Below are 57,671 nucleotides of genomic sequence, written 5' to 3'. Positions count from 1 at the left end.
ATGATGCTAATGATTGATAAAAATTGTGCGCAGTTGTGTTCTTTATCTTAAGTGTTGGTGAGTTATTATGTCTGCTGTCAAATCTGTGCCGCCCAATCAACCAATTGCCAAAAAATCATGGGGAGAGGCTGCAAAGGCCTATTTAGACCCTCGTGTCATTATCATGTTGTTTTTGGGCTTTTCAGCGGGTATTCCTATACTGCTTATCTTTTCAAGCTTGTCATTATGGCTCAGAGAGGCAGGCATTGATCGTAGCGTTGTGACCATGTTCAGTTGGGCAGCGTTGGGTTATTCATTTAAATTTATTTGGGCACCATTAATCGATGCGCTTCCTGTGCCATTTTTGACCAAATGGCTGGGTCGTCGACGCAGTTGGATGGTGGTATCACAGCTGCTTATCATATTGGCTATTTTTTCGATGGCAAATGTTAATCCAGTTAGTGAAGATGTTTTAGTCTACATGGCAGGTGCTGCAGTGCTGCTTGGCTTTTCTTCTGCCACCCAAGATATCGTTATTGATGCCTACCGCATCGAGCTTGCACCGCCATCGATGCAATCTATTTTATCCTCTATTTATGTATCAGGTTATCGCATCGGCATGATCGTCGCGGGGGCAGGTGCTTTATATTTGGCAGATTTTTTTGGCTCGAATGAGACTTTTTATAGTTATGAGGCATGGCGAAATACTTACTACATCATGGCAGGTGTCATGACTTTAGGGGTATTAACGACGTTTGCTAGCTATGAGCCAACGGCCGAAACGTTGCAAAGTAAAAAGCAGAAAGGCAACCTTAAGGTATTTCTTATTTATTCTGCTTTATTACTCATACCAGGTTTACTTTTTGGCGTTATCTATCTGATCAATATTTTAATTAATACAGTATTTGATAGCACATTGGCATTTATACCTTTAATGGTAATGCCAGCGATTAAGTTTTACTTTTTGGCATTGGTCGCTTGTGCCCCTTTGCTGCTGTTGTATTTCATCATTAATCAACCAAAAATTATTAATAAAGCCCCATTGGTTGCTGAGACTCGCGAAGATTATGTGAGATTGGTGTCGCTATTTGTATTTTCTGTGATCGCTTTTATCGCCGCTTATATATTGATGGGACAAGTACTGCCAGAGTTTGAAGGTGCGTTTTCCAGCTTCTTTGTTGAAACATTGCATCTGCTGATAAGCTTGGGTGTAGCGATGGCGGCAGGTTATGCATTGGTACAAGTTGGGTTGGTGAAAAAAGAAGTAGCCATGGCAACTTGGGTCGAGCCGATCTTGGACTTTTTTAGACGCTATGGCAAAAAGGCGTTATTACTATTGGCGCTCATCGGGCTATACCGTATCTCAGATATCGTAGCAGGCGTTATTTCCAACGTCTTCTATCAGGACATGGGCTTTAGTAAAACTGACATTGCCAATGCGGTAAAGTTGGTTGGTGTGATCATGGCAATTGCGGGTGGGTTTTTAGGAGGGCTACTGGCACAGCGTTTCCGCATTATGCATGCCATGATGATTGGCGCTATTCTCGCTTGTGCGACCAACTTACTATTTGTGGTATTGACGTATAATCCAGGCAGTCTGCCAATCATGTATATGGCAGTGATATTTGATAACTTGGCGGCTGGTCTTGCTAGTGCTGTCTTTATTGCTTTTTTATCAGCGCTGACTTCTATCCGCTTTACGGCAGTACAGTACGCTATTTTCTCTTCACTAATGACGCTCATTCCTAAAGTCATGGGTGGATATTCTGGTGCTATCGTCGACAATATGGGCTACCCATTTTTCTTTATCTTTACCTTTGCCATTGGTATTCCAATTTTGGCGTTGATTTACTTTGTTGATAAACATATCGTCATCGGCGATAACGATGATATTTATGACGATGACAATAATAATGGAAGCAGTGATAAGTTAGTCAAGGTAAATCCAAACCTAACTGATACCAAAGAACCACCACGTGCGTCAGAGTAGGCTAAACAGTATTTTTATTTTCATTGATTCATAATATTTTTAAGAGTTACTTATGACAGCATCGACCATTCGTCAAATGAAGCAGGACATTCAGCAGTTGACAAATGAGGCTGCAAACAGCAATTTGCCGCCATTTTGGCTCACCGATTGGCTATTATATGTCATCGATAAGCCTGCGATATCCTTAATGACGGATGAAGATTATCAATTAACGGACAGCGAAATTGAGCAATTCAATGCAGGTGTGGCCAAGATGCGGCAGGGTACGCCTTTGGCATACTTGACGGGACAGCAAGAATTTTGGTCGCTTACTTTTAAAGTAAATGAGCATACTTTAATTCCACGATCTGATACTGAGATACTGATTGAGCAAGTGTTAACTTGGATAAATGCTCAGCCAAACAGCGTCCGCCCAAAACGGTTACTTGATTTAGGGACAGGTTCAGGCTGTATCGCGATTAGCCTTGCACATGAGTTAAATACAAAGCGTTCAAACAGTAAGATAGAAAGCTGGCAAGTCGTCGCAGTGGATATGTCGCCAGAAGCGCTTAAGGTTGCTCAGCACAATGCAGCTATCAATGATGTTGCTGGTATTGAGTTTATACAAAGCAGTTGGTATGACGAGCTGCCTAGTCATGACAAGTTATTATTTGATGTGATTGTGTCCAATCCTCCTTATATCGATGAAGCAGACGAGCATTTGGCACGCCTTGTCGCCGAACCTATTAGTGCCTTAAGTGCGCCCAATCATGGGCTTGCCGATATAGAGACTATCGTAGGACAGGCACCGAAATATTTGCGGGTCGGTGGACTTCTAGCGATTGAACATGGCTTTGATCAAGGTGATGCCGTTCGCAAGTTGTTTGTAGACAGTAACTTTGAGTCAGTACACACAGTACAAGATTATGGTGGTAATGATCGTGTCACGCTTGGTCGCATTTAATGGTATAAGGTTTTAGTGGTCATAAGTTCTATAGTAGTTCGATTTTTAATCATAGGTTGTGAATGAGTATGGTAGAAGAGATGGTGCAGTTATCGGATGATGAGCTGCTACGTTATGCGCGGCAGATATTGCTCGATGGCTGGGATATTGACGCTCAACTACGCTTAAAATCAGCTCGTGTGGTCATGATAGGCGCAGGTGGGCTTGGTTGTCCTGCTTCTGAGACGCTGGTGCGTGCAGGACTCGGGAAAATTCATCTGATAGATGATGATGTTATTGAAGCCAGCAACTTACAGCGCCAAACACTGTTTTTACCTGAAGATATCGGTAAGTCTAAGGCGTTAACAGCGGCGCGAATGTTAGAGCGTATTAACCCTTTAATTACTGCTCGCGGTACAGTGTCAAGATTAAGTGAAGACAATGCTTATGAATTGCTTGATATGGCGACAGGCAGGCCTGACTTACTTTTAGATTGCACCGATAATTTTGCGACGCGTGACATTATAAATCGTATTAGCGTACGCTATCAGCTTCCATTGTTATCCGCTTCAGCGATTGCGATGCAAGGGCAGCTAGCATTGTTTGAGCCACATTTGAATACCGGTTGTTATCATTGCGTATTTGGCTCAGTGACGGTTGATGCAGAGGCTGATGAGCGTACCTGTGCTAACTCAGGTGTGCTTGCCAGTACCACTGCTATCATGGGAAATTTGCAAGCGAATGCCGCACTGCAGTATCTGGGATTAACCAAAAATCCACTGACAAATAAGCTATTAATATGGGATGGTAGCCAAATGCAGCAAAGGCTCATGGGCTATCGCCAAGATGCCGAGTGTCCTGTTTGTAGCAGTCCCAATTGAATAATGTGCCTTTAGTGCATCTTTAGCTTATAGCCAAAGCATCATTATCTATTTTCAAACATCCTTCTTATGGCCATAGTTGTTTTTTTATGAAAATTCATCGTCCGCATTTATTAAAGCATACTTTTAATGTTGTTAACCGTGTTCGCCAAACAGCGAGTGTGGCAGGTCTGTCTGCGCTGAGAGTGGCAAAAGGTGAGAAACCTGACGCCACATTACTAAAAGAAACGTTTGAGCAGTTGGGCACGACTTATATCAAGATTGGTCAGTTTATTGCCAGTACGCCGTCGCTGTTTCCACGTGATTATGTCAAGGCATTCCAGAGCTGTTTGGATCAGACCACGCCATTGTCTTACGCTTATATCGAGCAGGTGCTAAAAGAAGAGTTGGCTGCTGATGGCATGACGCTCGATGATAAGTTCGCCCATATAGACTCAAAGCCGCTAGCATCAGCCTCTATTGCTCAAGTTCATGCGGCACGTTTGCATAATGGTGATGAAGTTGTATTAAAGGTACAAAAGCCTGGCGTCGAAACCATTATGCAAACTGATTTGGGCGTATTACACGGAGTAACCAAGCTACTTGAGATCCTTATGCCGTCGATGAAGTTTGCGAGTATTGCGCCGATTATTGATGAGATTCGCCTGCGCATGCTGGCCGAGACTGATTTTATCGCTGAGGCACAAAATATCCGTGATTTTCAGCAGTTTTTAGCCGTATCAGGTAATACTCGGGTAGTGGCACCAAAAGTATATGAAGATTTGACCACCAAGCGAGTACTGACGATGAGCCGTCTATATGGCGTTTCTATGGTTGATGAGTCGCTTATGCGTCAGTATTGTAATGATCCAGCACAAGTAATGGCGGATACCTTGAATACGTGGTTTGCCAGTCTGATGCTATGCAATAGTTTCCATGCTGACTTACATGCGGGCAATTTGATGCTATTGACTGATGGTCGTATCGGCTTTTTAGATTTTGGTATTGTCGGTAAACTGAAAGCTGAAAGCTGGCGCGCATGCATGGGTATGATGCAAGCCATGCAGGACAGTGATTATCAAGCAATGGCGCGTCATATGATTGATATGGAAATGACCCATGGCAGTAATAAGGTCGATGTGGCGGCATTGGGTGATGATTTGCAGCGTATGATGAAAACCATCATGGCAGAGGACAAAGCTTTTACCAGCGGTGTCCCCTTTAACAGCAAAGAGCAAGCGGATGAGCTGAATCAAATGATGCTTGAGATTGTCGAAGTTGGCAAGCGTCATGGTATTCATTTCCCACGTGACTTTGCTTTATTGACCAAACAGATGCTGTATTTTGACCGCTTTATGCGTACGCTTGCGCCTGACATGGATATGTTTAGTGATCAACGCGTACAAATGCTAGGACACACAGAGACAGATGTGACCATGCCGCCAACAGCAAACGTATCGTAGCTTTCGCTTATATGTTTGATTATTAATCCGCGGATGTTCTTGAATGCTTTAACACAAAGGATTGTGTGCTAATTGCCGCAAAATGGCTCTGTCATGATGACTGCTCTCAAAAGCCGTGCTTTTCCTAATATTAACAATGAAACGGCCATTGCTTTTATAGGTCTCTACTGCATGGCAGTGGTCATGGGCTATGGGCGTTTTTTGTTTACTGCTACCTTGCCCGATATTATGATGCAACTGTCGATTTCGACGACGATTGCAGGCTGGCTCGCCTCTATTAATTACATCGGTTATTTTATCGGTGCCCTTATCGCCATGTTTGTCCCTCAGCGCTCGACATGGCAGGCGCTGACACTATGGGCAATTATAAGTGTCGTCACAACGATGCTACTTGTCATACCTAATATGTCGTTAACTCTATGGTATAGCATTCGCTTAATCGCAGGTATTGCAAGCGGTGTAGCGATGATTTTAAGTTCATCGTTTGTTATCCAAAGCTTAAGTCCTGAACGCCGTTCTGTACTGTCAGCAGTGCACTATGCAGGCATCGGTGTTGGCATCAGTGCTTCTGCCATACTGACGTGGTGTTTGTTAATATTAGGCTATCATTTTGATATTATTTGGCTGGTAGCAGGGCTTAGTAGTCTGCCACTCTTGTGGTTACTTTGGGCAATAAAGCCAGCAAGTCCTAAGTCATCTGAATCGCATGTTATGCATCAGCACCTATCAATGCATCAAACCTACGTTAATTTTAAACGCGCTTTGTATGAGGCCATTGCTGGTCATCGTAAGGCTATTGCTTTGCTGTCAGCGAGTTATGTACTGGCAGGATTTGGTTATATTACCTCTGCGACCTTTTTGCCAGTCATGGCCTCACAGCGGCTCACGACGCAGACGTATGCTGGATTGCTCATTTGGCTAGTCGTTGGTGTGTTTGCGATGTTATCAAATCCACTGTGGGGCGCACTTGCCAAACGAATTGGTGAAATAAAAACATTAATAGGCTTAACGATATTACAAGCATTCGGCATGTGCTTGCCCATATGGTTCGACGGCGCTATTGGTTTGTATGGTAATGCTGCTATTTTAGGGCTGACATTCGTAGGTATGGTGTCGATGACGCTCACTTTGATTAAAAACATCAATCCTGCTTACTCAAATTTGTTGATAGGACTGGCAACGTTGGCTTACGCATTGGGTCAGTTCTTGGGACCATTGGTGACGGTAGCATTGGCAGGGCAGGACGACAACTTCAATGCAGGGTTACTCGTTGCCGCCGCTGGATTGATTGTTGGACTGGTGCTGTTACTATTGTTTCGTCGACAGCCAGCGACTACCTTTTAAACCACACTGCGGCTAAATACTTCTCGCAACTCAAAACTGGTATGCACTTGGGCGACACCTTCGATACGATTGAGCCTGTGTAATAAAAACTCCTCATAATGTGCCATATCGCGTACCCTTACTTTTATAAGGTAGTCTTCTGTACGACCAGTGACAATGCTACAGCTAATGACTTCATCAAAGCTTTGAATCTTAAGCTCAAACTGCTCAAAGCGCTCAGCCGTATGGCGATCCATGCTAATCGCGATAAAGACGGCGAGTGGGTAGCCAAGTTTTTGCGCATCTGTCTTGGTATGATAACCCGTGATAATACCAGCATCTTCTAAGCGTTTAATACGGCGTGCACAAGGCGTGGCTGAAAGGTTGACGTGTTCGGCAAGCTCGGTGATACTCATACGTGCTTGAGTTTGCAATACGCGTAATAGCTGTCGGTCGGTCGCATCAATATCGGCTAAAAGTGGGTTATCTAGATGACTGTTTGGCATGAGCTTTTGCTTTATTAGTGAATTCATCTAATTATACTAACTAAATTGTATTTTTTCACTAAAATAGCGCCATATATTATAGAAGAAAGCTGATTTCTATTGCATAAACTCTGATATTATTATGGTATAAACATTGGTTATCTCGTATGATAAACATTGATCTGATCACCAGCCGTCCAGCTAAAAACATAAATTCCCATATCATCTAAGGATTGATTATGTCTGACCAAGCCAAACGCACTGTAGCCTCAACAGCTGCAAAGATTACACCCAAAAATGCCGCTTTTGATTATAAAAAATATCGTCCATTTGCTTTTGCGCCATCGCTGTCAGATCGTACTTGGCCAAGCAAAACGATTGAAAAATCACCAATCTGGGCAAGTGTGGATCTGCGTGATGGCAACCAAGCACTGATTGATCCAATGACTATCGAACAAAAAATGCGTTTTTTTAAGACCTTGGTTGAGGTTGGTTTTAAAGAGATTGAAATCGGCTTTCCATCAGCGGCGCAGGTTGAGTTTGATTTTGCTCGCAAGCTTATCGAAGAAAATCATGTCCCAGACGATGTAACTTTGCAGGTATTAGTGCAGGCTCGTGAGCATTTGATAGCTCGTACGTTTGAGTCATTGAAAGGCGCGAAGCGTGCCATCGTCCATGTTTATAACTCAACCAGCCGTGTACAACGTGAAAAAGTCTACGGTAAAGACAAAGCCGAGATTAAGGAAATAGCCATCACTGGTGCCAAGCTATTACAGCAGTATGCGGCTCAGTATCCTGAGACGGAATGGGTGTTCCAATATTCACCAGAGAGCTTTAGTCAAACAGAAACCGAATATGCCGTAGAAGTCTGTGACGCGGTCTGTGAAGTATGGCAGCCACAAAATGGGCAGGAAGTTATTTTAAACTTGCCAGCAACCGTTGAAGCGTCTATGCCCAATGTTTTTGCTGATCAAGTGGAATATTTCTGCCGTCATCTTCCCCAGCGAGAGCATGTCATCGTCAGCTTGCACACTCATAATGACCGTGGCTGTGCGGTGGCAGCAGCAGAGCTTGGGGTATTGGCGGGTGCCGATCGTATCGAAGGTACGCTATTGGGTAACGGTGAGCGTACGGGCAATATGGATATCATGGTCATGGCCATGAACTTGTTTAGTCAAGGTATCGATCCAGAGCTTGATTTTAGTAATATGAGCGAAATCGTACAAGTGGTCAGCGAATGTAACAATTTGCCCTTACATCCGCGTCATCCATACGTCGGCGAATTGGTCTTTACGGCCTTTAGCGGCTCACACCAAGATGCCATCAAAAAATCTCTCGATTATAACGAGAAGCATCAGGATGAAACAGATAACGTTTGGGATGTGGCTTACTTGCCAATTGATCCTGCACATATTGGTCGTAGCTATCAAGATGTGGTACGTATCAATAGCCAGTCTGGGAAAGGTGGTGTCGCCTACATCTTGCAGCGTAATTATGGCTTTAATTTGCCACGTTGGATGCAGATTGACTTTAGCGGCGTGGTACAAAAGCAAGCTGAATCAGCTGCTCGTGAATTGCAGAATGATGAAATCTTACAAACATTTGAAGACACGTATTTACAGCAAGGCAGTTTTGAGCTATTAGACTATAGCGTAAACAACAAAGGTGGTGAAGTCTACTTTAATGGTCAAGTACAAATGAATGGGGACGTTATTAATATTGATGGCACTGGCAATGGCCCATTATCATCATTTATCGACGGACTTGCCCAGCACACTGGCAAATCGATACATGTCATTAACTACGCTGAGCATGCGATTAATCCGCAGCACAATAGCGGTGATGGCATCGATGATGATACCAATAATGACAACAAAACCAATGCTAACGCTGCTGCTTACATTCAGTTGAATGTTGATGGGGAGGTTTATTCTGGTATTGGTACTTGTAGCAGTACTGTATCAGCGATGCTCAAAGGCGCATTATCAGCGTTTGCTCAAGCAGTTAGCACTGCCGCTGCTTAATATTTTTATGGTCGTTTTCATAACTTTTACCTATAACGCTGTCGCTTCTTGTCTTTAGCAAGTAAAGCGATGGCGTTATTTTTTGCATGAAAAAAGACAGCATAAATGCAGAAATTGAGACTTTATGACTATCGCCTATTTCAAAGTTGGTTAAAGCATCGCGACTAATAGCATAATGTTACTTGTGTTTTTGATGTCTAAGACTTACGCTAATGTACATAACGCATACTATTATATTATTATAAACAAAAGGTTAATTATGGAACCTATCTCACTTGCTTCATTTTCATTGGCCGCTATTCTGGCGTCATTGCCAGTGAATGGCGAAGTGGTCACTAAACCGACTATTACCACTCATATCAGCCCAGCTATCGCGGGACAATGGGAGATAGACTTAGACAGTAGTATCACGATGACCAAAGAAGCCAAAGCCAGACAAGCTATATCAAAAGACTTGCAACAGACAAAAAGTGACGAGCCTAAAGTGACTGCTGGCAAAGAAGGCGGTATCCTTGAGCAGAGTGAAAAGCGCGTCCTTAATATTAAGCCAAATACTAACAACCAGTTAAGGGCCTCTGCTAAAAAAGCGAACCAGTGCCGCGAGCTATATAATTTTGCGGCTGATAATGAGATGTGGGCAGTGAGCGGCAAAGAATGGACATACGGCCGTTATTTAATCACGCACCGTGAAGAAGGGCTGCCCATTATTGCGCTGAAAACGGTGTATGACAATAATGAAGTAGATTGTTCAGGCAACCAGATTGATCAAACTGATGAAGCGTTGATTGCGTTTTTAAACCATGATGGCAACCAAATGCAGTGGTGTGCTGACCCTGATGGTAATGAATGCTTTATGAATTTTAATAGAGTGTTGCCATAGCACTTTATCGTTAATCATAAGACTTAAGACCGTTTTTTTCTACAATAGAAACATAAAAAAACCGCTATCAATGATCGATAGCGGTTTTTTTATTCTCAACAATAAAGTAGGTTATACATCCGCCTTCGTTTTATTGCCAGTCAGAAGCTCTCTTTCAAGGTAATGAATATTTTGTGCTTCATTGATGAAATTGTCATCTGCCAAAATTACATCACGATGTAGTGGGATATTGGTTTTAATACCCTCAATCACCAATTCATCGAGTGCATGTAGCGTCTTAGAGACGGCTTGCTGCCGCGTTTGACCATGGCAGATCAGCTTGCCAATTAATGAGTCATAATAGCTTGGAATCTCGTAGCCCGGGTAGAGGTGCGAGTCAAAGCGTACACCAGCGCCACTGGGTGCAAACAGCTGAGTGACTGTACCAGGACAAGGCATAAAGGTGGCTGGATCTTCAGCATTGATACGACATTCAATCGCATGACCTTGAATCTCAATCTCACTTTGACGATAAGACAAACCGTAACCGGCTGCGATTTTTAGCTGCTCGACGACCACGTCGATGCCAGTAATCATCTCAGTCACTGGATGCTCAACTTGCACACGAGTATTCATCTCAATAAAAAAGTATTCATTATTTTCAAATAAAAACTCAAAAGTACCCGCACCGCGATATTTCACCAACTCACATGCTTTAACGCAAGCATCTAAGATAGGCTGACGCACATCGTCAGGAATATCAGGCGCAGGGGCTTCTTCTAATACTTTTTGGTGACGACGTTGCAATGAACAGTCTCGATCGTATAAGTGAATGGCATTACCGTTACCATCGCCAAGCACTTGTATCTCTACGTGGCGCGGATTTTGTAGGTAACGTTCCATATACACGGTATCATCGCCAAACCACAGCTCAGCTTCTTGCTTAGCAGCCTGTACTTGACCGATGACTTCTTCGAAGCGTTCAACCACACGCATACCGCGACCGCCGCCACCAGAAGCGGCTTTGATCAATAAAGGAAAGCCGATATTGCGTGCTTGTTCTTCAGCATTATGCAATGTCACCGCGCCTACTGAGCCAGGGACGGTGGGTACGCCAGCCTTTTTCATCGCATTAATAGCAGAGACTTTATTGCCCATTAAACGAATATGATCAGCATTAGGACCAACGAAAGTGAGACCTGCTTCTTCGACGCGTTCAGCGAATTCAGCATTTTCAGCCAAAAAACCATAACCCGGATGAATAGCATCGGCACCAGTGATTTCAGCTGCGGTTAAAATAGTATTGATATCAAGATAACTTTGATTGGCATTGGGTTTGCCAATACAGATTGCCTCATCAACAAAGCGCAGGTGCATCAAGTTTGCATCAGCTGTGGAGTAGACACCGACGGTCTCTATACCAAGGGCCTTGCAGGCTCGAACGATACGTAGGGCAATCTCACCTCTATTGGCGATGAGCAGTTTTTTTATCATGGGGTCATCCTTGTCGAAGCGTCGGTCATTGATAGAGTCGTTATTTTAGGCACTATTAAATTGAGCTACAATAAAGATAAAATAACTCAAGCAAAAATGCCAAATGATAACGAAATCTCTATCATAATGAGGTAAAGGTTGGTAAATATTGTCGTTAAGCTTTATAGCGTATGACGGGTTGACCAAACTGTACCACTTCGGAATTATCGACTAAGATTTCGTCAACGACACCACTTTGGGTTGCCTCAAGAGGATTCATGATTTTCATGGCTTCAATGATGCCCAAGGTGTCACCAGCCTGTACCTTTTGTCCGACCTTGACGAATGGCGGATCATTAGGGCTAGGGGCTGAGTAGTAAACACCAACCATCGGTGATGTCTCAACGCTACCCGCTTTTACCGCTGGCTTTGCTTCAGCAGCGATAGGGGCAGCGCCCGCAGCAGGTGCAGCCATCATAGTCGGTACGGGCGCATCATAGTGACGAGTTAAGCTGATATGTTCATCATCTGAGCTGATTTCTAAATTAACCAGTTCACTTTCTTCCATAAGGGCGATTAGGGTGCGTATTTTTTCAATATCCATAGTTTTAATTTTGCCTTCTACTAATTTCAAGAAATAGTGTAACTAAATATTGTGTAGGTAATTGCTAATGATACCTATATTCATGGCAATGAGCAATCGATGTACAGTTGTTAACTGAGTTTTTTTACATATTATGACGTAAGCATTTCTTACGAGTAAGAAATGCTCAATGATTTATCATAGTCTATGTGACCATGTAGTGCTAGTCATGGTTAGTAGATATTGCATTTACATCAGTATATCTGATGCATTAACCCCACATCGCCGTTAGACGCTTTTGTTGATAGCGCAGGCGTAGGGTGAGTAGAATAGACGATAAGAATAAACCCGTGATTAATGCCATCCAAAAGCCTTGTGCGCCCACATCGGTGAAGCGCACCAAATAAACACCAAGTGGCAATGCCACCAGCCAGTAACAAAACAACGTGACCCACATTGGTATCGTGGTGTCTTGCATGCCGCGCAATATACCAGCGACGTTGACTTGCCAGCCATCGAACAGTTGATAACCAAGTGCAAAAATAAGTAAATGCATAGATTGCGTGATAACGGCTGGGTTATCAGAGAATGCGGCTGCTAATTGCGGCCTAAATAGCCAAATACCAAGCATACACGTGAGTGCAATCAATACTGTCCAGATAAGACCAGTGGCTTGCACTTGACGTAACGCCATCAGGTTTTTTTCGCCAAAACGATTGGATACCATAATTGTCAGTGCCATAGCGACCGATATCGGAATCATGAACAGCTGGGAGGTCACCGCTAATGCCACTTGATGCGATGCGGTTGCTAGCTCACCTAATGGACTGATAACAAGAGCACCCAAGCTGAACAAACTGGCTTCAAAAAAGATAGAGATACCAATCGGAATACCAAGTTTAAGGAGTTTCTTGATCTGTGTACGATTAGGACTGGCAAACGCATAAAAAAAGCGCGTGCTGGCAAACTGCTGTCGCTTAGTGAAGCTGGTATAAGCTGCCAGCAATAAAACGTTTATCCATAACACTATTGCCGTTGCGACCCCGCAGCCTGCACCGCCCATTTCAGGCATGCCAAACAGACCATGGATAAAAATATAGTTAAGTGGAATATCAGCAAGTAGCCCGATAATACTGATAACGGTCACCGGCTCAGGTCGCCCAAGTGCTTCGCAATAACTGCGTAGCACCGCATAGACAGCCAATGCAGGAAAACCAAAAGACACGCCATGTAAATACTGCGTTGCTATCGGTTGGATGTTTTCAGGCACACCCATGACCCCAAGTACATTGGGGGCTAAATTAACAATAATAAAGCCCATAATACCAATCACACCGGCGGTCCATAAAGATTGCTGCGTGATATGCGGTACTTGATGGTGATTATTTTGACCGATAGCCTCACCAATAAGAGGGGTAGTGGCGATTAAAATACCAGTGGCTAATAAAAACAGGGGCAGCCAAATACCAGAGCCAACGGCTACGGCAGCCAAATCAAGCGCGGAGACTTGACCGGCCATGATAGCATCGACCACACCAAGTGCGGCTTGGCAAAACTGAGTAATTAAAATAGGAAGCGCGAGCACGCCTAAGCGTAAGCTGTAGCTTTTAAAATCTCTAAAAGATAATGGGAAAACCATAGTGAGCAACTTTTTATTCTTTGCGGTAATTATTACTGATGAGCAAATACTGCCATCAGTAAGTTAATAGCGAGACAGTCATACCATGACCAAAAATTTGAGCAGAAAGGTAAACGAGTGCAAGTAAGACATTCATGAGACTTAGGGCATCTTATCAATTCAATCGATGGCCATCTAAATGAGCTGAAAATGGCTAAATTTTATCAAACATTGCCAAACAGCTGGATACTAACCCCATGCTATTTACGCTATTTTTTGGGTTTGATGACAATTTATTCCACTGGTATCACTATTTTTAAAATGAGGATACGCCCTAAGCAAGTTTTACCAAGCTAATTCTGTTTTTTGGCTGGATATCAAAAGGGGATTCGTGCCGACGATAATACTCCGATAAATAATATGAGCAAGCCCATATAGGCAGAGTATGAAAAAAAATGTAGGCACAAAATAAAAATAACCCGTCAATCCACTGTTTGGATTGACGGGTTATAAATAAATATGATGGTAAAGAAGCCAAGCTATGATGTCAACGCTTTAAAAGCGTTATATGGCTCTTAAGAACTGACTGTGAAAGATGATCGATTCAATAGAGTATGGAATTGACGATAACCATTCTAACTTATAGGTATACCAGCACGCATTTATAACGATTCAGGCAAATCTTGCACCACTGCTTGATAGCCAATCAAGGTGTTATTCGCATCAAAGGCTTGTACGACAATAGCGTAATTGGTGGCGTTAGCTGGAATGACAGGGGCAAATTGCGTTTCAAGATTACTCAATATCACGTTCTGCACATAGCCGTTAGCACCAGACTCGGCTTTATTGACATCAATTTGGCTGACCAGTAGATGCTTGGTATTGGCAGGATTTTGCCAAGTGACGGTCTTTTGACTGCCATTACCGATGACATCAAGAGTCATTTTTCCCAGACTATAATCAAGTGGGTAAGTCTTAAAGTTAGAGCGATCGCTGATGGTGTAAGTGACGTTGCAATTTTTTTCGCTACTTGTTAATTTTTTACCGCCGATGCCATCCTGATACTCAAAGCTACCTTTCCAAGGTGATCCTGCTTCTTTTTCCTCAAAGCTCCCCGCAAAGGTAGTTAATAAGTTTGGTGTTTCTATGCCCAAATCATTGACATACTTAATGTCTAAGAACGCTAACGTATCGAGACTGCCTGTTATTTTACCCGCGATATAGTTGTCAACCTTAATGGCTGAGTTGATACCCAGAGTATTGTTTTCTTGACAGGCTTGCTGCTGATAACTAACGCTACCATCGACGCTGCCAGCGCCATCTTTACTGATGTCAAAGTAAACGGCACCGATATCGATATCGTTGTTGTCACCATCGTCAATCTCAATGAAGTGTCCGACATATAAACCGCCGCGACCACCTTCTGGGGTTATTTTGTCCAAGAAATTATCGAGTGATTCTTCTGGTAAAAATACCGACTCCAGAATCTCAGCCATGGATTTTTCATCATCGCTCAGCTTATCTTCGACTTCTTTATACTTTTCTTTGACCTTGTCTTCCACACGATCATATTCATCTTTTACCTGATCTTCTACTCGGTCATATTCCTCTTTGACCTTGTCCCCGTCACTGCCACAGGCGCTAAGGGTCAGACTGAACATGCTGATGGCTAATACAGATAATAGTAGTTTGGGTGCGCTCATAAGCGAGTCCTGATAATGGGGGTGAAGGTGTGATAAAGAAAATCGATAAATGAATTTTTGAAGACAAATCGCAAATATAGCAAATTTTTTGCAGGCAGCGCATCAATAAGTGTTCGTTGATAACACTAAAAACCTTACGCAATCGTTACGATTTAACCGCTGGTTGCGCAGATAGCAGATTAAGTGTTTCTGCCATATCCATAATGGCGTACCAGTGTTTGGCGTTTAGTGGAATAACGGTAAGTTGTTCACAGCCTTTTCTCATTAATAATGAATCTTCAAGTGCGGGTAAAAATTTAAGTGCTGATAGTGGTAGAATATCAATAAAGGCTTGCTCAAAAGTGACATCTACCATATACCAGCGTGGCTCATCTTCGGTGGCAATAGGATCGTAATGACGATGCTCAGGATGGAACTGGCAAGGGTCAGGGTAGCCTGCTTTACTTACCGTCATGATACCAGCGACGCCAGATGGTTTGGCGCTAGAGTGATAAAAAAATACCTTGTCGCCGACCTGCATCTCATCACGCATAAAGTTACGAGCGCGGTAATTGCGTACGCCATCCCAATTGTCTGTCTCTAGGCGTTGCAAATCATCAATACCAAAAAACTTGGGGTTGGATTTCATTAACCAATAAGCCATATCTCTATCCTATTTATCATTATTAGCCATTCATTATTTGCAATGTCATTTTATGCCATCATTCTTCACTATTTTGCCTATAAAAGGACACGGTTAACATGAATATTTGTGATTGGTTTTGTTATTGATCTGCTTTTCTTTAAGATAGCCTTTTTTTTAATCACATTAGCCGTTATCCTAGCGCTACTTTCTGCTAGTGACAGCAGTTATCTCTTTATGTAACTCTTTTTATAGATACCTTCGTTTATGTCAAATATTAAACCTGCTCATTTTTCTGATAATCTCAGCGCTTTTAATAATACTGCGAGTGGGATACAGGTAAGCGCCATTCCACTGGCTCTTTATATTCATATACCGTGGTGTGTCAAAAAATGCCCTTATTGTGATTTTAATTCGCATGAGCTGCCGATGGATACGCAGCTATCTATGTATGACGAATATGTGGATGCGCTGTTGTCAGATGCCGCCATGCAGCAGCCGTTAACCCAAGCGCGAGAAATCAGTTCGATTTTTATCGGTGGTGGTACACCTTCACTGCTACCGATTGCGCAATACCAGCGATTGTTTACTGGCTTACGTAACATTTTTAAGTTTGCTGATGGCATTGAAGTGACCATGGAGGCCAATCCAGGCACGCTTGAGCATGCGCCTTTTGCCCAATATTTAGAGGTGGGTATCAATCGTTTGTCGATTGGTGTACAAAGCTTTGCTGCTGATAAGCTCAAAACCCTTGGCCGCATACATGACCCTGCACAAGCATTGTCGGCGATTCATGCGGCTCGCACAGCTGGGTTTGAGCGAGTCAATGTCGATTTGATGCATGGGCTGCCGCAGCAAACGATGAATGAGGCGCTGGACGATATCCAGATGGCGCATGATGCTGGGGCGACGCATATCTCATGGTATCAATTAACGATTGAGCCCAATACGGTGTTTTACCGCAGCCAGCCGATTTTACCAGATGAAGATAACTTGGCAGATATTGAGCAGGCAGGTCAAGCGTTATTACAGCAATTGGGCTACCGCAATTACGAAGTGTCCGCGTGGGCAGGCGCTTCAGATAAAGCATGCCGTCACAATGTTAATTACTGGCAATTTGGTGATTACCTAGCGATTGGTGCAGGTGCACATGGTAAAGTAACGATTGCTGATGAAGCATCAGCATTAACAGAGAATGGGTTAAAGCATGACTTGCTAGTAGATTCTGGTATTTATCGTTTTAGTAAATCACGATTGCCTAAAGATTATGTGGATTATCAAGATATCACTGACTATTTTATTAGACAAAAAGCACCAAAAATGGTGGGTTGGCAGGAAATTGACAGTGATGAATTGGTCAGTGAGTTTATGCTTAATGCGCTACGTCTACATGACGGCGTCGCTTGGTCGATGTTTACTGCAAGGACAGGGCTGAGTTATGATGATATTGCTGTACAAGTGGCGCAATTGATTGCTCAGGGACTGCTAGTAGACAATACAGAGCGCCTACAGCCAACATTGTTAGGTCAACGTTATCTCAATCAGATATTGCGAGCCTTCTTATAATTGGAGATGTTCAGCGTGTCTTTAATATCAGTTTTAATATCAAAAAAATACCGTTATAAAAAAAGGCTTATCACATAGATGATAAGCCTTTTAAATACGCTAAAAAAATCAATACTTAGATTTTATTTTGCACGTCTTGTGCGCCGCCAGTAACAGCTTGGCCAGCGCTTGATACGTCTTGACCCAAACCTTTAAAAGTGTTGCAACCAGTTAGAACAAACATAGCAGTTAAAGATGCGATGATTACTTTTTTCATAATAGAATCCTCAAAATAGGTCGTTATAAATAATAACAGTGATGCTAAGCATCACTGAGGGGTTATTGGATAAGATAACAATTGATAAATACTATCTCGATATCCGTTAGAGACATCATAGTGAAAGTTAAAAACCGTGCACAGTATCAAAATGTAATTATTGGCAGTAAACTGTAACTTTTACTTACTCTTTGTTCATAAATTCAATTAATCATCATTTTAATAGAGTCTGTCCACGTTATCTTCGATTAATGGCAACTTGCAGATTTAATGACTTAAGGAGTCGATATGACCACCCATATTGTGTTAGTAGCGCCCAAAATGCCTAGCAACACGGGCAATATTATTCGCTTATGTGCCAACACGGGCGCGCAGCTACATTTGGTTAGGCCGTTAGGATTTGAGCTTGATGATAAAAAGCTACGTCGTGCAGGTTTGGATTATCATGAATACGCGCACCTACAAGTACATGATGATTGGGCGGCAGCAAAACTGGCGCTACAGGCAGCCGATTGTCATACTGTTACAGCCTTAACTACCAAGCTGAGCAAGCCTTTTTATGACTATGACTTTGGTGGACAGCCGATGACTGACCAGACGGCTAATGTTGCCTTAGTATTTGGCTCTGAAACAGCAGGTCTGGCAGATGATATTCGTGAAGATATTGGCGCTGATAATTGGCTAAGGTTGCCAATGCTGGCTGATTCACGCAGTTTGAACCTATCGAATAGTGTGGCGATATGTCTGTATGAGGTATGGCGTCAGCAAGGCTTTACTGGCGATGAAGGTCGTAGTATCGGCTATGAAACCTTAACGGTATATGATCCAAAATAGCCGCTGGCAGTACCATATTGGTATGTTCAACAGACCCTAAAGGCGATCACACAAAATTCAGGTGCTCATCGCCATTCATAACAATTCATCAGCCATAGGCCTTATAAACAATTGGGTGGCTTGGGTAAGCCCGCCAAGCGATTCACATGACGCGCGACCAAGCCAGTTTTGAATAACTGCTGTAGTTTCTGATTGCTAATATCATGCTCGGGTAAGGTTTTCTGCAACCATTTAATCAGTGGGCGCGTGGCTGGTGCGTGATTAAACTGAATAAAAAATGCCCGTACTTGTTGTAATATTTGTAAGTGCTCAGTCTCTAGTTGTACCTCTAGAGTGTTGGCCAATTGCTGAGCAACATCAGGGGTCCAAATGTTATGGTCACATAAATGACCATCTTGATCTAATTCAACGTTGATTGCCGTTATATTGTGATTGGTCGTATTATCGTTATTCATAGGGCGATGGTCACTACTTTATCAAACTTCGCATTATTAGTGTTGGTATTACTAGCATTGGTATTCTGAGTCAGATTGACCCACTCTGCATCCGTTAATAGCCCACTCAACTTAGTCTCTAGATTGAGCTTCGCGCTAGTGTTGGTGCTCAGCTGTGCCACATCATCGGCTAAGGCATAAATATCTGCGATGCCTTGTATTTCACTATCACTCAAATACGCATCAAGCCAACTGATAAAAGCCACAGTGGCACCAAGTAAGAGTATGCTATCACCAGTGCGCCATGTGCGCGACATCTCATCGACACTGCGCCTGAGTGTATCCATTGTGCTGTGTATTTGATATAAAGTTGCCATAACAGTGTCCGATTTTTGCTAGATGTAGGATAGGGCATGTACTCAATTCAATCAATTAATACCTAAATGAGCTAAAACTTATCTCATTTTGAAAATGAGGACATACCCTAGTATTTAAAGTATTACAAATAAAATTGCGATGCTAAAATCTTAGTATTTGCTCAAAATCTGATGAATTTACCACTTCAGGTATCAATGTCAATTGTGAAGCCAAATCAATAGGCAGCATACCAGTGACCCAGCCGCTAAAGACATCGTCAGGTAGCCAAGCGGCTGGCATGTCATATAGCTCAAGCGACTGAATCATGCCGTGCAAACGCGACGCAGGCTGCATCAATAAACCAAAAACAGGCGCATCTAAATACAGCTGTACTTCATGACCAAAGGTCGCGAGCGTTAATGCAAGCGCACAGCCTTCATAACTCGCCATCTCAGTCGGCGTGTGCAGCTGAATTAATAGTCTCATGGTTAATTCCTACTCTAATTGGTCGCTGATAGTTATTATCATAAAATGTAGTCTGTCTGCACGGCAAGTGATCAAAACTGCATCAAACGACAGTCGCCTTGCATCATCATCGCAAGCTCACTCAGTCCGACCAGTGCAAAGCCAGTAGCAAGGTTGTCACCATTAAGTTGATGGCGCTTGCTGTTATCTGTGTCGCTAATGCCGCGACTGAGTGCGGTACTGACACAGACGGGCAGCGCTAACTGGAACTGCTCAGCGAGTGTTTGCCACTCTTTGGTCAAATTAATTTGGTCTGCCGACTGCCAGCGTAGATCATTGGCAGTATTAGCCGCATCGCCATAAAAAAATACGTTTAAGGTGGTATTATCATTGGTATCTTTTTTATTGGCGGCGTTTTGCAGATAAGCGCGTGCATAACGTAGCGCTAAATAGGCAAGCGGGTGGCTAGGATCAGCGGTAATCAGAAGCAATGGGGTCGTGGTTGTCATAAGAGCTCTTTTCAATCATCTGCGCTAAAGTTGTTTATGCTACCATAAAGCGCTCAAAAGCAAATAGGGTCACTGTCATTAAACGTAGTTTTATATTAAATACTGACATATTGCGTATCGTTAGTTGATGCTGTGACTGCTTCGTAAGAAAAAACGATAAACTTATGCGCTAAGTTCACGTAGTCTTATCACTCTATGTAAGGAGTTTAGTTCCCTATGTCACCTGCTATGCCTTCACGTGCGACCCATGGTACAGATTGTCAGCCTACAGCCGAACAGCTGCAAGTATTGCAGACGGCAAGCGAGTTCGCTTACCAGATTTGGGAGAGTCGGACGGTTTCATGCCAAACATTTTTACGTAGCTACCCATTAGATCAGACCTTAACTCGGCAGCAAATCGATGATTTGATTCAAGATTATACGTTAGATGAAAACTACCAACTTGCTGACGAAATGAAGGTGATGAGAGGCTTGCGTCATCTACGTACGCTGCTGATGATGCGCTGGATTTGGCAAGACGCCTTACAACTGATAGTGCTTGAGCAATTGACCGATGAGCTGTCGGAGTTTGCGGATGGATGTATCTCATTTGCCAAAGATTATACCTATCAGCATTTGATCAAGCAGTACGGCGAACCGACTTTTATTAATACCAAAGGTAACGTGCAAATTGATGACATGGCGATTATGGCAATGGGTAAGCTTGGCGCTCATGAGCTGAACCTATCGAGCGATATAGACCTTATCTTTGTCCATCAGGCACGCGGCGCAACCAATGGCGATAAATCAAAAGGCGCGCGCAGCATAGACAATAAGCGGTTTATGACAAGGCTCGGTCAAGGTATTATTAAATTACTGGATCAGAAGACGGCTGATGGTTTTGTCTTTCGAGTGGATATGCGTCTGCGACCGTGGGGTGATGGTAGTGATTTGGCCATTCATCTGTCCGCATTGCAAAAGTATTTCTCTCAGCATGGACGCGCATGGGAGCGTTTTGCGTGGCTAAAAGCGCGAGTAGTCGGGCAGATAGAGCAGCCGTTTTATGATGAGATACAAGCGCTCATCAAGCCCTTTGTTTTTCGTTATTACGTGGATTACAGTGCTTTTTCAGCACTCAGGGAGATGAAGTCCCTTATTCAAAATCAAGTGGCACAGCGGGAGGATTTGGATAATATCAAGCTGGGTGCTGGCGGTATTAGAGACATTGAGTTTATTGTGCAAGCCTTTCAGTTGATTTATGGTGGCAGGCATCCTCAACTACAGGTGAAATCTTGTTTACAAGCGATGCAGGTATTGCACAAGCTTGAGTATCTAGAGAGCATTACTTATCAAGAGCTCCAAGCCGCGTATCGTTTTTTACGTCGCCTTGAACACGCCATTCAAGCGATCAATGATCAACAGACTCAGCGTCTGCCACACGATCCGCAATGGCAGCATAACTTGGCAGTTACCCTTGGGTTTGATGATTGGAATGCACTGTTAAACACGCTCAACCACCACCGAGACAATGTCAATGTTCCCTTTGAGCGTATGGTCACCGAACGTCAGATACCTGATCATGAAAATACAGATCTTGAGCCCGAACATCTTGATGAACAGATTGCACGATTGAACGAAGTACTAACGGCAGAAAATCGGGCGCTGTTACAAAGTTTTTGGCAGTCAAAGATGGTTGCTAACTTGAGCGATGAAGCTCGCGAGCGGTTGGATGACGCTTATCCTGTGATTATCCATGCGTTACTCGCTCATCAAGAGCAGCAGCAACTGGCCAATACCGCTTTGCCACGTCTCATTACATTGCTCGAAGCGATTTGTCGTCGCTCTATCTATTTGGTGATGATTGCAGAAAACCCCAATGCGACGATTGAGTTGATACCCATGCTGTCTGCCAGTCCTTGGATTGCCAAAGAGTTGGCACATTATCCTGTGCTCTTAGATACTTTTTTACAGCAGCGTTATCGTCACTTGCCTGATAAGCCAGAGTTGCGTGATATTTTGCGTCAACAGTTATTGCGCGTAGAGCCTAATGACGAAGAAGAGCTGCTTAGCGTATTAAGACTATTTAAAAAGAATCAAGTGTTGGCTGTCGCCGCCAGTGATGTATTGGCTGAGCGTCCGATTATGAAGGTGTCGGATTCTCTCACTTATATCGCAGCGGTGGTACTAGAAGCCGCATTAGAACGGGCTTTTGCAGAAATTGTCAAACGCTACGGCTATCCTATTGGTCAAGATGGTGACCCGGTGACCGAGGCGGACTGCGGCTTTGCCATTATTGGTTATGGCAAGCTTGGCGGGCTAGAGTTGTCGTATTCTTCAGATTTGGATCTGGTGTTTTTGCATAAGATAAAAGAGCAGGGCATGACCACGGGTGAAAAATCGGTCAGCGGTATGAAGTTTGCTGCCCGCTTGGTACAAAAGCTGATGAACTATCTCAATACCCAAACTCGAGATGGCCGCGCTTATGAGATTGATATGCGTCTGCGCCCCTCAGGTAATGCCGGTATGATGGTGGTGTCTTGTCATGCATTTGAAACCTATCAGCTAGAAAAGGCATGGTCGTGGGAGCATCAAGCCTTGGTACGGGCACGAGCGATTTGCGGTGACAAACGAGTGACGGCACGTTTTTGTGATATTCGCCGAGACGTATTGTCCTTACCACGCACGATAGAGCAGGTACGTACAGAAGTCACCAGTATGCGTATTAAGATGCAAAAACATCTGGGTACCAGTCAATGGCAACAACAGGCAGGTAAGTTTCATCTTAAACAAGATGCAGGCGGGATCATCGACATTGAGTTCTTAGCACAATTTGCGGTATTGGCCTATTCGCATGAGCATCCAAGCCTGACCAAATGGAGCGATAACGTCCGTATTTTCGAAGAGGTGGCATTACTGGGTATTTGGGAGGAGCAAGTCTGCCAAGATTTGACAGATGCCTACCTCAGAATTCGTGCTGCTACTCATCAATTGGCGTTATCAGAGCAATCGTTACTAGTTGATGAGTCACTGTGGAAAGAAACACGAGCATTAGTGCAAGCGCAATGGCAACATTTGATGGGTGTCAATCTAACAGATGGCGATTCGCATAACTCTTAAAAAGGTTTTTGATTATAAATAATAGCCTGTGATGCTCAAACTAAAAGATTTCATTTGCTAGCACCGCCAGTGATATAATTGGCAACACATCACGATAAAGCTATCAGTTGTTGGTTATTTCTTAGTAAGAATGACACTGTATTTTAGCAATAAAATTTGACGCTGTGGTGTTATCATATGATGTTGATAAATACGATTAAATACCACCTCTAGTCGAAGCATTTATAAGTGCGTCGACTATATCTAAAAAAATTAGCCGTTAGCGCTAACATAAGGATTATAAAATGAATATGGCAACACAAGATGGTAAGCTTTGGATGAATGGCACAATGATTGAACAGCCAGATGCCAAAGTTCATGTGCTGACGCATAGCTTGCATTATGGCATGGCGGTGTTTGAAGGTGTGCGTGCTTACCAAACCGCCGACAACCGTACTGCAATTTTTCGTCTAAAAGAACACACCGAGCGCTTACTAGGATCTGCAAAAATCTTTCAAATGAATGTGCCATTTGATGCAGCGACTCTTGAGCAAGCGCACAAAGATGTGGTCAAGCAAAACAACTTGGCAGAAGCCTATATCCGTCCGCTCATTTGGGTCGGTGCAGAAAAACTAGGCTTGTCTTCACGTGACAATAGTATCAATGCCATGGTTGCTGCTTGGCATTGGGGCGCTTATCTTGGTGAAGAGGGTATCAAAAACGGTATCCGTGTAAAAACATCTTCATTTACTCATCATATGACCAATGTGACCATGTGTAAGGCAAAAGCCTCAAGCAACTATCCTGTGTCCATCATGGCGAACCAAGAAGTCACTCGTAATGGCTATGACGAAGCCATCTTAATGGATCCACAGGGTTATGTGTGCCAAGGCGCAGGTGAAAACTTATTCTTAGTCAAAGACGGTGTGCTGCATACGCCAGATTTAGCGGGCGGTGCACTTGACGGCATCACGCGTCGTACCATCATTCAATTTGCCGATGATCTAGGAATCAAGGTCGTTGAGCGCCGTATCACTCGTGATGAGTTTTACTTGGCAGATGAAATCTTTATGACAGGTACGGCGGCCGAAGTGACACCTATTCGTGAATATGATGATCGTACTATCGGCAATGGTGGACGTGGACCTTTGACTGAGCAGCTACAGACCCTATACTTTGATGTGGTTCATGGTCGCAATGAGCAGTATATGGATTGGTTAAGCTTTATTGATTAAGACTGATTCATGAAGTGATAGGTTCTAATAAAAGACCCAAGACGACTAAGTTGTCTTGGGTCTTTTACTGTATTTATAAACTGGTAGCGAATAAATAAAGGTCACATTGATAACTATCATGGTTATAATTCTAATGCTTAGTAGAGTAATAACCGATTTTGGACTTTATTTTTGCTTCAATCTTTCGAACATTACGGCTATTAATGGTCTTACTCATTGCTCTAAAAGGAATGAGTAGCTTTTCACCAATGCCATCGACCAATACAAACTCAGGGCTACCTTGTCTGTGCTCGGTGTACATGATGCCAGCAATATTAACTTCGCCCAATACCACATGTAATTCACAACACTCATCAAAAAACTTATCTAACGCCTTTGCGTGTGTATCGTTGAAAAGGTTGGTATTAGAAAGCTCATAAAGCGTCATGGTTGAACCGTTAGGGTCTATGACCTTTTCAGTCACTAGTCCCAACCCTTTATCTGTTGTGATAAAGCCATAAACGGTCTCCATTGGAAACGTAAATCGTTGCAGACTATAGTTGTTTTTACAAAGCTGTAAATACTGCAATATTTCTCTGCGAAACTGTTTGTATATTCCCTGAGAATGATGAGCACGCAAGTGATGCTGTCTCTTTCTACCACCATTAGATGTCGCATGTTCAGGCTTCATTATCTTGATAATCTTATCAGTATCAGATGGGTGTTTGTAGACCAGTTTCTGCGTACCTTGACCCAATAGTTCCAAGTTTCTTACCAATATCATAATATCCTTAGGTATCATATGTATTTAATAATATTAAGTTATGTGATGTTCAATAAATGCTGATAAAAAGAGTGCTCTTTCGGCTGCTTATTATAAGATAGCTTATGGGTATTAATTTGAGCAACTATTTCTTTAAAGTAATTTTCGTCGAAACGTTCGTCCAAGACTTTAAGCAGTAGATGCGTCTGAGTGTCGTCGATGATTTCACACTGATAGTCTGAAAGTTGATTATTTATTAAACTGTCAAACATGATTTGAAAGAAAAAGTAATGTGGAATGTGCTCTTGCGTGTGCCAAAAATTGAGTAATAGATTTAAACAAGTATGAATAACATAACTATGTTTTTTGGCATAAATAATACTATTTAGTACATTTATTTTATGAGCATTTTCCCAAGAAAAGTAGTATCTATTAAATGAAATCCATGCTTCACGTTCAGTTTTGGCGGCGTCTCTTTGATACATAAAAAAATCTGATTGACTTTTTAAATCAGAAAGAGGGCTGCTCAGATATATGGTTGCGTCCAGCCAAACACCGCCATAGACATCAAGTAATGCCAAACGTAAAAGATCTGCAAAGAACGCATGCTTAAATTGCGGATTTGCTCTTTTTTCCCAAACAAACTCTGGCAGATCTAGATAATCTTGAATATTACTATCATCTAATCTAATAACAGTGTATTCGCCACTGTTATTATCTACTGATTTAAAGCAAAGTCTTACTATATCAGGTAGGTCTAAGCTGTTTACACCTTGCCCCCAATATTGCCAAATTATTTTTTCATCGCTAAATGATTTTTTAGGTTTAAAAGAATATGAAGTCAATTGATTATCGAAATATAATTGAGTAAATTGCTCCCAGCATTTTGCTACTTGGCATTGTTGGTCTGTATCAGCTTCTTTTTCGAATTTCTTACGTCTATCTCTTGGCGTACTTAAATAATAAAAAAAGCGTTTAGGCTTGGTTTTTAGCTTTTTTAGCTTAGTATAAGTAGGACTGTCAGAAAAAAAGTGAGGCGATATATTGCTTGAATCGAGTATTGAGCTTTCTTCGACGTTTGCCATTCTTCTGTTCCCAGTCAGATTTTGTGATTTTGTCATTTGTTTCGGCTCTTAGATAAGCATGTCCGCCAAATCGGTAATGCGTCTTATCAGAAAACATTATTTTTGAGCTTTTTTTCCAGTATTCGTGCTCTCCACGTGTGAAATAAGGTGGTAGAACCTTAATATCTGTACGGTCTAATGCAAATTTGTTTAATTGACTTTCATCATGCCATAGTGCAATAACGTTGTTTTTTAAATCTAATTCTGTGTTTTGGTTGAGAGTTTCGCACATCTGTAAATATGCATGAGATTTACCACCATTCAACGCACCTGTGAAATAATACTTTCCTTTATGATAGGGAATATATGCTTGTGATTGAGGGTTACGATCATAAGTGTAGGCACGTTTATTAAGATGAAACATATGAGGCTGAACGCCGAGACTCAGCTCCTCATGGTGATCGAGAGGTAACAACTCATCTTCAGTGATATCAGAAAGAAACTCTGTATTGGCATTAAAGTAGAATATGAAGTCATACTTTTCAATAATAGACCTTGCCCCTAAAAAGAATTTAAAGCGCATCAATGTACTATAAGGCCATCCTAAAGCTTCCTGCTTTATCATCGTGACATTAGGATAGTCAGTCTGCTTACTGATTAATGCTAGGTTATCAGTAAATAAAACATAGTGTTTGTTACTATTGGGAAGTAAGTGTTTTTCAGCAGAGCGATAGAAGTACTCCCAAAAAACGGTATATCGACCAGTGGCAATATATAATATGGCTACAGATGGTTTGTTATCTTCCGTCATTACTTTCCCATTCCAAAATTATTATCATAATAAATTATTTGACGATAAAATATTCTATTTAAAAACCACTTCTGCTGCAAATATGGATTTCTTAATCTTCATCCCAATCCTGTTAATTTCGCGCTTCGCTTTAAACATAGCAGGTTTTTTCTCTGACTTCATACGGCCTTGACGATCTTTGATTAGCGCACTTGGGAGCGAGGGATTGCCTTTATTTAAAAGCATTTCTTGAATACATAGGGCAGGGGTCATTTGATAGACGGGTTCAGCGCCATGTTTGATAAAATCGTCAAACATTAACTCATCAAGCGGTCGCAGTTTGTTTTTTAAGATATAGTCCAAATATACTTGCGCACCGCGCAACGACAAAATATAACCTGCGGTACCTAAATTCTTCCCTTTTAATTGGGCAATGCGCCGCCTATTTAAGACAATCTCAGAGGAATTGGAAGACAAAAAGACTTTTTCAGAAAAGGCTTCTGTTTTAATAATATGCCATTCAGGTTGTATCCAACTCGTGGTGGTTAATAGCGCTTCTGCATCTTCACCTAAGTATACATCGTCTTCAAAAATGGCTAAATAATGTATGTTTTGATCAATCATTTGTTGCCAAACAGAAGCATGGCTCATAAAACATGCCAATTCGCCACCAGTCAAATCGATGTTTTCTAAATCAATGGGCAAAGTTTGAGCATAAGTATGAGCCAAGTCTGGTGTTAAGGCATTGAAGAATTCAAAGTCGACGTTGTTTTTTTGAAATTCATTAGTGATATGTTTTCTGCGCTCTACCGCAGATTCTAAACTGATAACGATGTTTTTCATAAAATATAAACTACTTGTTTAGGTATAAGTTGGCAACAGCCTTGGTTTTATTTTGCCACATTCTTTTCTGTTTTTTTATATTATAGGACAAGTCTCGATTTTCTTTGTCTTTGCGTTTTATATTTTGCGATGCTTCCGTCCCTAAGATATCGCTGTCAAGGCCCAAAGGCTGTACCAATACAGGCCAAATACCCAACCCTTTTCCATTGTTACTCAGCCATTGTTGGAAAAATATATCAACGGGCATAGAGATGGGTTTTGCGGCTGCAATAAATGCTTCAGCGCCCTTGCGTGACCAAATGAGGCCAAGACCACGAATAGGGAAATAATAGGCGTGCCATAATGTATGTTTATCAAAGCTGGTGATGTCCCGAGCAAGCTTTTTCTTTTTTGCTGCAAGATTTACCAAGTACCAATCCAACGTTGGATGAGCATGTAAAAACGCTAGGGTTTCATTTATTATCGTCTTGAAGCTGGTGGACAAGGTCATATCATCTTCTAGTACCACCAAGAAGTCAGCATCCGTCTGCAAGAATTGTTCAGCGCATTTGTAATGACTTAGATAACAGCCGATTTCGGAGCTTAATAAGCTACGTCCTAGATTTTTTCTGGCTTGAGAGTCATCATAATCTGCAAAATCAGCCAAATTTTTACCGCGGCCATCATAGGCTGGTATTCTTTCAAATGGCCACTCTATTTGCTCTAACTGCTGAGTTGCGCTTTCTAGGCGCGCGTCGCTTCCATCTAAATTAACCAAATATGTCAATGTCTTCATAGGTTGACTCTTCCTTGCTATATCTATTCTATGACTTATCGAATTTTATGCTTGATGTGATTCTCTTGGTTCTTCTAGATAATAGGCTCTGTACCAATTTACAAATTTTAAGATGCCATCTTCGATACTGGTTTCAGGTCTAAAGCCAATATCGGCTGTTAGCTCGTCTATGTCGGCGTAAGTTGCTGGGACGTCACCTGGCTGCATGGGCAACAAGTTTTCTTTTGCTTTTTTACCGCACGCACTTTCAATAGCGGTAATAAAGCGGCGCAGCGTTACCGGTTGGTTATTACCGATATTGTAGATTTGGTAAGGTGCGATTGCTGTGGTCGCAAAAGATTGTTGTGGTTCTGGGATTTTATCGATAATACGAGTGATGCCTTCGACAATATCATCAATGTAGGTGAAATCACGTTGCATCTCACCATTGTTATAGACATCAATCTGCTCACCTGCCAGTATTTTTTTGGTGAATGAAAAGTAGGCCATGTCAGGGCGACCATAAGGACCATAGACGGTAAAAAAGCGTAACCCTGTCGTGGGGATATTGTATAAATGGCTATAGGTATGTGCCATTAATTCGTTAGATTTTTTGGTCGCAGCATATAAGCTAATGGGATAATCTACACGATCCTTAGTGCTAAATGGCTGCTTGATATTCATACCGTATACAGAGCTAGAGCTGGCGTATACTAAATGTTTTACCTTAGCATGTCGACAGCCTTCAAGCACGTTCAGAAATCCCACTACATTGGAGTCAATGTATTCATGTGGCTTTTCGATAGAATAGCGCACGCCCGCTTGTGCACCGAGATTAATCACGATATCAAAGCCATATTCAGTAAACAAACTGGCCATGGCTTCGCGATCAGCCAGATCTAACGTGATAAATCTAAAAGTATTTTCGTTTGATTGTTCGCTTAGAATTTTGAGACGGTCTTTTTTTAACGCAACCTCATAATAAGCGTTGAGGTTGTCAATACCGACAATAAAGCAATCTTTGCCCAGCAAGGCTTTAATTAAATGAAAGCCAATAAAACCTGCGGCACCAGTCACTAAAATCTTCATTAATCGCTCCCAAATAAATCTCTGGTAAACACTTTATGCGACACATCTTGGATGTCTGCAGATAAGCGGTTTGCCACTATAATATCGCTCATGGCTTTGAATGCGTCCAAATCCTTAATGACTTTTGAGTTAAAAAACTCTTCTTCTTTTAATACGGGTTCATAGACAACCACTTCGATGCCTTTTGCTTTGATACGCTTCATAATGCCTTGAATAGCAGACGCTCTGAAATTGTCCGAGCCACTTTTCATTACTAGTCGATGGATACCAACGATTTTTGGTTGCTTTTCAATGATTTTATCGGCAATAAAATCTTTACGAGTGCTATTAGAATCAACAATAGCTCGGATAAGGTTGCTCGGGACTTCATCATAATTTGCCAATAGCTGCTTGGTGTCTTTAGGCAAGCAATAGCCACCATAGCCAAACGATGGGTTATTATAATGATTGCCAATACGCGGGTCTAAGCCTACGCCTTCAATGATCTGTTTGGTATCTAATCCAAAAGTCTGGGCATATGTATCTAGCTCATTAAAATAAGCAACACGCATCGCTAGATAGGTATTGGAAAACAATTTAATGGCCTCAGCTTCAGTAGATTCAGTAAATAGCTGAGGAACGTCTTTCTTTATCGCACCTTCCAAGAGCAAATCTGCAAATTGTCTCGCACGTTCCGACTGCTCACCGACGATAATTCTCGAAGGGTAAAGATTGTCATATAGCGCTTTGCCTTCGCGTAAAAATTCAGGCGAAAAAATGATGTTATCTGTCAAAAATCGTTTTCTAATGTCATTGGTATAGCCGACGGGCACTGTTGATTTTATAACGATTAGCGCATTTTTATTAACACTCAGCACCTCTTCAATGACGCTTTCAACACTTTGGGTATTAAAATAGTTGGTCTTTGAGTCGTAATCCGTAGGGGTAGCAACAATAATAAAATCTGCGTCTTTGTAAGCTGCTTTGGCATCTAAAGTGGCTGTGAAATCGATGGGTTTGTTGAGTAAAAAATCTTCAATGTCTGGATCTTCAATAGGAGATTGTTTGGCATTCAACATCTCGACTCTTTCTGCTATGACATCGACAGCGATTACTTTATTGTGCTGGGCAAGTAACATAGCATTGGATAAGCCGACATAGCCTGTACCTACTACTGTTATTTTCATAAAAATTCCAAGGTTATATTTTTATTATTATGAGATTGATTCTATTTAGTGAGATTGAGCAATAACGATGATGGCAGATGCTGTGAAAACTTCTGAATCATCGCCTCGGTAATATTGTTACGGGAGTCAGGGTCAAGCAAGTCTAAGCTTTGTATACACCCATATTTGATAGATTGTTTTTGCAAACCTGCTAAAAAATCTTCAACACCGTTTTCATTTTTTAAATAGTTGATTGCTACGGGTGGCTTTAGACAAGCTTCCCCTTGTTGAATTTTTAGATGATTCATTAAGGTAATGGGGTTTACCTGAGCCACATCTCTAAATTTATATTGAATTTGCTCAATCAATAGCTGAGGGTTATGCAAAAGATAGCTTTTTAAAATATTCTTATCGACAATATGGGGATAATGATGCACTTCAAAAAATTGACTCATACCCAGGATTTTAGCGCTGAGCATTTGGGCAATCGTATGTTTGGGTTGAACTTTTTTGCCTGCTAGTTTTTGTAGAGATTTTCGATATTGGAGTTTGGCTTGTAGAAGGGTGTTTTTTCGCCAATGACCATGAATGATAATAGTGTCATCATCTAAAAAATCTGTGATAACAGCAGGTTGGTTGAAGAAAAAATCATCATTCATGTATATGAAATAATCAGAAAGACCTGAAATATTCCATAGCATGCTTTCAATAGACCGCGTGTTAAAAGTAGGCAAAAACTGCTCATAGCCCGCAAAGATATCTTTATGGTCAATGATACGTATTTTGTCTTTTGCACAAATATTCTGTTCAGCAAACGCTTCGATCAGTGCCGGTTGCTGTTGGTCGGTGACGATATAGATATGTCGACAGAAAGGCACGTATTTTATGATGGAGGCAATATTGTAATATATTTCATCGTTACTGGCGAAACGTGTTGAGCTGATAGCGTCAGATGCCGCGCTGGTTGTTTTCTGATAACGCGCCCTTTTTTGTTTGAGCAGTGGCTCATCACCATCTACCCAAGCAATCACAATATCTATTTGCATCTCATCATCTGCTTTCATGGTTTTTCCTATGGGTTTATCGCCAATAATCTTTTAGCCAAGGGCTTGGCTTAACATGGCGATACCATTTACCGCCGCTACCATTGATGGCATCTGGCGGATTAATCTCACCATGAAAGATGACAATCTTTGCGCCATCTGGCAGAGTAGGTGCGCGCACAAAGTTAAAGGGAATAGGGGCGATGCATTGGTACTTGAAGCTGACACACCACGTTTTATCCCAATACTCTAAATGATGATGCTCACGTAAATAGTTAGACAGATAAGCTTGCTCATGGCGCACTTGGGTACGAATGGTTGCAAAGTTGCGCTCAAAGTTTGCGAGCAAATCAGGATAGGTGTTCATGCCAATATTGAAACGGTAAACAGAGCTATTACCAATCATTCGCCACGGTTTTTTCCAATCACGGATAATCACCACGCTGTCTTTATGCTGAGCTTGATAGGTAAAAAAGGCATCTATGTTATCAACAATAACAATGTCGATATCTAAGAATAACGCCACACCCTTGAGACCATATAGTTCAGGTTTGAAAGTCGTGAGTTTTTTCCAACCACGCTCAGGCCCAGCAGGCAAGTCCATCTCTGGAATAGGATGGCAAGTCACAGCAGGGTTGATACCGCTGCTATCATCAGTAAGGCAGATCATTTGGAAGTCTAAGGTCAAATGGCGACTGACCATATTATAAAGACGGTTGACGTACTCAGCGTCGTATTTGTCACCCCATTTCATACAGATAACATAACGCTGCTCAGCAGTGCTGCTGCTTGCTGGCGTGTGGTCTGTCGATGAGGTGTTGGTTACGTCAGTTGCCATAATGCACTCATATTAATATAAATAAAAAATATTTAGGGTATGTTCTCATTGTAAAAATGAGATAAATTATCGCCAAACAAGAAAGTAGCGCAGACAATATCGAGGTATTGACTGGCTATTTGACGTAGCTTGTCAAAATTTAGTCATCTCTAATCCATTGATAAGACGATCGATTGAACTGAGAACACGCCTTAGTAACGTTTAAAGGTACAAAAGTCAGCCAATACTATCACAGCTATGATTCACGATATCTCTAAACGTTTGGCTAATTGTAAGGTCATTGCTCATTGCAAGCGCGCGTGGTTGTATCATGAACGTTGTGATCGTTATGGTCAGCCAGTTTGTTGTCACGAATGAATTTGGCCAAAGTTTCTTCATCAACGTTGTAAGGATTCCCTAATGTGGGAATGTGCTTGAAACGCCGATAGCCCCACATATAGTGACTACATTTCGATTCAATCATCTGTTGCATAGCTTGGTTAAGTGCATAAGCGGCGGTCTCAGCATGACGATCATAAAGTGCGGGATCATCAAGCTTATAGCAATAGATGTCAAATCCATGACCATCGTCACGGCGAATACAAGATAAGCCGACCAATGCACATTTGGTTTTACTAGCAAGTTTAGAAGCAAGCGTGCTAGTTAGCGTTTTAATGCCAAAAAAGGGCACAACCACACCGCCTGAAGGGTCGGGAACATGATCGGGTAAGACAATACTAAAGCCACCTTGTTTGAGTGTTTTAAATATTGCCTTTACACCGCTACCATCGGTTGGTACTAAGGTCGCATTAAGCCTTGAACGCCCTTGTAGCACAAAGTTGTTGGTAATATTACCTTTAACAGGTTTGTACATAATGGTTGGGGAACCAAATTGATTGAGCCAGGCATTCATCATCTCCCACGTACCGAGATGCGGAACGATAGCTAGCATGCCGTTGGAATTAGCAAGTCCTTCTAATAAAATGTCTTTATTATGGACGTCGCGAATCTGAGCGATACTCCACTCAGGTGGCATGGCCCAGCTTTTGATAGATTCAATACTGGTCAAACACTGGTGATAAATAATCTCTTTGGTTAAGACTTGTTTTTGCACATCGGTCAGCTTAGGAGCAATTAACGCCATATTGATACTGACCGTACGCATGATACTTAAACTGGGTATCTTGATAATCACCCACGCAACAAAACGTGCCAGTATCTGCAAGACAGACAATGGCACGATTTTAAAAATATGATACGGATTCATAACCATTCACACAGTGATGAATCACGTAATAAGCGTTGAAAAAAATATCCGGACATCGTTAGACCATTTATTGAGCAGGTTTGTTGGTGTCAGCCTGTGCTTTTTCGCGCACACGGATACCAAGATCACGTAGCTGCTTGCTATCGACTTCAGCAGGTGCTTGAGTTAGTGGGCATTCAGCAGTTTTGGTTTTTGGGAAGGCGATGACATCACGGATAGAATCCGCGCCTACCATAAGCATAATCAGACGATCCAAACCAAAGGCCAAGCCACCATGCGGAGGTGCACCGAATTTTAGGGCGTCAAGTAAGAAGCCAAACTTGTCTTGAGCCTCTTGCTCGCCGATACCTAAAGCATCAAGTACGGCTTGCTGCATATCAAAGGTATTGATACGTAAGCTACCACCGCCAACTTCTGTACCATTTAACACCATGTCATAAGCAATAGAAAGTGCAGCTTCAGGATTGGTTTTTAGTTCTTCAACAGAACCTTTAGGCTTAGTGAACGGATGGTGCATTGAGGTCCAGCGACCATCGTCAGTTTCTTCAAACATTGGGAAATCAGTCACCCAAAGTGGCGCCCACTCACACGTTGTCATCTCAAGGTCTAGACCAATCTTTTGACGTAGTGCACCGATTGCATCGTTTACTACACTGGCCTTATCCGCACCAAAGAAGATAATATCATTGCTTTCTGCACCAGTACGCTCAATCAAGCTTACCAATACATCGTCGGTCATATTTTTGATGATAGGAGACTGTAAACCAGATTCTTGGTCAACGCCGTTGTTGATATTGCTCGCATCATTGACTTTGATATAAGCCAAACCACGTGCACCATAAATACCGACAAATTTAGTATAGGCATCGATTTGCTTACGGCTTAATGAAGCACCACCAGGGATACGTAGGGCAGCAACGCGACCTTTAGGATCGTTAGCAGGACCTGCAAATACTTTAAAATCAACGTCTTTCATTAAATCGGCAACGTCGATGAGTTTTAATGGAATACGTAAGTCAGGCTTGTCTGAGGCATAGTCACGCATCGCTTCAGCGTAAGTCATGCGTGGGAATTGCTCAAACTCAACATCCATCATGGTTTTGAATAAATGCTTAATCAGACCTTCGTTGATATTCATGATTTCTTCTTCGTTTAAGAAAGAAGTTTCAATATCCACCTGTGTAAATTCAGGCTGACGGTCAGCACGTAAGTCTTCGTCACGGAAACATTTTGCGATTTGATAATAACGATCAAAACCTGACACCATCAGCAACTGTTTGAATAACTGTGGTGATTGTGGCAAGGCGAAAAAGTTACCTGGGCGTGTGCGTGATGGCACAAGATAATCACGCGCGCCTTCTGGTGTCGCACGAGTCAAAATAGGGGTCTCAACGTCTAAGAAACCATGGTCATCTAAGTAACGACGAATGGCTGACGTGGCTTTAGCACGGAAAACCATACGCTCTTGCATTTGCGGACGACGCATATCAAGATAGCGGTATTTTAAACGCAAGTCTTCTGATACTGTGGTTTTCTCATCATTTAATGGGAAAGGCGGTGTTTCAGATTTTGCCAATACTTCGATTTCTTTGCCCAGAAGCTCAATCTGACCACTGGTCATATTATTGTTTTCAGTACCTTCATAACGGCGACGTACGCGACCAGTGATTTTTAGCACATATTCAGGACGTACCGCATCAGCAGTAGCAAAGGCTTCTGGGGTATCAGGATCAACGACTACCTGCAAGATACCAGCGCGGTCACGCATGTCTAAAAAAATCACGCCACCGTGATCGCGACGACGATGTACCCAGCCCACGATACTAATGGTTTGATCAATGAAGCTTTCGGTTACGGCTCCGCAATATTCGTCTCGATATTCGCTATGCGTCATAGTGCTTTGCGTCATAATATAATTATCCAGTTGTCAGCCCAATTCGAAATACAATAATGCAGCCATTGCTGTGCGATTCAAGCTATCTGCTAAAAACGCACAAATAACGCGATTAAGACAAATGGTCATCACGTTGGCTACAGAAAATTTGGTGTAAACGCATATTATGCCTAATCTGCCCTTGTTATACAACCAGTGGCGTCCAATCAAAGCGTAGGAAAGTATCAGTAGTGGGCGTATTTATTCAGTAACATTTGCATTGGGTTAAATATTGTCATTTTGCTTGAAAATATCAGCCACTGCGCACATATCAGGATCACTTATAAAATCCTATTAAAATTATCTTAATCATGTAAGGAATGCTACTCATGCTTTTTCACCCTGCTAAAAACCCTGTTGAGTTACGAGTTGTCCATCTGAATAAAAACCAAGAACAACGCCGTGAAGACTTAATGGAGGCCACTCAAGGTAAAGCCGCGCTTAAGCAATTCAAAAAAGTAATGGCTAAAAAAGCCAAGCAAGCATTGAAGGCAAAAAGCAAAAATAAGAAAAAAAACAGTGATAATAAATCCCAAATTTTCGTTCTCGACTTTGACGGTGATATCAAAGCCACGGCAGTTAAACATTTACGCGAAGAAATCAGCACATTAATCAGTACGGCAAATAAAGGCGATGAAGTCGTGGTGCGTCTTGAATCAGGCGGTGGTTTGGTGCATGGTTATGGATTGGCAGCAGCGCAATTGGCACGTCTAAAAGATGCTGGTTTAAAACTGACTGTCTGTGTCGATAAAGTCGCCGCTAGTGGCGGTTACATGATGGCGTGTGTGGCGGATAATATCGTGGCAGCGCCATTTGCTATCATTGGCTCGATTGGTGTGGTCTCACAGTTGCCAAACTTTCATAAATGGCTGAAAAATCATGACGTCGATTATGAGATGTTTACCGCTGGTGATTACAAACGTACCGTAACCGTATTTGGTGAGAATGACGACGAAGATCGTGCTAAATACCAAGAAGAGCTAGAGCAAACGCATGAGTTGTTTAAGCACTTCGTCAATCGCTATCGTGGTATGCTTGATGTAGATAAAGTCGCGACAGGCGAGCATTGGTACGGTGAAGATGCATTGCATTTAAACTTGGTAGATAAATTACAGACATCAGACAGTTATCTATTAGAGCGTATGGAAAACAATGAAGTGTATGCATTGCATTCACGCCAAAAGCCAACATTGGCAGAAAAATTAGGGCTGTCACAAGCCGCAGAAGCGACCATCAGCATGGCCGTTGATAAGCTGCCAGATGCATTGGCACGTTTTGATTTAAACAGTCGTTTGAATATCCTAAAATAAGTTTAAATATCATTGTATTATTTGGTTGCTAGTATCTTAGTCTTGCAACACTGAATCGTGCATTGTTTGTATTTTGTAAAAGGCGTGTCCTAACGGGTCGCGCCTTTTTGCTGTTTATTCATAAATGCTGTGTTATAAATGTGGCATACAGAAAAGAGTATACGCACGTACACTATAAAATTAATATTGGGCTTTTTATCAAAGTTTTATGTGAACGTGATGAAAATAATTAACCATCAGCAAGGAAAAGGATGCCAGCTATGTCTACCAATACATTGATGTTTACCGCCACCGAACATGGTCAAGCCATGCATGCCAAAGTCAAAGCATTTATCGAAACCCACATTGAACCAATAGAGGCACAGTTTTGGGCAGATTGTCATGCACAAAACCCGGATGGAAATTGGAAAACTTGGCAATGGCCAGAAAAGTATGAGAGCTTACGTAAGCAAGCACGCGAAGCTGGTCTATGGAATTTATTTTTGCCAGATGACAGGCTAGGAGCGGGGCTGTCGGTTACCGATTATGCACCGATAGCTGAGCTAACAGGGCGCAGTTTATTAGCACCTTATGTGTTTAACTGTAATGCCCCTGATAGTGGCAACATGGAGTTGCTATGGCGTTATGGGAGCGAGGAGCAGCAAGACAAATGGCTAACACCAATATTAGAAGGTAAGACGCGTTCGGTATTTTGTATGACTGAGCCTGATGTCGCCTCCAGTGATGCGACCAATATGCAAGCCACCGCTGTCGTCGATGGTGATGAGATTATCATCAATGGCAGTAAATGGTGGTCATCAGGTCTTGGTGACCCTGCGGTTGATATTTTGATTGTAATGGCGTACACGCCTGATGAGAATAAAGACCGTCATCATCAGCATTCGATGGTATTGGTACCAGCAAAGTCAACGGGTGTCAATATCGAGCGTATGCTGAAAGTATTTGGCGATTATGATGCGCCGCACGGTCATGGCGAAGTCAGCTTCAATGATGTACGTGTACCCGTCAGCCACTTTATCGGTGGACCGGGTATGGGTTTTGAGATTGCGCAAGGTCGCCTAGGACCAGGACGTATTCATCATTGCATGCGTTGTATTGGCGCTGCTGAAAAGTCTCTAGAGCTAGCGGTCAAACGCGGCATGGAACGTACGGCTTTTGGTAAGCCATTATTACAATTAGGTGGTAATTTTGAGCGTATCGCTGACGCACGTATTAAGATTGACCAAGCGCGTTTATTGACACTATACGCGGCACAAAAAATGGACGCGCAAGGTACCAAAGCAGCATTGACTGAAATCTCTGCTATTAAAGTAGTTGCGCCAACGGTATTGCAAGAAGTGGTTGATATGGCGATTCAGATTCATGGTGGTATGGGTGTTTGTCAAGATACCATGCTGCCGAGCTTCTTTGCTCAAGCACGAGCGCTGCGCTTAGCCGATGGTCCTGATGAAGTACATAAAACCATGATTGCTAAGTTAGAATTAAAGCGTCAAGGTTTTAGTCGTCCGTCAAAGCCTGCTAAAGCTTAATTTTCATTGTTAATAGTCTTATAGAAATTGGTTTAAATCACGATTTACTGTACTTAATCTTTAATTAAAATTCACTATTACACCATTAATAGTGAATTTTCATACCTATACTCATTATTTATAAAAATAACTGACCACAAGATAAGGAATATCTCATGGCAACTGATAATCAGTCTAACAATACTGATACCCATCATGAATCACCTAATAAAATATTGGATAAAGGCGGCGATGTTCGCGAGGGCGAAGCGCTTGACACCAAAGCGGTTAGTGACTGGCTACGTGCTCAAGGTGTCGATATAGAAGGCGAACCAAGGGTTACGCAATTCTCGGGTGGTGCCTCAAACTGGACATATCGCTTGCAATATGAAGGCAAAGGTAACGCTGAAAGTAAAAGCCAAGATTTGATTTTACGCCGTCCGCCAAAAGGCACTAAAGCCAAATCAGCACATGACATGGTGCGTGAATACACTGTCCAAAAAGCTTTAAAGGATGCTTATCCTTACGTACCTAAAATGGTCGCACTATGTACTGATGAGTCCGTCATTGGTGCTGACTTTTATGTCATGGAGCGTATGGAGGGCATCATTCCTCGTGCCAATTTGCCAAAAGGTATCGATTTAAATGAAGAGCAAACGCGTGCATTATGTACCAATGTCATCGATGCTTTAGTTGAGCTGCATCAAGTCGACTATAAAAAGCATCCTGATTTGGTCAATCTTGGACGCGGTGAAGGTTATTGCGAGCGTCAAGTAACTGGCTGGGACAAGCGTTATGTCAAAGCCAAAACACCTAACGTCCCAAGTTTTGCTTTAGTACGTCAATGGCTTGGTAAGCATACGCCTGCTGACAGTAAAACGTGCCTGATTCATAATGATTGGCGCTTTGATAATGTGATTTTGGCTGCTGATGATCCGACCAAGGTCATTGGCGTGCTCGACTGGGAAATGGCAACCTTGGGTGATCCTTTGATGGATTTGGGCAGTGCATTGGCGTATTGGATTGAAGAAGATGATAACATCATCATGCAGCAGTCACGCCGTCAGCCCACGCATTTAAAAGGCATGATGACTCGCGATGAGGTAGTTGATTATTATCTTGAGCAGACAGGTCTAGAGATAAACAACTGGACGTTTTATGAAGTGTTTGGGTTATTCCGTTTAGCAGGCATCGTGCAGCAAATTTACTATCGCTACTATCACAAGCAAACGACCAATCCAGCCTTTAAGAACTTCTGGATTATTGTGCACGTACTACATGCTAAATGTTTAAAGTTGATTGCTCAATATGAAGGTGAGATTCTATTTACTAGCCGAGTACAGCCACATCTACAGGATATGGGTGTTGATGCTGCGATGATTGAGCAGTTACCAACTCCTATACAGGCTGTTATCAAAGGTATTTTGCCGAAGAGCTATTTTGGACAAAACATGCCTAAAGCTGAAAAGTAAGCAGCTTAAAAATTACAAAGCTAGGACGTTTAAAATTATAAAAGTACCACTAATAAGGCAATATTTTATGACAACCATACTTTTGGCCCGTCATGGTCAAGCGTCATTTGGACAAGAGAATTACGATCAGCTTTCAGAGCTAGGAAGCAGACAAGCGCAGATGCTAGGTCAGCATTACGCGACGACTCAGCGTCGAATCGATGCGATTTTCACTGGTAGTTTGGTCAGGCAGCAAGACTCTGCGCATCATTTTTGGCAGCGTTATCAGTCGTTTGTTGATACCGATAGCGATATATCCAGTAAGCCTGCAATCGATATTAATGCACCAGATAGCTATATATTGCCACAATTTAATGAGTTTAATCATAAAGATGTGTTTATAAAGTCTGATCCTGCTTTTATGAGTAAAGGTGCGATTGCGGCCGAAATTGCGCAAGCAGAAGTGCCATCTACGCGTTTAGCGGAGCTGTTTGATGCCGCGATGCAGCGCTGGCATGCCGGTGAAAATGACAGCGATTATATCGAGAGTTGGGTGCAATTTAATGAGCGGGCAAAACAAGCGCTTGAGCAGGTGCGTCTGCAAGTGGTCAATCTAAACTTAGAGCGTGATAGTACGGTATTGGTGTTTACCTCGGGCGGCATTATCGCTGCTATTACTGCACAGTTATTACAACAAGGGAGTCAGACTGCGTATCAAATCAATAAAAGCTTGGTTAATACGGGCGTAACGTCTATTACCTTAAAAGAGCAAAGTACACGGCTATTGTCTTTAAATGAGTACAGCCATTTATTCGCTGATGGCAAACGCTTCGTGACTTGGCGCTAAAATAGTACGCGATAGCAGTGAGACATCCAGGCTATGATTAAGCTATGATTAGCATCAGGATAAAATTGGTTATGATTATTGAGGCATACTTTTTGTTTATTTTTATGACAGATAAATTATCTCTATAAATTTGCGATATTATAGACTGTCAACTTCATATAATATTGATGTAAACAGGATGTTCCATGCAAAATAAATTGATCAACTTAGTCACCAAAAGTGCCAAACAAAGTAAAAATCAGCTCTTTAGCGCGATTCAGCCTGCGCGCTATCTAAAAGGTTTAAGTAAGCAGCAGGTTGGGCATGGTAAAACAGTATTAATCACTGGTGCCAGCTCTGGATTGGGCGAAGGCATGGCAAAATTGTTTGCTAAGCTTGGCTATAACTTGGCTATTTGTGCCCGCCGTACTGAGCGCTTAGAGCGTTTACAATCAGAGTTGATGGCAGCGTATCCTGATATTCGTATTGAATATCGAGCATTAGATGTCAGCGACTATGATGCGATATTTGATGTATTTGATGCGTTCGCTACTGATTTTGGTCATATTGATCGTGTTGTAGTCAATGCGGGAGTCGGGGATAGTCGCCGTATTGGCAAAGGTCGATTTGATACCAACCGCCGTACCGTTGAGATTAACTTTGTCTCTGCGCTCGCGCAATGTGAAGCAGCGATGAATATCTTTCGCGCGCAAAACAGCGGTCATTTGGTGGTGATATCAAGCATGTCAGCAATGCGTGGACTGCCTAAGCATTTGACCGCTTATGGCGCAAGTAAGGCGGGTCTGGCTCATCTGGCAGAGGGCATTCGTGCTGATATGTTGTTAACCAAATTGCCTATTAAGGTTTCGACCATTTATCCGGGTTATATCCGTACTGAAATTAATGAAAATGCCAAACCATTACCCTTTGAAGTAGATGCCGATACGGGCACCAAATCTATCGTTGCAGCGATTGAAGCTGAGGTCGACGAAGCTTGTGTACCAAGCCTACCTTGGTCTATTGTCGGTCAAGCAATGAAGCATTTGCCATTGCAGATGGTTAGTAAAGTCAATTAGTTGCTTTATTGCCTTGATGCCAACAGCAATGAAGCCAAAAAGAAACCAATAAAAAACCCTCATCATGAATGTTGAGGGTTTTTTATTGGCCTCATTCTAAAGCTTAATTACTACAAGGTTTGAGGATTATCCGACATATGCTTTTCACGTAGTACTTTACCAACATTACTCTTTGGCAGCTCGCTTAAGAATTCGATATGACGCGGGCATTTATAACCAGTCAAATTGTCCAAAGCAAATTCTTTAATATCACTCTTGGTAACATTATTATCAGCAGGGATGACATAAATTTTAACAGCTTCGCCTTGATGGTCATCAGGAATGCCAATCACTGCGCAATCAATGATGCCTTTATAATCTAGCATGACTGATTCAATTTCATTGGGGAAGACGTTAAAGCCTGACACCAAAATCATATCTTTTTTGCGATCAAGTAAAGTGATATAGCCTTTTTCATCCATACTGATGATATCACCAGTACGGAAGTAACCATCGCTGGTAAAATCATTACTATTGTCTTTATTAAAATAGCCTGAGGTGATATTTGGGCCTTTAATACACATCTCACCAGCTTGATGTAAGCCGACACGATTACCTTCATCATCAACAACAATGATGTCTACGCTAGGAACTGGTATGCCAATCGTACCGTTAAACTTGCGATCAGTGATGACGTTAGCCGTACCAGCTGCGACGCCTTCAGTCATGCCCCAACCTTCAACCATCGGACAACCAGTGACTTCTAACCAGCGTGCAGCTGTTTGCTCAGTTGCCGCCATACCACCCGCTTGCGAGATGCGTAGTGAGCTAAAGTCCAAATCTTTAAAGTTTGGTTGGTCAAGCAAGCCTTTAAACAAAGTATTAACCGCTGGAAATATATGGAACGGCTGTTTTGATAGTGTTTTAACAAAGCCAGGCATATCGCGTGGATTCGGGATCAGTATAAAGGTGTAGCCTGAGCGCATGCCGAGTAGACTCAACATAAAAGCAAAAATATGATAGAGCGGTAACGCCATGACCATATTGATATAGACTTCATTAATATCTGAAGTGACGGGACGGTACCAAGCTTCTGACTGCATCGCAGCGGCGACGACATTACGCTGAGTCAAAACAGCGCCTTTCGACAAACCAGTCGTTCCACCGGTATATTGCAAAATCGCTTTTTGTTGCAATGTGGTTTTTGGTGATTGGATAGGTAGGTTTTTACCTTTTTTAAGCACATCAGGGAATTTAGTCACATCGTATTTAGGGTCATTCAAGTTGTACTTAGGCACTAAGCGTTTGACCTGACGGATAACCGTATTGACCAAAATACCCTTTAGCCCCATCATGTCGCCCATTTTAGAGATGACAATACGCTTGATGTCGGTTTCTTCAATAACTTGTTCGAGTGCTTGAGCAAAGTTATCGACTACAAAAATAACCTGAGCACCAGAATCATTTAATTGGTGGCGTAATTCACGCCCTGTGTATAGTGGATTCACAGGGGTACACACATAACCCGCCCGTAAAATACCAATCATCGTTGGCAAATATTGTGGGACGTTTGGCATCATTAATGCGATTACACTGCCTTTAGGAATCCCTTGCGCTTGTAACCATGCGGCAACAGCAAGTGAGGCTTTATCCACGTCACCATAAGTATGCGTAACACCCATGCAAATAGTCATGGGGTGCATACGAAAGCGATTGAAACATTCCTCATACAGCTCTATGAGGCTCTCATATTGATCAGGATTAATAGTCTTGGGTACGTTTTCTGGATATTGCGCAAGCCAAGGTTTATCTACTGTCATACTTAGCGTCCTTAAATGTTAAGGTTCTATAAAAAAGTAGTCACATCCCTGTCAACAATATAAATCATCGCTTTGAAAGCAATGGATTGTCGCGTGCTATCCTATCAATTCACAGACTGCTAAAATACGTTGGCCTCTATATAAATTATTTAACTACAGATTCATCTAGCTATAAAAAGTGAGCGTCTAAATAGAGTAAACAGCTGGTTAATATTTTTGAAACTACAAAAATCGCCACCTGCAAATAATGCTCCTGAACTCACTTGAATGGAGCATATTATCAACTTACTCTAATAAAAAACAGCATCACTTATTTTTACAACACATTAACATAACTACAATTGATATTGTTATTCTTATACAAGAACTTAATAGTTTACAATTAAGTTTGATAAAGCAAAAAATATATGTTGTCACAATCTAAAGGACAAGCGGTTTGTAGGCGGTGATGAGCGGTTTTTTTTCCTTTAAATATCCCCAGTGATTATATGAGTATCCTTTTTTATAGGACATTTATTGTGTGATAATTTTAACAATGTGGTTACAATATGAAAAATTTCTGTATGAGGGTTATGAGGTATATTGAATATTCGCGAACAGTATTCATTAGCAGTTCATTGCTTTTAATTTTGCTTTACCAAAAGACAATATCTACCAGCACTCTGATTCAATGTTCAACATGACTTAAGTTTTTGCATAAAAAAGCGCTCTGCATATGATGCAAAGCGCTTTTTGACGACTGGTGCTTTATTTACGATTGCGGGTTTTCCGACATATGCTTTTCACGCAGTTTTTGACGCAGTACTTTACCAACATTACTCTTTGGCAACTCACTTACAAATTCGATATGACGTGGGCATTTGTAACCAGTCATATTGTCTAACGCAAAATCTGTGATAATTTCTTTGGTCACATTGTTGTCGGCAGGGACGATATAAATTTTGACTGCTTCGCCTTGACGCTCGTCAGGAATGCCAATCACTGCGCAATCAATAATACCATCACAATCTAGCATGACCGACTCAACCTCATTTGGGAAGACGTTAAAGCCTGACACCAAAATCATGTCTTTTTTACGATCTAGTAATCTAAAATATCCTTTTTCATCCATGCTGACGATATCGCCAGTGCGGAAGTAGCCATCTGCCGTAAAGTCATCTCGACTGTCTCTGTTAAGATAGCCTACCGTGACGTTAGGACCTTTTACACACATCTCACCAGCTTGGTTTACACCAACGCGATTGCCTTCATCATCGATGACAATAACATCGACACTAGAGACAGGCACACCAATCGTACCGTTAAATTTACGATCTGTGATGATATTGGCTGTACCCACGGCAACACCCTCTGTCATGCCCCAACCTTCAATCATGGCGCAACCAGTGGTCTCAAGCCAACGTGCAGCTGTCTGTTCAGTCGCTGCCATACCACCCGCTTGCGAGATACGTAATGACCTAAAGTCCAAATCTTTAAAGTTTGGATGATCAAGTAAGCCTTTAAATAAGGTATTAACCGCTGGCAATATATGGAATGGCTGTTTTGATAAGGTTTTGATAAATCCTGGTATATCACGCGGATTGGGTATCAAGATAAAGGTATAGCCTGAGCGCATGCCGAGTAGACTCAACATAAAGGCGAAAATATGATATAGCGGTAACGCCATGACCATATTGATATAAACCTCATTAATCTCTGAAGTAATCGGCTTGGTCCATGCTTCTGACTGCATCGCAGCGGCGACGATGTTACGCTGAGATAAAATAGCCCCTTTAGACAGCCCTGTTGTTCCACCCGTGTATTGTAAAAATGCTTTTTGATCCAATTGCATTTTTGGCTTGTGGAACGGAAGGTTTTTACCTTTCTTCAATACATCAGGGAACTTGGTCACTTCGTGCTTAGGGTCATTCAGTTTGTACTTAGGTACTAAGCGTTTGACCTGACGGATGATGGTATTCACCAAGATACCTTTTAACCCCATCATGTCGCCCATTTTTGAGAGGACAATCCGCTTAATATGGGTTTCATCAATGACTTGTTCAAGCGCTTGGGCAAAGTTATCGACCACAAAAATAACCTGAGCACCCGAGTCGTTCAACTGATGGCGCAGCTCACGACCAGTATACAGTGGGTTAACAGGGGTACAAACGTAGCCTGCCCGCAAAATACCAATCATCGTTGGCAGGTATTGCGGAACGTTTGGCATCATGAGTGCAACCACACTGCCTTGAGGCAGACCTTGCGCCTGCAACCATGCGGCAACGGCAATCGAAGCTTTATCAACATCATCGTAGGTATGCGTCACGCCCATACAGATACTCATAGGGTGCAGACGAAAGCGCTCAAAGCATTCTTCGTACAGCTCCATGATGCTGCTATATCTATCGGGGTTGATGGTCTTTGGTACACCATTAGGATAATGGGCAAGCCAAGGTTTATTCGGCGTCATAGTCAGCGTCCTTGAAGTTTGAAATAGGGTAAATTCTGTAGTAAAGCAGTCATATCCGTGTCAATAAAACACATCAGCGCTGACGTAAACCGTTTGCCGCTGAGAGTGATAATATCCTTATCTATTGACTGGCTGCTAGGTTTTGTTGCCATCGTCCAAAACGACTTAACTATTATTAGGCAGATAATTAAGTCAATTGAACGGACAGATAGCTTAATCATAAAAGCATTTTTACTCTTAAGTAAGCTCTACCTGTTATCTATCTAACACTGAGGTATCAGAAAATAATGATACATTTAAGCAATACAGTAGCATGAATGCCATCAAATACTATACTAGTATGAAATACTGAGCAGTGCATAAATAAAGCTGAAAAATACGATTCATATATAATTTAACATGAATAGGTAGCGTCCCTGTTTGCCACTGGATGAGTATAAATCTTGATAAAAAATAAAGGCGTCAGTTAAAAAAATCATCACAGCCAAAATTAATATATCAACCAAAGATGTGTTAGGGCCTGTCCTCAATTCAATCGATTACTTTCTAAATGAGCTAAAAATGGCTAAATTTTGCTAAACATCGTCAAATAGCTCATTAATATCTCGATATTATTTGCGCTACTTTCCTTGTTTGACGACAATTTATCTCATTTTTATCTTATTTTTATTTCCATTTTTAAATGAGGACACGCCCTAGAACTTCATTTAAAATTTAGTTATGCTGAATGCTATGAAGGCAATATCAGCTGCTTGTTTTTATTAAAAAAGCGTCGATAAATGAGTAACGCGCTGATTGTACAACCGAGCGTACTGCTCACACATATCAAAAACATAGTGACTATCTGATAGCGAATCGCTTGAGTGGGGTCAGCGCCAGCCAATATTTGACCAGTCATCATCCCTGGTAAGCTAACAATACCGACAACTAGCATAGAGTTCAGAGTTGGAGTCATGCCATTGACAATGGCAGCGCGTATTGGTTCATGTACCGCTTCAAATGGGCGAGCAGATAGGCTGAGCATCATCTCTATACGTCCTTGCTGCTCATGAAAGGATTCAATCAACTGGTTGCTGGTCAATGAGATAGCGGTGAGCGAGTTGCCCAATATCAGCCCCAAGATAGGAATGACGAATTGCGGTGTATACCAAGGCTGTACCTTTAAAATAATCATGATGGCTATCGCAGTGACCAATATAGCCGAAACGCTTACTGCTAGCAGAGTGTCAGTTAACAAACCTTTATAGCTACGTTTAACGCGATTTTTGGCAGCAGCACCTGCAATCAAGGTCATGATGGTCAAAATTAACAGGACTTCATACCACTGTTCACGGGCAAAAATCCATGCCAATATCAAACCGATAAAACTAAGCTGGAGCACCGTGCGGATAGCCGCGGTTAAAAGCGTTTTGGTCAGCTGTAAGCGTAGCCGCCAAGAGATAATAAGAACGATGATGATTAAGCTGCTGGCAAGGGCAATATCACCGTAAGTTAAAAATATTTGTATGCCATCTGTACCGCTCATAGTGGCTCATTATATAAAATGACGAATATAAGATAGACCCTAATACGACTTTGTTAAGAAAGATCATTTTAAAGAGTGACATGACAGGCTTAGCTCAGCGTTAGAATATCTCAGTTAATACCCCTGCTTGCATCTGCCAATGCCGATCGGCCAATGGCATGATGTCTTGCGTATCGTGAGTTACCCATAGTAATGTACGCCGCCTATCTGCCTGTAACCAGTTTGTGAGTAGATGTACGAGCTGGGCTGAAGTGTCACTGTCTAGGGCAGCGGTAGGCTCATCTAGTAACAACACCCGCGGCTTCAATTGTAAGAGACGTAATGTATTGACCAGCTGCCGCTCACCGCCCGATAGATGATAGGCATCTTGCTGCAAAAAGTCAGCGCTTCGTTGCAAGTGCTCAAGCTGTGCGATATGCCAGTCGATATCAAAGCTGTGATGCTGATGCGCTTGTAGCCGATAAGGCATTTGCAAGTTCTCAAGCACACTGCCTTCTAATAATTGTGGGTGCTGTGCGAGTAGGGCAACATGCATGCGCCACTGTATCGGTGCAGTATCATGGATATTATAGTAAGCACTGCTGGTTGATCCGTCATCACGGCGCAAATACACATTGCCGCTACTCATGGGCAATAGCCCAGCCAATACCCGTAACAACACCGATTTACCACTACCAGAAGCGCCTGTCAACACGGTTACTTGACCTGCTAACAGCTTGCCTGTGGCTCCGTTGATTAATAATCGTTGATGAGCAGGTACGATTGGCTGAGAGACAGTGTTTGGTCTTAGTTTGCCGATCCATCTTTGACAAATGCTAGATAGCGCAGATGTTTTGGCTTCTGTAGCTTCCATATTTTTGTTGTTAATATTGTCATCGCTAACCTTGCTATCATTATAGGCAGGTATGATGGCTGTGCGTTTACTGTGCACCTGAATACTCTCGAATGTCAGTATCGGCTTAGTACTATGAAGATTCATAAGACATTATCATTAAATATTTAGCCACTAAGTATTCAGCTGCTCGTAAATCGCTTGCTCAATGGCATCGCGTAAATTTTTTGGGACACGAATAGGGCGCATGGGCGTGGTGCTAGCAACCGCAGTATCGGCCTTATTATTGGATACAGGCTTGGTTTTGACTTGGTTTTGCACACAAGCAATGACGATTTTGCCACTACTTAATAAGCTGCTGCTAGCATTGGCATTGCTATTAGCATTATCGGGAGAAAGGCTGTTTGGGCTGTGACGATGAATGCTTTGGTAGAAGATAATGCTGGCAGGTTTTAACTCAACTTTATCGATACGCACATTGATGACTTCATCTAACAGAATGGCTTTTTTGTATTGCAAGTCTGCTTGACTCACAACAAAATGCTGGATTTCTCCATCGTCAGTCTGCAAAAAATACCCATTCAAATTCAGTTTCCCAAACCAATCACGGCGGCAGTTTTCAAAAAACACCAAATGATTGGCATGGTAGACTATACCGCCCGCATCAGTATGGTTAATATAGACATTATAATCTTTGGTAAACAATGGCACACATTCGCCATCTACACTTGCCACTGTGTTTGTATTTTTGCTGTTATTTTTTATCATAAAGATGCTCGATCATTGTTTTAATAAATATTGTTCGATGTCCATGATGCGATAGCCAAAATTTGATAGCAGTCATGTTAACAACAACTACTCTAGCTTAAGATATCAGGGCACGCAACAGTTAGGTCGGTCTACGTCTGTTATGATAGTGGATTATGTACTCTCATATCCCATCGCTTTATATTAGCACCGTATTTTCATCAATTAGTATAGGATAATTTATGACCCGTTTTGTCAGTTTTAATATCAATGGTATTCGCGCTCGTCAACATCAGCTTGAGGCCGTGCGAGAAGTGATCGATCCTGATGTGATGGGTCTACAGGAAACCAAAGTACATGATGAGCAGTTCCCTTTAGAAAATATAGAAAGTCTTGGCTATCACGTAGAGTACTTTGGTCAAAAAGCCCATTATGGCGTGGCATTACTATCCAAGGTTGCACCTATATTTGTGCAAAAAGGTTTTCCTAGTGAGGATACTGAGGCGCAGAAGCGTTTTATCCATGCCCGCTATGAGTTTGACGGTCGTGAGATTGATGTGCTCAATGGCTATTTTCCACAAGGCGAAAGCCAAGACCATCCGACTAAATTCCCGATGAAGCGGGCTTATTATGCAGATTTGATGGCATATATTGACACTTTGAAGGCGGAAGGTCGCTCGCTTGTTATCATGGGTGATATGAATATTGCCCCAGAAGATACTGATATTGGCATTGGTGAAGTCAATGCTAAGCGCTGGCTGAAAAATAGAAAGACTTCGTTTTTACCAGAAGAACGCGAATGGTATGCGGCGCTGATGTCACGCGAGCTGACGGATACCTATCGCTTGCATTATCCAGAAAGCACAGAGCTGTATAGTTGGTTTGATTATCGCAGTCGTGGGTTCAACGATGAGCCTAAACGTGGCTTACGCATTGATCATATTTTGTGTAGCTTGGATCTTGTTGAGGCATGTGTTGATGCTGGTATTAGCTATGAGCTACGGGCGATGGAAAAGCCATCTGATCATGCGCCAATTTGGTCGGCATTTGACTTAAAAAAACGGTAATATTTATGTAGGGCATGTGGCATGTTTGACACTTCACCAGCAGTAGCGTCATGGTTGAATGCTCAACGCGCCTCAGTATTTATCGCATTATTTGTTATAAATAATGATAAAAATTTCACAATAAGGATTGAACCATGGCAGTCGGAAATGTTGCAGTACCTGATATTATTTATCCTATCGAAGGAATCAAGCTAAGCGCCACTGCCGCAGGCGTACGCTATAAAGACCGAGATGATTTAGTGGTGATTGAGATCGCTGATACCGCGGCTACTGCGGTTGTGACCACCAAAAACACCTTTTGTGCTGCGCCTGTACGGGTATTGCGTGAGCATTTTGCCAAGACCAGTCCGCGTTATTTAGTCACCAATACGGGTAATGCTAATGCTGGGACGGGCGCTGATGGCAAACGTCGCGCCGTTGATATCTGTGCAGCTCTGGCGAGCAAGGCTGGCGTGGATAGTAATGCAATATTACCATTCTCGACGGGTGTCATTGGTGAGCCATTAAATAGTGATGCGGTCATCGCGGGCTTAGATAATGCACTTGCCAATTTGGCTGCTGATAATTGGCTTGCCGCGGCGAACGGTATTCGCACCACAGATACGATTCCGAAACTCGCTAGCCAAAAAATCGACGTGGCGGGTGTCAGCTATCATATTACGGGTATGTCAAAAGGCTCAGGCATGATACGCCCTAATATGGCCACCATGCTGGGCTATGTGGCGACTGATGCCAATATTGCCGCTGACCTATTACAGGAGATGCTAAGTGCCATCAACGAACAATCTTTTAACCGCATCACTGTTGATGGCGACACTTCAACCAATGATTGCTGTGTGTTGATAGCCACGGGTGCTGCCAGCTCAGATATCATTGACAGCCAAGAGCATCCGCATTATCAGGCTATATTTGCGGCTTTGACCGAGGTGTTTGTTCGTCTGGCGCAATTAATTGTGCGTGATGGCGAAGGTGCTACCAAGTTTATGACTGTCAAAGTAACTGGTGGCAAGACGACGCAAGAGTGCTGCGATGTGGCATATGCGGTTGCGCATTCACCATTGGTCAAAACAGCGTTCTTCGCTAGCGATGCTAATTGGGGTCGTATCTTAGCAGCAGTGGGTTATGCTGGTATCGAAGATTTGGATACTGAGCAAGTAGATGTCTATCTAGATGAAGTTATGATTTGCCAGAATGGTGGTGTCGCACCCAGTTATACGGAAGCGGCAGGTAAGACCGTCATGAGTCGCGCTGAGATTACCATTCATATCGATCTTGCTCGCGGGGATGCCAGTGATACGGTTTATACTTGTGATTTATCCTATGACTACGTCAAGATTAATGCGGATTATCGTAGTTAGAGGCGCTTAAAACCAATCATTTTTTTTGTCTATTTATACTTAAGCCAGAGCATGTATTGCTCTGGCTTTTTTAGTGCACACATTAAGGAGGTATCAATTCACCTTGTTATCTAATACGTTCTATTAACATCAGTTGCAAAAGCTGACGTTACTTTACAAAGCAGTTATAGAGCAGAAGACGAGTTGCGCCCTATACTGACCTCAGTAAACGAAGAATAGACGACATTATTGAGACTTAATAGATTTATCGGGTAAAGTTAAATAAAGTGAATAGTTTTGCTTAACTCAATATTGACAGTAATGTCACAACAATCACTGAAATTTTTTTAAACATATTTACCATCATAAAATGTCCAAAACAATAATTTTAAACCATTAATAATGTATTCATAACAATCAACTGAGGATTTGACAATGAAAAAATTAGTACTTGCAGCAGTAATGACAGCATTTGCCCTTTCAGGTTGTTCTACCATGGGTATGGATAACGAACGTACGATGGTTGTCGATGGGAAACCTATGAATGTTAAAGTGGTTAACATCCCAAGTTTTAAAATAGAAGTAGCACCACTTAAAGCCGTCTGTGAGCTTTCCACAGCCGATGGCACTAAGGTTGAATCAGAATGTCTACAGTATCGCCAGACTTATCAGAAAAACTACACACCTTTAAATGGTAATATTCAAGGCTTCACTTATGAGCCAAACTATCGTTATGTTCTAGATGTTCGCCAAGAAGTAGTGGTGGATAAAGTTAGTAACATGGCTAAGCCAGTTTGGATTCTGAACGAAGTGGTTTCAAAAGTAGCTGAATAATGAATCATTGAGCATATCCAATTATTAATTATATTTAGCCAAAACAAAAAAGACCGCTAATTCTTTATTAGAGGTCTTTTTTTATGTTAGCAAATACTTGGGAGCGTGATGTCAGAACAGGCTATATTAAACAATGGTTATATTAGCACTGACTGTATTTTACACTGACGCCATGAGTGGCAGTAGGGATACGATTGTCTGCATAAACAGCAAGACCGCCTCGTGAGGTTTCTTTGTATTTATCTAGCATATCAGCACCAGTTACTTTCATGGTTTCAATCACTTTATCTAAAGAGACGAAGTGTTGTCCGTTACCACGGCAAGCAAGTCGCGCGGCATTGACGGCTTTGACAGCACCCATGGCATTACGCTCAATACAAGGCACTTGCACTAGGCCGCCAACAGGATCGCATGTCAGACCTAAGTTATGTTCGATACCAATTTCGGCGGCATTGAGGCACTTGGCAGGATCGCCGCCTAAGATTTCTGCCAATGCAGAAGCGGCCATAGCGCAAGCAGAACCAACTTCACCTTGGCAACCAACTTCAGCGCCAGAGATGGAGGCATTTTGTTTGATTAAACTGCCAATAGCAGTCGCATTTAACAAGAACTTGCGTGCGCCATCTTGGCTATAGCCTGCCAAAAAGTCGCGATAATAATGCATCACCGCAGGAATAATACCTGCTGCACCGTTGGTGGGTGCAGTGACGACATTTCCACCATTGGCATTTTCTTCATTAACCGCTAAGGCGTATAAGTCAATCCAATCCATGGCGGCGAGTTTATCATTTTTGGTAATAGGCTGGTTTTTCTCGGCGCACAGTTGTAGATGTAATGCTTGTGCACGGCGTTTTACATCCAAGCCCCCAGGCAATATGCCACTGTTTTGACAGCCTCGCGTCACGCAGTCTTGCATTGATTCCCAAATAGAGTCTAAATAAGCAAAGACTTCTGATTGATTGCGGTAATGACATTCATTCGCCAGTACCAATTCACTAACGCTTAAGTGGTGTTGACGACACTGCTCTAGCAATTCTGCGGCACTATTAAAGGGATACGGAATAGCGTCGATGGTCGGTGTGGCGTTATCTTCATCCGGATTGGTGGCATCTGCTTCATTGATAACAAAGCCGCCACCTACCGAATAATAGGTTTGTTGGTAATGGCTGCCATCGGTCAATAATGCACGGATAGTCAAGGCATTAGGGTGGTAGGGCAAAACGGTTTCGTCATACCAATGAATATCGCGCTCTGTATCAAAGGCAATAACATGTTTGCCTGCTATATTGAGCTGTTTTTCTGAAAAAATTGGTGACAAATATTGACTGGTCAAACGGGTATCGATCGTGCTGGGAGCATGCCCAAGTAGCCCTAACAATATAGCAGTATCGGTTGCATGCCCTTTGCCTGTCGCTGCCAAAGAGCCATAAAGCTCAATTTCAACGCCTGTAATAGCAGTCAGCTCTGTTTGCTTGGCTAATGACCCCAAAAAAAGATTGGCGGCGACCATGGGTCCTACCGTGTGTGAGCTTGATGGGCCAATACCGATTTTAAATAAATCAAAAACACTAATCATAATAACTTACCAAATTTTTTAAGTGCACTAACATGTTGTATAGACTGCTTTAGGCACTTTCATTGAGAATGTAACAGACAGCCTTCGCTCATAGCACCGATAAAAGGTGTAGAGGAAGCACCGCCCATGGAAGTATTGACGCAAAAGAGGAAAAATGGTGATTGAATAATAACTTTTATTTATTTTGAAACTCCGCTATCATGCTCGGAGCTAATGGCTATGTAACATCCTGTAAGTTGATTGTCGCTGCAGAGTACGCTGAGTCATAAGCGACCATAACCATTTTTTAGTAAAACATATCCGACCACATACATCTACCAAAACATGGTCATCATACCAAATAATACTTTTGGTTTGCCATATTGCAACATAAATGAATAAATCAGGGCGACATATTTTAAAATGAAAAGATGCGGATTTTACTCGTTATCGTAATTTCTAGCCACATATTCTTGCCAGTTGATGCCCTAATTTAACGCAATTTTTATTTTTCATTTACTGTCGTCTATTATTTTAGCCCAGTTTATATAGGACAAGCGCGTATGCCATCTCAAAAAGACCATTCCTCGCCTTTAGAAAACAGCGCTCAAGCACCATCTGCTGAACATGTATTAGAGTCTGCGGCGATCAGTCCGCCGTACAATCCAGACTTTGAAAATGGACGCTGGTTTCCGACATGGCGTCCTTATCAAGGTGATTTAGATCGTGATCCAGTCGGTATCAATGAATATCTGCCTCCGTCAAAAAGTGTGCTGCTAGGTGTACAGCATACTTTTGCTATGTTTGGTTCGACTGTGCTTGCGCCGCTGTTAATGGGCTTTGATCCCAACTTAGCCATTTTGATGTCAGGTATCTGTACGGTGATGTTCTTTATGATCACTGGTGGACGCATGCCGAGCTATTTGGGCTCAAGTTTTGCTTTTATTGGTCCCGTTATCGCTGTGACGGCTTACGCAGGCGCAGGGTTCAATGATAATTTGAATGTCGCTTTGGGCGGCATTATGGCTTGCGGTATCATTTATGCGTTAATCGGGCTGCTGGTGATGAAAACGGGTACTGGCTGGATTGAGCGTTTGATGCCGCCTATCGTTACTGGTGCTATCGTGATGATTATCGGTCTCAACTTAGCGCCAGTGACCATTCAAGGGGTTTCTGCAAATCAGTTCGATGCTTGGATGGCTACGTTGACCGTATTACTCATCAGTGGTGTGGCTGTCTTTACACGTGGTATGCTGCGTCGTCTGTTATTACTGGTTGGTTTAATATTATCCTACTTTGCCTATTTTATAATGACCAATGTCATGGGTTTTGGTTCGGCGATCGACTTTAGTGGTGTGGCAGCTGCTTCATGGCTTGGCTTGCCGAGCATTCATACGCCTCGCTTTGAGATGAGTGCTATTATTCTGATTGCACCTGTGGCCTTTATTTTGGTGGCCGAAAACTTAGGGCATTTTAAGGCCGTCGAAGGTATGACCAAAGCTCGTGTGACCCCTTATATGGGTCGAGCATTTTTTGCTGATGGTTTAGCAACCACTTTTTCAGCAGGGTTTGGCGGTACTGGTGTGACGACTTATGCTGAAAACATCGGTGTGATGGCGGTGACTAAAGTATATAGCACAACGATATTTGTCGTGGCAGGTGTGGTGGCTATTTTGTTAGGGCTATCACCAAAGTTTGGTGCCATCATTCAGACGATACCAGCAGCTTTATTGGGCGGTGCTTCCATTGTGGTGTTTGGTTTGATTGCTATTGCAGGCGTCAAAATTTGGATAGACAGTCGTATCGACTTTAGCAAAAACAGTAACCTAATTATCGCGGCTGTGACCGTTATTATGGGTACCGGTAACTTTAGTTTGCACTTAGGCGGCTTTGATTTGGGCGGTATCGGTACTGCTACTCTGGCAGCGATTGTATTAAATGCGTTATTTAACCAAGGATCTGAAGCGAAGGCTGCTCATCAATCATTGGCTAAATAATTAGCTTTTATGATGCTTGAATTTTAAACCTATCAGATAATGCTGGTAACAGCATATTCACTCCATAAAAAGCGCCCATGCTACCCATAGCATGGGCGCTTTTTATGGAGTGGCAACAAGTACACAATAAAAACTACTTGTAGTCTCGCTTATAAAATTTTGAGAAAAACCGATAACGTCGTAGGGCGCGCGGCTTGGGTTTCAGTGAGCCCAAATAGATTGCAAACATGGTCAGCAGGGCACCGCTCCACTGTAAAGTATTAATCGGTTTGTCCAGCCAGCTATAATCAATGACCAAGGCGGCAATGGGTTCTGATAATAATAATAATCCAGTTAACGCCAAAGACAGCTTAGGAATGGAATAAGCGATTAACCCCCACGCCAAACACTGCATCACTGTGCCGTAGATGAGCACCCAGCCAATCTCAGCCCAAGTGTTTGGCAAAATATGACCCATATCAAACACAAACATGGGAACAATCATCGCCAATACACCACCGATACTAATCAGCTGCATCAGCATAAATATTGGTGTGGGTTCAGTATCATGCGTCTTACGGATAAAAGTCATCGACGCCGCCAGCATGGCCCCTGAGACAATACCAGTGACAAACCCCCAAGTGGCGGCGCTGTTATGCGCAAACTCAGGACTGCCTATCATGGCCACGCCAAGCATGGCTAAAAATAAACTGATGAGCTGCAATATAGATTGGCGTTCATTAAAATATAAAAACCCAATGGCGGCTAAAAAGAAAATCTGTAGGCTGTTCAGTAAAGTCGAGATGCCAGGACCGACAGCATAAATACTCTCGTGCCAGAGCGCCAGATCTAAGCCTAAAAAGACACCTGATAACAAGCCATAAAAAATAGCGCGCCTTGAGCGCGGTAGACGCTGTCCCATGATTTTGGCCAATACAGCGAATACGACACCTGAAATGGCCAAGCGCCAAAATGCCATTGCCCAACCGCCAATATCAACGTGAGCGACAATTAAACTACCCAAACCAAAGATAATACAACCAATGACCAACCCAGTAGAGGCAGAGCGTGAAGAAGCAATCGCCATATAATGTCCTTATATCCGTATTATTTTTTTATCTTACTGTATCAACGATGACGCTAATGAATGCTTACGCTAATCCAAGCCGTATTGTCTAGGTTTTGACGCTAAAATGAAATGGTCAAACCATCATTTATGCTTATTGTTTGATTTATTATTGCTGTATCAGGTTTTAT

The 57,671-nt window shown here is 42.3% G+C and carries 49 protein-coding genes; 20 read left to right on the top strand and 29 right to left on the bottom strand.

The features are described from left to right. Positions 1 to 67 precede the first annotated feature (67 nt). From JFC10_RS05030 to JFC10_RS05010, 5 genes are all read left to right on the top strand, one after another. Positions 68 to 1,969, top strand: a complete 1,902-nt coding sequence (locus JFC10_RS05030; RefSeq protein WP_198331946.1) for an AmpG family muropeptide MFS transporter — start codon at positions 68 to 70, stop codon at positions 1,967 to 1,969. A 52-nt stretch (positions 1,970 to 2,021) separates the two neighbouring features. Next, positions 2,022 to 2,912 (top strand): peptide chain release factor N(5)-glutamine methyltransferase, encoded by an 891-nt coding sequence (gene prmC, locus JFC10_RS05025; RefSeq protein WP_198331945.1) that lies wholly within the window; start codon positions 2,022 to 2,024, stop codon positions 2,910 to 2,912. Positions 2,913 to 2,974: 62 nt separating this feature from the next. Continuing rightward, positions 2,975 to 3,772 (top strand): HesA/MoeB/ThiF family protein, encoded by a 798-nt coding sequence (locus tag JFC10_RS05020; protein ID WP_198331944.1) that lies wholly within the window; start codon positions 2,975 to 2,977, stop codon positions 3,770 to 3,772. A gap of 89 nt (positions 3,773 to 3,861) precedes the next feature. Next, entirely contained in the window at positions 3,862 to 5,214 is a 1,353-nt protein-coding gene (locus JFC10_RS05015) for an ABC1 kinase family protein (protein ID WP_198331943.1), read from the top strand. Positions 5,215 to 5,307: 93 nt separating this feature from the next. Next, a complete protein-coding gene (locus JFC10_RS05010) occupies positions 5,308 to 6,558 on the top strand; it encodes a YbfB/YjiJ family MFS transporter (protein ID WP_198331942.1) in 1,251 nt (416 codons plus the stop codon). Here the strand turns inward: JFC10_RS05010 and JFC10_RS05005 are convergent. Continuing rightward, on the bottom strand, positions 6,555 to 7,043 hold the full coding sequence (locus JFC10_RS05005) for an Lrp/AsnC family transcriptional regulator (protein WP_193012246.1): 489 nt from the start codon (positions 7,041 to 7,043) through the stop codon (positions 6,555 to 6,557). The two genes, JFC10_RS05010 and JFC10_RS05005, sit on opposite strands and share 4 nt — an antisense overlap. A gap of 218 nt (positions 7,044 to 7,261) precedes the next feature. Here JFC10_RS05005 and leuA point away from each other — a divergent pair, with 218 nt between their 5' ends. Both leuA and JFC10_RS04995 read left to right on the top strand, forming a co-directional pair. Next, positions 7,262 to 9,046, top strand: a complete 1,785-nt coding sequence (gene leuA / locus JFC10_RS05000) for a 2-isopropylmalate synthase (RefSeq protein WP_198331941.1) — start codon at positions 7,262 to 7,264, stop codon at positions 9,044 to 9,046. Between the two features lie 259 nt (positions 9,047 to 9,305). Next, entirely contained in the window at positions 9,306 to 9,926 is a 621-nt protein-coding gene (locus JFC10_RS04995; RefSeq protein WP_198331940.1) for a hypothetical protein, read from the top strand. A gap of 111 nt (positions 9,927 to 10,037) precedes the next feature. On the opposite strand, the gene accC is transcribed toward JFC10_RS04995, so the two are convergent. From accC to JFC10_RS04970, 5 genes are all read right to left on the bottom strand, one after another. Continuing rightward, positions 10,038 to 11,399 carry an acetyl-CoA carboxylase biotin carboxylase subunit gene (gene accC / locus JFC10_RS04990; protein ID WP_198331939.1) on the bottom strand — a complete coding sequence of 454 codons (1,362 nt, stop codon included), beginning with the start codon at positions 11,397 to 11,399 and terminating at the stop codon, positions 10,038 to 10,040. A gap of 154 nt (positions 11,400 to 11,553) precedes the next feature. Then, positions 11,554 to 11,982, bottom strand: coding sequence for an acetyl-CoA carboxylase biotin carboxyl carrier protein (accB, locus tag JFC10_RS04985; protein WP_198331938.1), 429 nt, complete (start codon positions 11,980 to 11,982; stop codon positions 11,554 to 11,556). A gap of 250 nt (positions 11,983 to 12,232) precedes the next feature. Next, a complete protein-coding gene (locus tag JFC10_RS04980) occupies positions 12,233 to 13,600 on the bottom strand; it encodes an MATE family efflux transporter (protein ID WP_198332048.1) in 1,368 nt (455 codons plus the stop codon). Positions 13,601 to 14,241: 641 nt separating this feature from the next. Continuing rightward, positions 14,242 to 15,282, bottom strand: coding sequence for a hypothetical protein (locus JFC10_RS04975; RefSeq protein WP_198331937.1), 1,041 nt, complete (start codon positions 15,280 to 15,282; stop codon positions 14,242 to 14,244). 145 nt (positions 15,283 to 15,427) lie between these two features. Continuing rightward, complete coding sequence (locus JFC10_RS04970) at positions 15,428 to 15,925, bottom strand: EVE domain-containing protein (RefSeq protein WP_198331936.1); 498 nt, start codon at positions 15,923 to 15,925, stop codon at positions 15,428 to 15,430. Between the two features lie 246 nt (positions 15,926 to 16,171). On the opposite strand from JFC10_RS04970, the gene hemW reads away from it, so the two are divergent. Continuing rightward, entirely contained in the window at positions 16,172 to 17,470 is a 1,299-nt protein-coding gene (gene hemW / locus JFC10_RS04965; RefSeq protein ID WP_198331935.1) for a radical SAM family heme chaperone HemW, read from the top strand. Positions 17,471 to 17,585: 115 nt separating this feature from the next. On the opposite strand, the gene JFC10_RS04960 is transcribed toward hemW, so the two are convergent. After that, on the bottom strand, positions 17,586 to 17,726 hold the full coding sequence (locus JFC10_RS04960) for an entericidin A/B family lipoprotein (protein ID WP_193012238.1): 141 nt from the start codon (positions 17,724 to 17,726) through the stop codon (positions 17,586 to 17,588). 288 nt (positions 17,727 to 18,014) lie between these two features. On the opposite strand from JFC10_RS04960, the gene JFC10_RS04955 reads away from it, so the two are divergent. Beyond that, positions 18,015 to 18,560, top strand: a complete 546-nt coding sequence (locus JFC10_RS04955) for a tRNA (cytidine(34)-2'-O)-methyltransferase (protein WP_198331934.1) — start codon at positions 18,015 to 18,017, stop codon at positions 18,558 to 18,560. 101 nt (positions 18,561 to 18,661) lie between these two features. Here JFC10_RS04955 and JFC10_RS04950 read toward each other — a convergent pair whose 3' ends face one another. From JFC10_RS04950 to tusD, 4 genes are all read right to left on the bottom strand, one after another. Continuing rightward, complete coding sequence (locus JFC10_RS04950; protein WP_193012236.1) at positions 18,662 to 19,015, bottom strand: TusE/DsrC/DsvC family sulfur relay protein; 354 nt, start codon at positions 19,013 to 19,015, stop codon at positions 18,662 to 18,664. Then, positions 19,012 to 19,371 carry a hypothetical protein gene (locus JFC10_RS04945; protein ID WP_198331933.1) on the bottom strand — a complete coding sequence of 120 codons (360 nt, stop codon included), beginning with the start codon at positions 19,369 to 19,371 and terminating at the stop codon, positions 19,012 to 19,014. Before JFC10_RS04945 ends, JFC10_RS04950 begins: the two co-directional genes overlap by 4 nt. Before the next feature lie 142 nt (positions 19,372 to 19,513). Beyond that, positions 19,514 to 19,837 (bottom strand): hypothetical protein, encoded by a 324-nt coding sequence (locus JFC10_RS04940; RefSeq protein WP_193012234.1) that lies wholly within the window; start codon positions 19,835 to 19,837, stop codon positions 19,514 to 19,516. 71 nt (positions 19,838 to 19,908) lie between these two features. Beyond that, positions 19,909 to 20,325 (bottom strand): sulfurtransferase complex subunit TusD, encoded by a 417-nt coding sequence (gene tusD, locus JFC10_RS04935; RefSeq protein WP_198331932.1) that lies wholly within the window; start codon positions 20,323 to 20,325, stop codon positions 19,909 to 19,911. A 216-nt stretch (positions 20,326 to 20,541) separates the two neighbouring features. On the opposite strand from tusD, the gene glnE reads away from it, so the two are divergent. Both glnE and JFC10_RS04925 read left to right on the top strand, forming a co-directional pair. Beyond that, the gene (gene glnE / locus JFC10_RS04930; RefSeq protein ID WP_198331931.1) at positions 20,542 to 23,421 is read left to right on the top strand and encodes a bifunctional [glutamate--ammonia ligase]-adenylyl-L-tyrosine phosphorylase/[glutamate--ammonia-ligase] adenylyltransferase; all 2,880 of its coding nucleotides are present in this window, start codon (positions 20,542 to 20,544) and stop codon (positions 23,419 to 23,421) included. A 284-nt stretch (positions 23,422 to 23,705) separates the two neighbouring features. Next, entirely contained in the window at positions 23,706 to 24,635 is a 930-nt protein-coding gene (locus JFC10_RS04925) for a branched-chain amino acid transaminase (RefSeq protein WP_055124135.1), read from the top strand. Between the two features lie 130 nt (positions 24,636 to 24,765). Here the strand turns inward: JFC10_RS04925 and JFC10_RS04920 are convergent, their stop codons facing one another. The 11 genes from JFC10_RS04920 to aspS all read right to left on the bottom strand — a co-directional run bounded on the left by JFC10_RS04920 (position 24,766) and on the right by aspS (position 36,083). Beyond that, positions 24,766 to 25,398: a YrbL family protein gene (locus JFC10_RS04920; RefSeq protein ID WP_198331930.1), complete on the bottom strand. Its 633-nt coding sequence runs from the start codon at positions 25,396 to 25,398 to the stop codon at positions 24,766 to 24,768. A 38-nt stretch (positions 25,399 to 25,436) separates the two neighbouring features. Beyond that, the gene (locus JFC10_RS04915; protein ID WP_198331929.1) at positions 25,437 to 26,462 is read right to left on the bottom strand and encodes a capsular polysaccharide synthesis protein; all 1,026 of its coding nucleotides are present in this window, start codon (positions 26,460 to 26,462) and stop codon (positions 25,437 to 25,439) included. Then, positions 26,398 to 27,252, bottom strand: a complete 855-nt coding sequence (locus JFC10_RS04910; RefSeq protein ID WP_198331928.1) for a glycosyltransferase family protein — start codon at positions 27,250 to 27,252, stop codon at positions 26,398 to 26,400. The genes JFC10_RS04915 and JFC10_RS04910 overlap by 65 nt, the downstream gene beginning before the upstream one ends. 54 nt (positions 27,253 to 27,306) lie before the next feature. Then, entirely contained in the window at positions 27,307 to 28,074 is a 768-nt protein-coding gene (locus JFC10_RS04905) for a glycosyltransferase family 25 protein (protein WP_198331927.1), read from the bottom strand. Positions 28,075 to 28,084: 10 nt separating this feature from the next. Further along, positions 28,085 to 28,849 carry a glycosyltransferase family 25 protein gene (locus JFC10_RS04900; RefSeq protein ID WP_198331926.1) on the bottom strand — a complete coding sequence of 255 codons (765 nt, stop codon included), beginning with the start codon at positions 28,847 to 28,849 and terminating at the stop codon, positions 28,085 to 28,087. Positions 28,850 to 28,894: 45 nt separating this feature from the next. Then, a complete protein-coding gene (locus tag JFC10_RS04895) occupies positions 28,895 to 29,917 on the bottom strand; it encodes an NAD-dependent epimerase (protein WP_198331925.1) in 1,023 nt (340 codons plus the stop codon). Further along, complete coding sequence (locus JFC10_RS04890) at positions 29,917 to 31,083, bottom strand: nucleotide sugar dehydrogenase (protein ID WP_198331924.1); 1,167 nt, start codon at positions 31,081 to 31,083, stop codon at positions 29,917 to 29,919. The genes JFC10_RS04895 and JFC10_RS04890 overlap by 1 nt, the downstream gene beginning before the upstream one ends. 41 nt (positions 31,084 to 31,124) lie before the next feature. Continuing rightward, positions 31,125 to 32,126 (bottom strand): capsular polysaccharide biosynthesis protein, encoded by a 1,002-nt coding sequence (locus JFC10_RS04885; RefSeq protein ID WP_406947341.1) that lies wholly within the window; start codon positions 32,124 to 32,126, stop codon positions 31,125 to 31,127. A gap of 16 nt (positions 32,127 to 32,142) precedes the next feature. Continuing rightward, positions 32,143 to 32,859: a glycosyltransferase gene (locus JFC10_RS04880; protein WP_406947343.1), complete on the bottom strand. Its 717-nt coding sequence runs from the start codon at positions 32,857 to 32,859 to the stop codon at positions 32,143 to 32,145. 361 nt (positions 32,860 to 33,220) lie between these two features. Beyond that, positions 33,221 to 34,189: a lysophospholipid acyltransferase family protein gene (locus JFC10_RS04875; RefSeq protein WP_198331922.1), complete on the bottom strand. Its 969-nt coding sequence runs from the start codon at positions 34,187 to 34,189 to the stop codon at positions 33,221 to 33,223. A gap of 67 nt (positions 34,190 to 34,256) precedes the next feature. Beyond that, complete coding sequence (aspS, locus tag JFC10_RS04870; RefSeq protein WP_198332046.1) at positions 34,257 to 36,083, bottom strand: aspartate--tRNA ligase; 1,827 nt, start codon at positions 36,081 to 36,083, stop codon at positions 34,257 to 34,259. Positions 36,084 to 36,451: 368 nt separating this feature from the next. Between aspS and sohB the strand changes: the two genes are divergently transcribed. The 5 genes from sohB (at position 36,452) to JFC10_RS04845 (ending at position 42,293) form a co-directional block, all read left to right on the top strand. Further along, complete coding sequence (gene sohB, locus JFC10_RS04865) at positions 36,452 to 37,432, top strand: protease SohB (protein WP_198331921.1); 981 nt, start codon at positions 36,452 to 36,454, stop codon at positions 37,430 to 37,432. A 278-nt stretch (positions 37,433 to 37,710) separates the two neighbouring features. After that, positions 37,711 to 38,961 carry an acyl-CoA dehydrogenase family protein gene (locus tag JFC10_RS04860; RefSeq protein WP_227686007.1) on the top strand — a complete coding sequence of 417 codons (1,251 nt, stop codon included), beginning with the start codon at positions 37,711 to 37,713 and terminating at the stop codon, positions 38,959 to 38,961. 155 nt (positions 38,962 to 39,116) lie between these two features. Then, entirely contained in the window at positions 39,117 to 40,412 is a 1,296-nt protein-coding gene (locus JFC10_RS04855) for a phosphotransferase family protein (protein ID WP_198331919.1), read from the top strand. A 67-nt stretch (positions 40,413 to 40,479) separates the two neighbouring features. Beyond that, on the top strand, positions 40,480 to 41,238 hold the full coding sequence (locus JFC10_RS04850; protein WP_198331918.1) for a histidine phosphatase family protein: 759 nt from the start codon (positions 40,480 to 40,482) through the stop codon (positions 41,236 to 41,238). A 185-nt stretch (positions 41,239 to 41,423) separates the two neighbouring features. Next, the gene (locus JFC10_RS04845) at positions 41,424 to 42,293 is read left to right on the top strand and encodes an SDR family oxidoreductase (RefSeq protein ID WP_198331917.1); all 870 of its coding nucleotides are present in this window, start codon (positions 41,424 to 41,426) and stop codon (positions 42,291 to 42,293) included. A gap of 110 nt (positions 42,294 to 42,403) precedes the next feature. Here JFC10_RS04845 and JFC10_RS04840 read toward each other — a convergent pair whose 3' ends face one another. The 5 genes from JFC10_RS04840 to JFC10_RS04820 all read right to left on the bottom strand — a co-directional run bounded on the left by JFC10_RS04840 (position 42,404) and on the right by JFC10_RS04820 (position 49,666). Beyond that, a complete protein-coding gene (locus tag JFC10_RS04840; RefSeq protein ID WP_198331916.1) occupies positions 42,404 to 44,092 on the bottom strand; it encodes an AMP-binding protein in 1,689 nt (562 codons plus the stop codon). Positions 44,093 to 44,843: 751 nt separating this feature from the next. Continuing rightward, positions 44,844 to 46,541, bottom strand: coding sequence for an AMP-binding protein (locus tag JFC10_RS04835; RefSeq protein WP_198331915.1), 1,698 nt, complete (start codon positions 46,539 to 46,541; stop codon positions 44,844 to 44,846). 730 nt (positions 46,542 to 47,271) lie between these two features. Next, positions 47,272 to 48,066, bottom strand: a complete 795-nt coding sequence (locus JFC10_RS04830; RefSeq protein WP_198331914.1) for an ABC transporter permease — start codon at positions 48,064 to 48,066, stop codon at positions 47,272 to 47,274. Between the two features lie 100 nt (positions 48,067 to 48,166). Further along, positions 48,167 to 49,045 (bottom strand): ABC transporter ATP-binding protein, encoded by an 879-nt coding sequence (locus JFC10_RS04825; RefSeq protein WP_198331913.1) that lies wholly within the window; start codon positions 49,043 to 49,045, stop codon positions 48,167 to 48,169. A gap of 27 nt (positions 49,046 to 49,072) precedes the next feature. Further along, positions 49,073 to 49,666: a hotdog family protein gene (locus tag JFC10_RS04820; protein WP_198331912.1), complete on the bottom strand. Its 594-nt coding sequence runs from the start codon at positions 49,664 to 49,666 to the stop codon at positions 49,073 to 49,075. 221 nt (positions 49,667 to 49,887) lie between these two features. On the opposite strand from JFC10_RS04820, the gene xthA reads away from it, so the two are divergent. The 3 genes from xthA to JFC10_RS04805 all read left to right on the top strand — a co-directional run bounded on the left by xthA (position 49,888) and on the right by JFC10_RS04805 (position 52,883). After that, positions 49,888 to 50,712: an exodeoxyribonuclease III gene (gene xthA, locus JFC10_RS04815; protein ID WP_198331911.1), complete on the top strand. Its 825-nt coding sequence runs from the start codon at positions 49,888 to 49,890 to the stop codon at positions 50,710 to 50,712. Between the two features lie 134 nt (positions 50,713 to 50,846). Then, entirely contained in the window at positions 50,847 to 52,070 is a 1,224-nt protein-coding gene (gene argJ / locus JFC10_RS04810) for a bifunctional glutamate N-acetyltransferase/amino-acid acetyltransferase ArgJ (RefSeq protein WP_198331910.1), read from the top strand. A gap of 414 nt (positions 52,071 to 52,484) precedes the next feature. After that, positions 52,485 to 52,883 (top strand): DUF4377 domain-containing protein, encoded by a 399-nt coding sequence (locus JFC10_RS04805; RefSeq protein ID WP_193012802.1) that lies wholly within the window; start codon positions 52,485 to 52,487, stop codon positions 52,881 to 52,883. A gap of 142 nt (positions 52,884 to 53,025) precedes the next feature. Here the strand turns inward: JFC10_RS04805 and JFC10_RS04800 are convergent, their stop codons facing one another. Next, complete coding sequence (locus JFC10_RS04800; protein WP_198331909.1) at positions 53,026 to 54,459, bottom strand: L-serine ammonia-lyase; 1,434 nt, start codon at positions 54,457 to 54,459, stop codon at positions 53,026 to 53,028. Between the two features lie 542 nt (positions 54,460 to 55,001). Here JFC10_RS04800 and JFC10_RS04795 point away from each other — a divergent pair. Then, positions 55,002 to 56,435, top strand: coding sequence for a solute carrier family 23 protein (locus JFC10_RS04795; protein WP_227686016.1), 1,434 nt, complete (start codon positions 55,002 to 55,004; stop codon positions 56,433 to 56,435). Positions 56,436 to 56,568: 133 nt separating this feature from the next. On the opposite strand, the gene JFC10_RS04790 is transcribed toward JFC10_RS04795, so the two are convergent. After that, complete coding sequence (locus tag JFC10_RS04790; protein WP_198331908.1) at positions 56,569 to 57,501, bottom strand: DMT family transporter; 933 nt, start codon at positions 57,499 to 57,501, stop codon at positions 56,569 to 56,571. Between the last annotated feature and the right edge of the window lie 170 nt (positions 57,502 to 57,671).

Origin of the sequence: Psychrobacter aquimaris (genome assembly GCF_016107525.1) — a bacterium.
GTDB classification, from domain to species: domain Bacteria; phylum Pseudomonadota; class Gammaproteobacteria; order Pseudomonadales; family Moraxellaceae; genus Psychrobacter; species Psychrobacter aquimaris.
The sequence above is the reverse complement of the archived record's forward strand: the minus strand, read 5'-3'. Positions and strand labels throughout refer to the sequence as shown.

Coding starts and splice junctions, on each gene's coding strand:
- JFC10_RS04855 (WP_198331919.1), top strand. CDS start 39,117: ATGGCAACTGATAATCAGTCTAACAATACTGATACCCATCATGAATCA.
- JFC10_RS04835 (WP_198331915.1), bottom strand. CDS start 46,541: ATGACGCCGAATAAACCTTGGCTTGCCCATTATCCTAATGGTGTACCA.
- leuA (WP_198331941.1), top strand. CDS start 7,262: ATGTCTGACCAAGCCAAACGCACTGTAGCCTCAACAGCTGCAAAGATT.
- sohB (WP_198331921.1), top strand. CDS start 36,452: ATGCTTTTTCACCCTGCTAAAAACCCTGTTGAGTTACGAGTTGTCCAT.
- JFC10_RS05010 (WP_198331942.1), top strand. CDS start 5,308: ATGATGACTGCTCTCAAAAGCCGTGCTTTTCCTAATATTAACAATGAA.
- JFC10_RS05030 (WP_198331946.1), top strand. CDS start 68: ATGTCTGCTGTCAAATCTGTGCCGCCCAATCAACCAATTGCCAAAAAA.
- JFC10_RS04860 (WP_227686007.1), top strand. CDS start 37,711: ATGTTTACCGCCACCGAACATGGTCAAGCCATGCATGCCAAAGTCAAA.
- JFC10_RS04820 (WP_198331912.1), bottom strand. CDS start 49,666: ATGATAAAAAATAACAGCAAAAATACAAACACAGTGGCAAGTGTAGAT.
- JFC10_RS04805 (WP_193012802.1), top strand. CDS start 52,485: ATGAAAAAATTAGTACTTGCAGCAGTAATGACAGCATTTGCCCTTTCA.
- argJ (WP_198331910.1), top strand. CDS start 50,847: ATGGCAGTCGGAAATGTTGCAGTACCTGATATTATTTATCCTATCGAA.
- JFC10_RS04970 (WP_198331936.1), bottom strand. CDS start 15,925: ATGGCTTATTGGTTAATGAAATCCAACCCCAAGTTTTTTGGTATTGAT.
- hemW (WP_198331935.1), top strand. CDS start 16,172: ATGTCAAATATTAAACCTGCTCATTTTTCTGATAATCTCAGCGCTTTT.
- JFC10_RS04875 (WP_198331922.1), bottom strand. CDS start 34,189: ATGAATCCGTATCATATTTTTAAAATCGTGCCATTGTCTGTCTTGCAG.
- JFC10_RS04950 (WP_193012236.1), bottom strand. CDS start 19,015: ATGAATAACGATAATACGACCAATCACAATATAACGGCAATCAACGTT.
- JFC10_RS04895 (WP_198331925.1), bottom strand. CDS start 29,917: ATGAAGATTTTAGTGACTGGTGCCGCAGGTTTTATTGGCTTTCATTTA.
- JFC10_RS04960 (WP_193012238.1), bottom strand. CDS start 17,726: ATGAAAAAAGTAATCATCGCATCTTTAACTGCTATGTTTGTTCTAACT.
- JFC10_RS04915 (WP_198331929.1), bottom strand. CDS start 26,462: ATGGCAAACGTCGAAGAAAGCTCAATACTCGATTCAAGCAATATATCG.
- JFC10_RS04885 (WP_406947341.1), bottom strand. CDS start 32,126: ATGAAAGCAGATGATGAGATGCAAATAGATATTGTGATTGCTTGGGTA.
- JFC10_RS04925 (WP_055124135.1), top strand. CDS start 23,706: ATGAATATGGCAACACAAGATGGTAAGCTTTGGATGAATGGCACAATG.
- accB (WP_198331938.1), bottom strand. CDS start 11,982: ATGGATATTGAAAAAATACGCACCCTAATCGCCCTTATGGAAGAAAGT.
- JFC10_RS04845 (WP_198331917.1), top strand. CDS start 41,424: ATGCAAAATAAATTGATCAACTTAGTCACCAAAAGTGCCAAACAAAGT.
- JFC10_RS04940 (WP_193012234.1), bottom strand. CDS start 19,837: ATGAGACTATTAATTCAGCTGCACACGCCGACTGAGATGGCGAGTTAT.
- JFC10_RS04995 (WP_198331940.1), top strand. CDS start 9,306: ATGGAACCTATCTCACTTGCTTCATTTTCATTGGCCGCTATTCTGGCG.
- JFC10_RS04825 (WP_198331913.1), bottom strand. CDS start 49,045: ATGAATCTTCATAGTACTAAGCCGATACTGACATTCGAGAGTATTCAG.
- xthA (WP_198331911.1), top strand. CDS start 49,888: ATGACCCGTTTTGTCAGTTTTAATATCAATGGTATTCGCGCTCGTCAA.
- JFC10_RS04975 (WP_198331937.1), bottom strand. CDS start 15,282: ATGAGCGCACCCAAACTACTATTATCTGTATTAGCCATCAGCATGTTC.
- JFC10_RS04905 (WP_198331927.1), bottom strand. CDS start 28,074: ATGAAAAACATCGTTATCAGTTTAGAATCTGCGGTAGAGCGCAGAAAA.
- JFC10_RS04890 (WP_198331924.1), bottom strand. CDS start 31,083: ATGAAAATAACAGTAGTAGGTACAGGCTATGTCGGCTTATCCAATGCT.
- JFC10_RS05015 (WP_198331943.1), top strand. CDS start 3,862: ATGAAAATTCATCGTCCGCATTTATTAAAGCATACTTTTAATGTTGTT.
- JFC10_RS04945 (WP_198331933.1), bottom strand. CDS start 19,371: ATGGCAACTTTATATCAAATACACAGCACAATGGATACACTCAGGCGC.
- JFC10_RS04830 (WP_198331914.1), bottom strand. CDS start 48,066: ATGAGCGGTACAGATGGCATACAAATATTTTTAACTTACGGTGATATT.
- JFC10_RS04850 (WP_198331918.1), top strand. CDS start 40,480: ATGACAACCATACTTTTGGCCCGTCATGGTCAAGCGTCATTTGGACAA.
- JFC10_RS05005 (WP_193012246.1), bottom strand. CDS start 7,043: ATGCCAAACAGTCATCTAGATAACCCACTTTTAGCCGATATTGATGCG.
- aspS (WP_198332046.1), bottom strand. CDS start 36,083: ATGACGCATAGCGAATATCGAGACGAATATTGCGGAGCCGTAACCGAA.
- JFC10_RS04795 (WP_227686016.1), top strand. CDS start 55,002: ATGCCATCTCAAAAAGACCATTCCTCGCCTTTAGAAAACAGCGCTCAA.
- JFC10_RS04980 (WP_198332048.1), bottom strand. CDS start 13,600: ATGGTTTTCCCATTATCTTTTAGAGATTTTAAAAGCTACAGCTTACGC.
- JFC10_RS04900 (WP_198331926.1), bottom strand. CDS start 28,849: ATGAAGACATTGACATATTTGGTTAATTTAGATGGAAGCGACGCGCGC.
- JFC10_RS04920 (WP_198331930.1), bottom strand. CDS start 25,398: ATGATATTGGTAAGAAACTTGGAACTATTGGGTCAAGGTACGCAGAAA.
- JFC10_RS05020 (WP_198331944.1), top strand. CDS start 2,975: ATGAGTATGGTAGAAGAGATGGTGCAGTTATCGGATGATGAGCTGCTA.
- prmC (WP_198331945.1), top strand. CDS start 2,022: ATGACAGCATCGACCATTCGTCAAATGAAGCAGGACATTCAGCAGTTG.
- JFC10_RS04910 (WP_198331928.1), bottom strand. CDS start 27,252: ATGACGGAAGATAACAAACCATCTGTAGCCATATTATATATTGCCACT.
- glnE (WP_198331931.1), top strand. CDS start 20,542: ATGTCACCTGCTATGCCTTCACGTGCGACCCATGGTACAGATTGTCAG.
- JFC10_RS04800 (WP_198331909.1), bottom strand. CDS start 54,459: ATGATTAGTGTTTTTGATTTATTTAAAATCGGTATTGGCCCATCAAGC.
- tusD (WP_198331932.1), bottom strand. CDS start 20,325: ATGACAACCACGACCCCATTGCTTCTGATTACCGCTGATCCTAGCCAC.
- JFC10_RS04955 (WP_198331934.1), top strand. CDS start 18,015: ATGACCACCCATATTGTGTTAGTAGCGCCCAAAATGCCTAGCAACACG.
- JFC10_RS04880 (WP_406947343.1), bottom strand. CDS start 32,859: ATGAAATGGGGTGACAAATACGACGCTGAGTACGTCAACCGTCTTTAT.
- JFC10_RS04790 (WP_198331908.1), bottom strand. CDS start 57,501: ATGGCGATTGCTTCTTCACGCTCTGCCTCTACTGGGTTGGTCATTGGT.
- JFC10_RS04840 (WP_198331916.1), bottom strand. CDS start 44,092: ATGACAGTAGATAAACCTTGGCTTGCGCAATATCCAGAAAACGTACCC.
- accC (WP_198331939.1), bottom strand. CDS start 11,399: ATGATAAAAAAACTGCTCATCGCCAATAGAGGTGAGATTGCCCTACGT.